Genomic DNA, 48,733 nt, shown 5'->3' on the forward strand with positions numbered 1-48,733 from the left:
CCGACACGGATGGGTAAGGAAAGGGTGTTGACGCCTGGGGCACACCCTGGCGGCCCTTGACCGGCCGTGAGCTCCGGGCGAACGGCGACCACCCACCTTGGTGCGCGCCGGTCCAAACCGATCGGGACGGGAGAGCACCATGGCCGTCGATACCCGGCTCCGACACCGTCGGCATTACCGCGGATCGCACATCGTGACCCGCATCATGGGCCCGCTCACGATCGCATCCCTCGTCTTGGCGCTCGCCCTGCTGGGGTTGCTCGCCCGACCGGCGGGCCCGGCGGGGCCCTTCCTGGGTCAGCTGTTCGGGGCCGAGGGCGTGCTGCTTCTCTCGGTGGGGCTCGTGCTCATCAGCGCACTGCCATGGGTGGAGCAGTTCTTCGACGGCGTCGACAAGGCAGCGGTGTGGCATCGCCGGGTCGCGATCACCGGCACGATTCTCATCGGCGTGCACATCGCGACGACCGGCAATCCCAACGCCACGCAGCTCGGGCCGACGCTCGGCTCCATCGGCATCAGCGGCCTGGCAGCCCTGACGGTCTGGGCGATCGCACCCCGGTGGCGGTCCATCACCCCGCGGCCGGTACGTCCTGCTGTGCTGCGGCTCATGGAGACCGCGCCGGTCCGGTTCGTGGGTCGGTGGATCGGTAGCTATGGGCTGTGGCGAGGGTTCCACCGGACGACCGGACTCTTCCTCGGGTTCGGCTTCGTCCACGGGCTGATGGATGCGTCCGTCTTCGGTTCACAGCTGCTGCGCTGGTCGTACGTCACGGTGGGTGGCGTTGGGCTCGTGGCCTACCTCTATCGCGAGCTGTTGGCCCGGCATCTGGCCCGCACGCATGACTATGAGGTCTCATCGATCAGCCCGATCAACGACTCGTCCGTCGAGATCTGGCTCAGGCCGCTCGACGACCGCTTCACCTTCCGGCCGGGCCAGTTCGCGCTGGTCAACCTCGAGGCCCGCGACGGATGGCATCGCCACCCGTTCACCATCGCCAGCGGCCCGAGCGAGGACGAGGTCCGCATCACGGTTGGGTCGGCCGGGGACTTCACCTCCAGGATCGGCGATCTCGTGGAGCCGGGCATGCCCGCCGTGATCAGCACTCCGCAAGGACACTTCGACTATGGGCGCGGCACCGAGCGCCAGGTCTGGGTTGCCGGTGGGATCGGTGTCGCGCCGATGTTGAGCTGGCTCCGTTCGGCGATACCCGGGGAGCTGCCGGAACGCGTCGACCTCTTCTACACGGCGCGTGGGCCCGCGCCCCTGGCCGACGAGGTCGCCCACATCGCCGGGCACCACAACGAGCTGCAGCTACACCTGGTCGATACGACGACCGACCCGCGGCTCACTGCTGACCACATCCTGGCCACGGCCGGAGCGGAGCCCCGGCAGCTCTCGGCGTTCCTCTGCGGGCCGGAGGGCATGGTCAACGCGCTGCAGCGCGACCTCGTGCGCGCTGGGCTCCGACCGGCCAATGTTCACCGCGAGTTCTACAACCTGCGCTGATCAGCCCGAGTCGAAGGACGCGACGCACGGCTGAGCGGCGAGCCTCCTCACACACGGAGCTCTGGCTCGGCACGGCCTCCTGACAGGCGACCCGCTGAGGGTGGTCGTGGGTGGTGAGACGGCCACCCTCCACCAACAAGGAGCAGACATGAACGGAAAACGAGTCGTCATTGCGGGGGCGGGACTCCTGGCAGCCGCGGGCCTCGCGATCGGCGCAGCCTCGCTCGCCAACGCTGAGAGTCCGAGCGGGCTCGCGAGTGACCCGGGCCAGCCCGGCTACGGCCACGTCGCGCCCGATGGAAAGGGTGCACCGAACGGAAACACCGATCCGAGCAAGCCGATGCGGTCGGACGAGCAGCTGCTCACTGGTGACACTGCAGCGAAGGTCACCGCCGCCGCCAAGGCCAAGGAGCCTGACGCGACCATCGAGCGGGTCGAAACCGACTCCGACGGCGTCTATGAGGCGCACATGGTCCGTGCCGACGGCACTCACATCATCGTGCAGGTCGATGCCAACTTCACGGTGACGAACGTGCTGGAGGGCGGTCAGGGCAGAGGTCCTGGTGGCGGCGCCGGCGACGGCAGGGCACCAGACGCTCCCGAAGGAGGTGGCTCCACCAGCACCCCATCAGCGACGCCCGCGACCTGACCGGAGCTCTTCGGCGGCTCGTCCCACGCTGCAACACGCCCGAGAACTCGGAACTCACCACGTTGCTTCAGGGTGAGTTACGCGGTGCCGGGCGTGTTGCGAGTTGGCTTTCGCTGGAAGCGAACTGAGCGGCATACGACATTCGTTAGGCCGTATGCCGCTGAGCTCCGTCCCAGCTCAAGGTGGCCTGAGTCCGAGTGCTGGCCTCACCGGCAGGCGCTGTCCAGATCTGATCGGTCGACTGTTCAAACGTGCAATAGCGCGCATAAACTGCGCACCGTGATGCGCGAAGCAGTGGTCGGCATCGACGTCGGCGGCACCCGGACCAAGGCGGCCCTGGTGACACCGTCGGGTGAGGTCCTCGCGGAAACCGTTCGCCCCACTCCGGCTGAGGTCGGGCCGCAGCTGGGCGAGATCGCGGGCAAGGCGGTGGTGGACCTGACCGCCGCGGCCGCTGGCGCAGTCGACGTGCTCGCTGTGGGTGTTGCCGTCCCGGGCCTCGTCGACGAGGCGGCTGGCATCGGAGTCTGGTCGGCCAACCTCGGCTGGCGCGAGCTCGACCTGCGCGGCACCATCGCCGCCCACATCGACCTACCGGTGGCGATAGGTCACGACGTCCGCTCCGGCCTCCTCGCCGAACACCGGCTCGGCGCGGCGCGCGAGGTCGACAACGTGCTCTTCGTGCCCCTCGGTACCGGGCTTGCGAGCGCGATCCTGTGCCGAGGCAAGCTCGTGACCGGCGGAGTCTGGACCGGCGAGATGGGCCACGTCATCGTCGTGCCCGATGGGCCGCTGTGCGGATGCGGCCAGCGCGGCTGCCTCGAAGCGGTCTCGAGCGCCGGGGCCATCGGACGCCGGTGGTCGGAGGCGACCGGCCTCGTCGGCGACGCCCAGGAGGTCGCCCGACGCGCCGAGGCGGGCGAGGAGGTCGCGCGCCGGATCTGGCAGGAGGCGATCGAGGCTCTGGCGATCATGGTCGCGCCAGTCGTCGCAGCCGCCGGCACCGAGCTCGTCCTCATCGGCGGCGGCCTCGTGCACGCCGGCGACACCCTGCTCGACCCGTTGCGCACCGCACTGGCCACTCGGCTCGGTGGCCGACAGGACGTCGCCGTCGAAGCGGCAGCCCTCGGCGACCGAGCCGGCTCTCTGGGCGCGGCGACGATCGCTCTCGACCTCGTCGGCCGATGATCGTCACCCTCACCCCCAACCCGGCCATCGACATCACGTATGTCGTGCCGACCGTGACGCTGGGGGAGTCACATCGCATCGAGCAGGTTCACGAGCGCGCCGGGGGCAAGGGTGTCAACGTCGCTTCCGTGCTGACCGGGCTGGGCCGGCACGCCGTCGCGGTCGCACAGATTGGTGCCGACGACCTGGCAGCCTTCGCCACCGATCTCTCGGATCGCGGCCTGAGTCATCGCTTGGTCGAGTCGCCTTGTCGTACACGCAGATCCGTGGCGGTTGTGGACGACCGAGGCGAGGCGACCCTCTTCAACGAGGCCGGCGAGGCCCCACCCGACTCCGTGTGGAGGCGCATGGTGGAGGCGCTGGCGGCGCTCGCGCCGACGGCATCCGTCGTGACGATCTCGGGCAGCCTTCCGGCCGGCGCACCAGACGACCTCGTGGAACGCCTGACCAAGGAGGCCCACCGCGCAGGCCTGCACGTGGTGCTTGACGTCGGCGGCCCGGCGCTCGCGCATGCCCTCCGCGCCCACCCGACTCTCGTCAAGCCCAACCGCTCCGAGGCCGAGGCGACCCAGCTCGGCTGGCCCCGCTCCGTCCCGCCCACCACCAGCGACCTTCTCGTCGCTCTTGCCGATCACGGCGCCGAGGCCGCGGTCGTCAGCGACGGCGTGAACGGCATACGGCTGCTCCACGATGACGTCCACCTCCGAGCGTGGCTGCGGGAACCGCTGAAGGGCAACGCAACCGGCGCAGGCGATGCCCTGACGGCGTCCCTCGCCGCCGACATCGAGACGCTCGGCGGCCTGCCTCGAGGCCGCGACGCCTGGGCGGAGGTGCTGATGCGCGCCGTGGCATGGTCCGCCGCAGCTGTCCTGAAGCCGATCGCCGGGGTCGTCGACCCGACAGACATCGAACGCTTGATGGCGAGTGCCGAGGTCGAGGAGAGTCTCGGATGACCCTCGTGAACCTGGCGCAGGTACTCGAGCCGGCGCGTCGGGACGGGCGCGGGCTCACTGCCTTCAACGTGATCCAGATCGAGCACGCCGAGGCGTTTGCCGTTGCAGCAGAGAAGGTGAGCCTGCCGGTCGTCATGCAGATCTCGGAGAACTGCGTTCGCTACCACGGCTCCCTGGCGCCGATCGCGGCCGCCACTCTGGCGATCGCCGACGACTGCGACCAGCCGGTCGTCGTGCACCTGGACCACGCGGAGGACACCGGCCTCGTCGAGGAGGCCGTACGGCTCGGACTGACGTCCGTGATGTACGACGGGTCGCGGCTGTCGGACGGCGCGAACCGCGCCGAGACTCGACGGGTGGTTCAGCTGTGTCGCGCCCACGGCGTGAGCGTCGAGGCGGAGCTGGGGGAGGTCGGCGGCAAGGACGGCGTGCACGCGCCGGGGGTCCGCACCGATCCCGGCGAGGCGGCCCGGTTCGTCGCGGACACCGGGGTCGATGCGCTCGCGGTCGCGGTCGGCAGCTCGCACGCGATGACCGAGCGGACGGCCCAGCTGGACACGGAGCTCATTGCCGCACTCAGGCACACGGTGCCGGTGCCGCTCGTGCTCCATGGTTCGTCAGGGGTGGCCGACGACGGGCTGGTGGCAGCGGTGCGGGCCGGGATGACCAAGGTGAACATCGCCACTCATCTCAACCAGGTCTTCACCCGGGCCCTGCTCGACCGGCTGGAGAGCGCGCCGACGGTCGACACCCGGAAGTACCTGGGTGCGGCGAGGGGCGCAGTCGCCGACGAGGCGGCGAGGCTGATGCGCCTCCTGGCAGCTGCCTGAAGCCCGTCGACAGGTCGGCGACTGGTTGTTCCTTGGGGCTGCTTCCGGTTCAGTTCAGGACGATGCTGCGGGTGAGGTTGCGCGGCGCGTCGGGATCGAGACCGGCTGCCTCGGCGCGGGCGAGACACAGCCGGTGCAGCCGCACGAGATCGGCCATCGGGTCGAGGTCGCGGTGCTCGAATTGGGCGCCGGTGCTGCGCACGTCTTCCGCAAGGCCCGCGGGCACCTCGCCGAGCGCCCACACGGCCCGGCCGGGAGCGGCGATGCTGATGGGGCCGTGGCGGTACTCCATCGCCGGGTAGGACTCAGCCCAGAACTGTGACGACTCGCGGAGCTTGAGCGCCGCCTCGTTGGCGATGCCGTTGCTCCAGTCGTGGCCCAGGAAGGTCACCTGCTCGGCCGTCAGCAGGGGACCAAGCGCGGAGTTGGCATCCTCCGCCAGGACAGCGCGTGCCTGCTCCACGACCGGAGCGAGGTCATCGCCGAGGGAGGCGCGCAGCAGCGCGAGCGTCGTGGTGGCGAAGCGGGTCTGCACCACCGACTGCTCGTCGACGTCATCGAGCACGATCGTCGCCGAGGAGGCTTTCGCGACAGGGGTCCCCGGGGTGGCCACGATCGACACGTGTGGCACATCTGCCGCCCGCAGCTGCTCGACGACTGCCAAGACCTCCGTCGTCGTGCCCGAGCGGCTGACGACCACGACCCGGTCGTAGTGGCGCTCGAGCCGGTGCTCGGAGGCGGCGAACGCGTCGGTGACTCCTTGTCCCAGGGACTCACGCCGGGCGGCATACGCCTGACCCATGAACCAGGACGTGCCGCAGCCGATCGTCGCGACCCGCTCGCCCGGCCGGGGCAGCGCTCCTCCGAGCTCGTCGAGGCGCGCGATGGTGCGGGTCCAGTCGTCCGGTTGGGTGGCGATCTCTCGGGCGAGATGAGAGGTCTGCGACATGAGGCGGCTCCGGAACGTCGGGGAACGAGGGGCGGACGCAGCTCAGCCTGATCGGGTCTGCGCGAATACCAGCCTAAACGCGCAGCAATGGGCATGTCCACTGGCCAAACAGCGCGGTATGGTCGGCGCGTGACCGATGAGGCCGCCCTCGGGCGCAACCGGGCCAGCCGGTGGTCGATCATGCTCGACCATCTGGCCACGTCCGGCCGCCTCGGCGTGGGGGAGGCTGCGGAGCTCCTCGGGGTCAGCGAGGCGACGATCCGTCGTGACTTCAACGACCTCGCGAAACGGCAGCTCGTCGCCCGCAACCATGGCGGTGTCGTCGCGACGTCGGTGGCGTACGAGCTGCCCTATCGGTACCGCAGCGGACTCGGCGACGACGACCGTGCTCGCGTCGCCGACGCTGCCGCCAAGCTCGTCCAGCCGGGCCAGGTGATCGGCCTCAACGGCGGCACGACGACCACTGCGACGGCGCGCGCGATCACCGGGCGCGAGGACCTCGTGGCCGACGGGCGCGAAATCACTCTGGTCACCAACGCGCTCAACATCGCCACTGAGGCAGTGCTGCGGCCGCACGTCCAGTGCGTGTCCCTGGGTGGCGTCGCCCGGCCCGAGTCCTACGAGGTCACCGGCCCCCTCGCGACTCTGGTGCTGCAGCAGTTGCGGCTCGACGTCGCGTTCGTCGGGGTCAGCGGCCTGACGGCCCGCGAGGGCGCGACGTGTCGTGACGAGGAGGAGGCCGCGATCATCCGCACGATGATCGAGCGCTCCGAGCAGGTCATCTGTGTCACGACCAATGACAAGCTCGGCGAGCGCACCTTCGCGGCCATCTGTCCGGCCGAGCGGATTGACCTTCTCGTGACCACCGTGGGCGCTGATCCGGAAGAGGTTGGCGCCCTGCGCGATGCCGGCGTGCAGGTCCACCTGGTCTGAACAGCCACGCCCAGCCTTTCCGCGTGCGCGCCCGGTCAGACCACCTCGACAGTGACCCCGGCGGCGCGCAGGTCCGTCACGGCGGCGGGGTCGGCGGACTCGTCGGTGATGACCACGTCGATCCGGCTCGCGGGGCAGATGAGGGCGAAGGCGCGGGCGCCCAGCTTGTCACCCGTGGCGACGACCATCACCCGCTCGGCGCGCTCCACCATGAGCGAGTTGATGCTGGCCTCGCCCTCGTGCTGGCACGTGGCGCCCGCCTGGGCCGAGACCGCGTCGACGCCGATCACCGCGGTGTCGAGCCACAGTTCCCCGAGGACCATCGACGCCAGTGGGCCGGTGAGCTCGTACGACTCGGGCCGTGCCACGCCACCCAACGACACACATCGCACGAACGGTCGTAGCACCATCTCGGTGGCGATGTTGAGGGCGTTGGTGACAACGGTGATCGCGGGTCGAGTCGGCGACATCGCCAGGTCGGGTCGCGCTGCGAGGCGGCGCGCGACCGCACTTGTCGTGGTGCCGCCGTTGAACCCCACGACCGACCCCTCCTTCGGCAGGTCGGCCGCGTAGGTCGCGATGCGCTCCTTGGCGCTGTCGCTGCCGGCCGCCTTGTACCGAGCCGGCAGGTCGTAGGCGACTGCTGTCGCGACGATGCCGCCGTGGGTGCGAGTGGCCAACTGTTGCGCGGCGAGGTCGCCGAAGTCGCGGCGGATGGTGGCCTCCGAGGCGCCGAGCGACTCCGAGGCTTCGGCAACGCTCAGCCGGCCGCGCTCGGCCAGTAGTCCGAGCAGGGTGCTCCAGCGAGAGCCGCGGTCAGCTGCCCGGGGCTGCCGCGCGGTCATGCCCGCTCCAGGACGGTGATGAGGGCGGGGCGGCACCTCGGTGGCGGTGTGAGCGAGTCATGCGCTTCTCCCCTCTACCGATCAACGCAGGTCGGGCAATGCAGTCGGGACGGGTGGTTGTGCTCGTGCGGTGTGCCGCAGGGCACCAGTCATGCGGCGCCGCCTACTTGAGCGTGCCTTGGGAGAGGGAACCCTGGAGCTGTCGCTGGGAGAAGATGTAGACCGCCAGCACGGGGACGATGGTGATGACGACGGCCGCGAAGAGCTGGCCGAAGTCCACGGCATAGCCGGCCTGCGAGGCGAACCGCGCCATGCCCTGGGACAGCACGTAGTTGTCCTCGTTGGTGTTGAGGGCGACCGGGAGCAGGAACTGGTTCCACAGGCCGAGGAAGTTGAAGATGGCGACCGCCACGATCCCCGGTCGCGCCATCGGGAGCATGACCTGGGCGAACGTGCGCCACTCCCCGGCGCCGTCGAGCTCGGCGGCTTCGGCGATCTCCTGGGGGAGCGCGCGGAAGAACGGATAGAGGAAGAACACCGTGAACGGGAATGCGAAGGCGACGTAGGTCGCGGAGAGGCCGGGCAGCGTGTTGAGCAGCCCGATGTTCTTCAGCACGAAGAACAGCGGCACGATCGCGAGGAAGATCGGGAAGGTCAGACCCGCGAGGATGAAGTAGTAGACCAGGCGGCTGCCGCGGAATGGGTACCGAGCGAGGGAGTACGCCGCGGCCGAGCCCAGGGCCATGACCAGGATCAGCGCCGAGGTCACGACGATGACCGAGTTGAGCATGTACCGGCCGATGTGCGAGTCGGTCCAGGCGCCGGTGTAGTTGTCCCAGCTCCAGTGCTGGGGCAGCGCAAGGGGCGATTGAAAGATCTCACTGGTGGTCTTCCAGGACGACAGGAACACCCACACCAACGGCAGGATGACGACGATCGACCACAGCGTGAGGACGAGGTGAGACGCGACGGTGACGGCGCGGTCGCCCTTCGCCGCAGGGCTGGGCACCTGCTCGGGCGCCAGGGTCGTTGACGCGGTGCGGGGCGGGTTCGCGACGCTCATCAGCGGTCCTTCCCCTTGCCGAGGCGGTTGACGAGGAAGACGACGGCCGCGAACAGCAGCGTCAGGACCGCGAGGACCACACCCATGGCGCTCGCCAGGCCGAACTGCCCCTTCTTGAACGCGGTGTTGAACAGGTCCTGCGTCATCGTCAGGGTGGAGTTCTGGGGGCCACCGCTCGGGTTGAGGGCGGCCATGTAGACGAACGCGTCGAGCGCGAGGATGCCGAGGTAGATGTAGGCGGTCTGGATCGTCTCGCGCACCATCGGCAGCGTGACCATCATCGTCATCCGGATTCGGCCGGCGCCATCGACCCGGGCCGCGTCGTACAGCTCGGAGGGGATGCCCTTGATGGCCGCGATGAACAGGACCATGTAGAACCCGACGAAGCCCCAGATGATGACGAACATGGTCACCGGCATCGCGGTGCTGACCTCACCGAGCCAGGCAAACGACTCGAACTGGTCCAGGCCAATGCCGGTGAGGAGTGCGTTGACCAGCCCGCTTGACGGGTCGAACATCTGGGACCAGATGAGGCCGATGACGATCGCGGGGATGGTGTATGGGAAGAAGGACACGATCCGGTAGAACGACGACCGGGCCAGGCCTCGGACAGCGCCGGCGCTTGATCCACCCACCGTCACCATGGTGGCCAGCGCAAGCGCGAGCGTGATCGTCACGACTGGCACGACGATCGCCAGGAGCAGGTTGTTGCGAACAGCTTTGAGGAACGTCTCGTCAGTGATGAGCGACCGGTAGTTGGAGATGCCCACGAAGTCGAACGTGTCAGAGAACCCGCTCCAGTTGGTGAGGGAGTACACGAACGCCTGGGCGAACGGCCAGAGCACGAAGATCGCATAGAACACGAACGGGATGCCGAGCGTGACGAGGACGAATCCCCGTCGCGCCATCGGCATGCGTCGGCGACGCCGTCGTGGCGCGGTCGTGGTGACGGCCTGAGGAGCGACTGCGGTCATGGGCGTTGTTCCCTTTGCTGCTGGGGATCGGCTGGTGATGCGAGCGCCGCTGCGAGCCCTCCCGGCACCGACAGGTGGTGGAGACGGGTGTGCCCGGCCCGGCAGTGTCGCGCCGGGCCGGGCACGGCGTCACTTGACCTCGACCTTCTTGACCGAGGGGTCGTTCGCGACCTTGTCGGTGATCTTCTGCAGCTCGCTGGTGAGCGCTGCAGCGTCGATCTGCCCGGAGAGGAACGCGTTCCACGGGACCAGCTGGTCCTGGTTCATGCCGTAGACGTCGACGAAGTTCCACGTGAACACGTCGGTCCCAGCGTCCTGGAGCATCTTGCCCTGCGACTGCAGCGCCGTGGAGCCGAAACCGTCGGCGGGGACCGTGTCCTTGACGATCGTCGGCGCGAGCTTGGTCTTGGCGAAGTTGGTGGCTGACTCCTTGGACAGCATCGCCCGCAGGAGCTCCTTGCCACCGGCGACGTTCGGTGACTTGCTCGGGACGACGAAGGGCTCGCCAGCCGCCGAGTGCAAGGCGGTGTAGGGCATCTTCGAACCCGACGTGAGGGTCATTTCCGGCGCACCGGTCATCTTGAAGCCCTGCTTCGTCTGCGTCTTCATCTCGTTCTCGATCCACGAGCCCGAGGGGTACAGCAGTGCGGCCTGGTCGTTGCTCCACTGGGCCTGCGCGGCGGTGAACTGGGTGCCACCACCTCCGGGCTTCATGTAGCCGTTCTTGACGATCGTCTCGAGTGCCTTGAAGACGCCCTGGATGGCTGGCAGCTTCCAGCAGTCGGGCTTGAGGTTCTCCAAGGCGAGCCGCACCTCGTCGCCGCCCTCCTTGATGGCCGAGGCGATGGACAGGGTCTGGTAGTACGTCGCGGCCTCCTTGCCCCAGAGCATGAGGAACTTTTTCTTGGCCTTGGCCTGGGCGCCGAGCGCGATCGCCTCGTCCCAGGTCTTGGGTACGCTCCAGCCGTTCTCCTCGAAGAGGGCGGCGGAGTACCAGATGGCGTAAACGGTCTGAACGTAGTTGATCGCCGCGAGCTTGCCGTTGATGGTGCCGGGCGCCTCGACCCCGGGGTAGAGCGTGTCCTTGATGGTCGTGCCTTCGAGGTTCTTGGCCTCGAAGACGTCCTTGAGGTCCTCGAGCTGGTCGACGATGGTGTTGAGGCCGATCGCGTTCGCGCCGGAGTTGTCGATGAGGTCCGGCGGGTTGCCACCGACGAACCGCGGCTGGAGCTCCTGTGCGATCTGGGTCGAGGGCTTGACGCTCACCTTGGTGCCGGCGTGGGTCCGCTCAACCACAGCGGCCGCGAAGGTGACGTAGTCGTAGCCGTACCCACCGTTGAAGATGACCGCCTCGACCGTGCTGTTGGCGGCCATGCCGAACGGGTTCGTGTCACTCTTGGCGCCAGCCGCAGTCGTGTTGCTCGGGGAGCCGCCGCCACTGGTCGCGCAGCCGGCAAGGGAGAGCGCGGGCAGTGCCACGCCTCCAGCCAACGCCAGTCGCAGGATCGTACGCCGTTCCACCTGCTTGTTCCGAGGATCCATCCGGTCCCTACTTCCTGGGTCGCGCGGGGCCGGGTGCCCCGCCCGTGCATTGGCGACACGCTCGGTGCCGTGATGATTCCCACATGTTGGTGTCCCGTGATTGTTTGCGTCAAGGATCTTGACCCAAGCAATCACGATCAATCACACTCCCGTGATGACCGCGACCGGATCCGTGACCCGCGCGAGGCGCAGGTCCGTGGTCCTGACCGGCTCCCTCCCAGGCGCCGCGAGCCCCTTGCCGGCACTCACACCGGTGCGTGGGCCGAGCACCACCCGGGTGAGCGCCGAGGCTCCCCCGGACATGATGGAGCGTGTGCTGCGTGGCCGCATCTCGTCGCCGCTGCCCTATGGCGTCCTGAGCGATTACGACCGGGCGGACCGCCCCGTGCAGCTTCCGGCGATCGAGCTCGCCAACGACTACGTTCGCGCCTTGGTGCTCCCCTCCCTGGGGGGCCGCATCTGGTCCCTGGTCGACGAGGCGAGCGGTCGGGACCTGGTCCACCGGAACCCCCGGCTGCGCTGGGCGAACTTCGGCCTCACCGATGCATGGGTCGCCGGCGGCATCGAGTGGAACCTCGGGTCGACCGGCCACAGCGCCATGTCCAACCTGCCCATGCACGCCGCCGTCCTGGACACGCCCCTCGGCTCGGTGGTCCGTCTCTGGGAATGGGAACGGACCCGCGACCTCGTCCTTCAGATCGACCTGTGGCTCAGCGGTGCCCGACTGATGGCGTCCACGCGCGTCATCAACCCGGATCCCGAGCCCAAGCCCCTCTACTACTGGACCAACATCGCGGTGCGTGAGACGCCGCGAACCCGGGTTCTCGTGCCCGCCGACACTGCCTGGCGCACCGACTACGCGGGCGTGCTCGAGCGGGTGGGCGTGCCGTTGCCTGACGGCCCGGTCGACGTCAGCGTGCCCAGCGCCAGCCAGTATGCCGCGGACTACTTCTATGAGGTCGGTGACCAGCAGGGCCGTCTGGTCACCGCTGTGGAACCCGACGGTCGTGGGATCGCCCAGACGTCCACAGCCGCCCTGCGCGGTCGCAAGCTGTTCCTGTGGGGACACGGCCCCGGCGGCCAGCACTGGCAGGACTGGCTGGGGATGACGGGGACCCGCTACCTCGAGATCCAGGCGGGCGTGTGCCCGACCCAGCTCGAGCACGACCTGCTCGACGGTGACGCCAGCAGGACGTGGACGGAGGCGATCGCGGCACTCGAGCTCGACCCGTCAGTCGTGGCAGGGGACTACGGCGCCGCCGCGCACGCCGCTCGCGATGCGGTCCACGGAGCCACCCCGCCCACCTGGCTCGCCGAACAGCACGACCAGTGGCTCCAGGAAGTGGCCGACCTCCCTCCCGGCGAGCTCGAGCACACCGGCTCGGGCTGGGGCCGTGCCGAGCTCGCGCTCCGTGGGGCACCGCAGCTGCCGGGCACGCCGTTCCCGCCGGTCGAAGACGGCAGCCTGCCGCTGCTCCGGCTCGTCGAGTCGGACGACCCCACGGCCCTCGACCACATGGACCCGCAGCGACCCGCGCTGCCGGTCGTCTCGGACGGCTGGGCGGCGCGGTTGTCCGACGCCGTGGAGCGAGGGGCTGGCTGGTGGGCCCACTACGCCCTCGGCACAGCACGCCACCTGCGCGGTGACCTGGACGGGGCACACGCGGCCTACCGTCGCAGCGCAGAGCTGCACCCCACCGCGGTGGCCCTCCGCGGCGAGGCGCTGCTCGCGGGCGATGCGATGGAGCGAGACGCGCTGTACCAGCGCGCGTGCTCGCTCGCCCCGGACGACCGTCGGCTTGCGGTCGAGCGGCTCGTGGCCCTGCGCGACGCGGGACGCCCGGCCGACGTCGTGGCCGCGGTGGCCACGCTCCCCGCGGCAGTACGCGACCATGGACGGACCCAGATGCTTCTCGCCGAGGCGCTGGCTGCGCTCGGGCAGGACGTGGCGGCGCTCGAGGTGCTGAACCGGCTCGAGGTGCCGGACCTCGCCGAGGGCGACCGGACCCTGTCCGAGGTGTGGCAGCGGCTGCGCCCGGGGGAGCCGGTGCCCCGGCACCTGGACTTCCGGATGTCGCCGGGGGCCGCCCGCGACCGAGATGTGATGTAGTCCGACGATGGGAGAAACACACATGTGGCCCGAGGCCCTCGACGACGTCGCGGCATACGCGGCGGAGGTTCGCACGCGACTGGACTCGATCGCGCGGCTCGCCTCCGACGGTGGTATGGACCGCGCCATCACCATCCTTGCCGACTGCATCGAGCGCGGCGGGGTGATCCATGCGTTCGGCACCGGTCACTCCGAAGCGTTTGCGATGGAGATCGCGGGTCGGGCCGGCGGGCTCATCCCCACGAACAAGGTCGCACTTCGCGACACCGTCCTCCATGGGAAGCACACGCTCGCCGAACTGGGCGGCCGCCCTCCGCTGGAGCGGGACCCGCACATCGCCGAGGACCTGTTCGCCACCGTCAACCGGCAACCCGAGGACGTCTTCGTCATCGCGTCCAACTCCGGTGTCAACGGCTCGATCGTCGGCCTGGCACTCCTGGCGCGCGAGCACGACCACCGCGTGATCGCCGTGACCAGCATGGAGCACACCGCGCGCGTGTCACCGCTGCACCCCAGTGGGCAGCGACTGGCCGATGTCGCCGACGTCGTCATCGACAACCTGGCGCCCTACGGCGACGCCACCCTCGCCCTGGGTCTCGATGCCCGAGTCGGGGCGGTCTCGTCGATCACCGCCGCCTACATCGCGCAGCTGCTCACCATCGGCGTCGCCAGGACGCTCTCCCAGCGGGGAGCGCAGCCACCGCTCTATCTGTCCGCCAACATCCCTGGCGGCGACGAGCACAACAGGGCGCTCGAGGACCGCTACGAGGGCCGGATCCGGCGCACCGCCTGACCACTAGTCGACCACGACAGGAAGCCTGGATGAAGGAACCTGGAGTACTGCTGGCCATCGATGCGGGCGGGTCGCACACACGTGCGGTCGTGGTCTCCGCCGGTGCCGAATGCCTCGGTTATGGCGCGTCCAGCAGCGGCAATGCCACCGCGGTCGGCGCCGACCAAGCCCTGGCGGCCCTGGCTGAGGCGGCGTCGGGTGCCCTGGCCTCTGCATCGCTCGGGCCGGACGACGTGCGCCAGGTGGTACTGGCTGCCGCAGGTGAGGAGTACCTGCTCCATGGACGGGCCGTGGCACAGGCGCTCGCCATGCCGGCAGTCAAGTACACGAGGGCGCCCGACATCCTCGCGATGTACCACTCCTCGGCCGTGGAGCCTGCAGGCGTGGCACTCGTCGCCGGCACGGGGGCCATCGCCGCCCGCTTCCGGGACCTCGTCACTGAACGCGTCATCGACGGGACCGGATGGCTGCTCGGCGACCGGGGATCGGGCTTTTGGATCGGCCGCAAGGTCGCGCGGGCAGTCGCCGCGGACCTCGACGACACCGGCGAACCGACCGGCCTGACGCGGCTGGTGATCGAGGAGCTCGGCCTGCAACCGGCGGAGGGATACCGGTCGCCGCTGCTTCAGGCCCTGGTCGCCTGGGCCTACGACGGCCAGCCCGTGCGGCTCGCCCGACTCGCGCCGCTGGCGTTCCGTGCGGAGGCCACCGATGAGATTGCGGCGGCGATCACGGCGGAGGCGGAGGAGGTCCTGGCCAGGACCCTCCGCTTGGTCCGTGAGGGGCACGACGAGTTGCCGGTTGTCCTCGGGGGAAGCGTGGTCGTTAGGGGACTCCTCGCTCCCGGCCGAATGTCGGGCGGTGCCCTCACGAGAGAGCTTGCCGGTGCCGACGTCCGAACCGCCCACGACGGCGTGGCCGGCGCGGCGATCGTGGGTCTGCGGCGCAGCCGCGCCACCGTCGACAGCGACACCCTGGCCCGCCTCACACGGTCCATCGACGAGTTGAGGAATGGGGCCTGAGACCAGAGCGCGTCACGAGCAAATTCGCTGTGTCCGGAGTCTGTGGCCCGTCCACTCCTCGGCTGACGAGTTCGAGATCCGCCCAGCACCCGATCGCATCCCGGGGCTGGACTTCGTCCGCCTCGATGAGGCCAAGACGTCCAAGAGCCGACTACATCTCGACTTCCGGCCCGACGACCAGGACGCCGAGGTGGCTCGTCTCGCCCATGGCGCACAGTGCGTCGATGTGGCCAGGGTGACGCATCGTGGGTCGTCCTGGCAGACCCGGAAGGCAACGAGTTCTGCGTCCTTGCGGCGGGGTGACGCGTCCTCAAAGGACGGAAATCAGTTGCAGGAGGGGGCGCGAGCCAGCACGCGCTTTCTCAGGCGCGCAGCGAGCTGCGTAAGCCGAGCGTTGACGCCCGGGCGACGATCTCCGGAATGAACACGACGTGTTCATGGGTGTGTTCCGGGTTGTCGGCTTCATCGATCACGAGTTCTGCGGCTTTGGTGCCGAGTTCCTGCCGTGGCTGTCGAATCGAGGTGAGCGGAACTGCTGCCGAAGCCGCGAAGTCGATGTCGTCGTACCCGACGATGGCAATGTCTTCGGGAACGCGACGACCCGCAGTGATGAAGTTCTGGAGCAGTCCAAGGGCGAGCAGGTCGTTGGCGCAGAACGCGGCCGTTGGTCTGCGCTTTCTCGGTAGCCCAGACAGACGCTCTCCCGCGGATCGTCCTTCAGAGGCAGTCAGGGCGGACCCAGTGATGCAGATCAGCGCCGAATCTGGGAGTCCAGCGTCGCGCCACGCATCCTTCGCGCCCTCGTACCGATCGCGGACCTGGCCAATGCTCATGGGCCCAGCGACGAAGGCGACGGATGTGTGTCCCTGGTCGACGAGATGCTCGATGGCGAGTCTTCCGCCCAGGCGGTCATCGACCGCGACAGTGCAGAAGTCGGTATCACGACTGTGCCGGTCTACGACGACGAGCGGGGTTCCACGCTCCACCACGGCCTCGAGCTGCGGGGAGTCAGGCTCTACCGGCGTGATGAGAATGCCTTGAACGCGCTGTTGCTGCAGGGCGTCCAGGTACATGACTTCGCGGTTCTTGCGGCTGTCACTGTTGCACAGGTAGAGCGTGAGGTCGGCCCGCTCGGCCGCAATCTCCATACCAGCGGCGACGTCGGTGAAGAAGGGGTTCGTGGCGTCGAGCATGACGTATCCCAACGTGCGACTGCGGCCCGCGCGGAGCTGTCGGGCTGACTCGTTGCGGATGAAGCCCAGGTCGGACATCGCCTGCTCCACCCGTCGACGGGTGGCCTCCCGGACCAGGTAAGGCCGGTTCAGCACGTTGCTGACGGTCCCCAGCGAAACCCCGGCGGCCGCCGCGACGTCCTTGACCGATGCTGACCGGCCGACGACCTCTTGCTGCCTCTTGCCGGTCATCGCTTCCTCCGTTGAAACGTCCGCAATTCGCGTCCAGCGCGTGCGATCAGCGTACCTTTACCGGCATCCACGAACCTCAAGCGAGTCATAGCCGGGATCCGTTGACACGCCTCACACGCGTGCCTACTGTATGAGCCGTACTGAAACCTTTCAATGAGGCAGGGTTCCATGAGCACGGATCCGTCAACGGCGGCAACGCTCGAGGTGAGGGACGTCTCGAAGTCCTTCGGCCCGGTCGTCGCGCTGCGCTCGGGGAGCCTGCGTGCAGAGTCGCGCTCGATCCACGCCCTGGTCGGAGAGAACGGGGCCGGCAAGTCCACGCTCGTCAAGATCGTCGCCGGCGTGTACCGCCGGGACAGCGGCACGTTCCTTCTGGACGGCGAGGCGGCGGACTTCGGGTCGACCGCCGAGTCCAAGGCTGCGGGCGTGGCCGTGATCTATCAGGAACCCACCCTCTTCCCGGACCTGTCGGTCACCGAGAACATCTTCATGGGTCGGCAGATCCTTGGTCGTGGCAGGCGGATTGACAAGGCCGCGATGTATCGCGAGGCGGAACGGCTCTTCAAGGGGCTGGGCGTCCACATCGACCCACGTCGACTGGCACTCGGTCTGTCGATCGCCGACCAGCAAATCATCGAGATCGCCAAGGCCATCTCACTGGACGCCAAGGTCCTCATCATGGACGAGCCGACCGCGGCCCTCTCCGGTGCCGAGGTCGAGCGCCTGTTCACGGTCGCGCGTCAGCTGCGCGACGAAGGCCGCGCCATCGTCTTCATCTCCCACCGGTTCGACGAGGTCTTCTCGCTGTGCGACAGCGTTACCGTCATGCGCGACGGGGCCTACATCGACACCCGATCCATCGCGCAGACCTCGGTCACCGAGATCGTCAACCTGATGGTCGGCCGTGAGGTCGGGAATCTGTTCCCCAAGGTGGCCACCGAGGTTGGCGAAGTCGTGCTCGAGGTCGAGGGACTCAACTCGAGCGGCACCTTCCACGACGTGTCCTTCACGGTCCGTCGTGGAGAGATCGTCGGGCTCGCCGGCCTTGTCGGCGCGGGACGGAGCGAGATTGCCCGAGCAGTCTTCGGCGTCGACCGCTACGACTCGGGGACCGTTCGCATGAAGGGGGACCGGGTCCCGTCGACGAGCCCCACGGCAGCGATCAAGTCCGGGATGGCGTTCATCCCCGAGGACCGCCGCAGGCAAGGGCTTGTCACCGAGGCCTCTGTCGCGGACAACGTCGCCTCGGTGATTCGCAGGATCCTCACGTCAGGGGGGCTGATCACCCGCGCTCGTGAGAACAAGGCAGCCGCACCCTGGGCGGCACGTCTCAACGTCAAGACGAACGCCCTTGACATGTCTGCGAACACGATGAGCGGCGGCAACCAGCAGAAGGTTGTCATCGCGAAGTGGCTGGCGTCGAAACCCGACCTGCTCATCATCGACGAACCGACCCGAGGCATAGACGTCGGGACGAAGGCCGAGGTGCATCGACTTCTGTCCGAACTGGCCGGTCAGGGGATGGCGGTCCTGATGATCTCCTCCGAGCTGCCCGAGGTCCTGGGCATGGCTGACCGGATCCTGGTCGTCTGTGAGGGTCGGCTCACTGCTGACCTGCCGCGCGAGGAAGCGACGCCCGAGCGCGTGATGCATGCCGCAACCGCCTCCCTGGAGGCCGCCTCATGACCCCGGAGACGCAGACCACGGCACAGGCGAGCGAGGAGACAACGCTTCTCCTGGAGCCGAGTGCCATGTCGGACCGGGAACGCCTCGTCAAGACGGTGCTTCGCTCCCGTGAGCTGTCGATCTTCATCGTCCTCGTCCTGTTGATCGCCGCCGCCACGATCAAGAACCCCACCTTCCTCTTCAGCGCCAGTGGTTGGCGAGATCTGCTCCTGACACCGGCGATGCTGATGGTGCTGGCTGTCGGACAGACCGTCGTCATCATCACGCGCAACGTGGATCTGTCGGTTGGCAGCGTCCTGGGGCTGACTGCCTACATGACTGGTCGACTCTTCATAGACCATCCCGGCCTGCCGATCATCGCAGTCTTCGCGATTGCCGTTCTGGCCGGCGGCGTGCTCGGGCTCATGAACGGCGTCCTCGTCGGCTTCGGCAGGGTGCCTGCTCTGGTCATCACCCTCGGCACGCTGTACATCTTCCGAGGCATCCTGTTGACGTGGGCCGGCGCGAGCCTCGTCTCGGCCTCTCAGATGCCTGCGGGCTTCCTCAACCTGGGCACGCAGCAGATCCTCACCATCCCGGTGCTGTTCATCATCGCCATGGTGATCGTCATCGTCGTCGGCTACTACCTTCAGACCGCTCGTAGCGGGCGGGAGCTCTATGCCGTCGGGTCTGATCCCGACGCCGCCGTCCTCTACGGCCTGCCCGTCCGGCGTCGCGTCATCGGTGCCTTCGTCCTCAGCGGCGCGTTGGCCGGGCTGGCCGGTGTCATCTACGCGGCTCGCTACGGCACGGTCTCGTCTGAGGCCGGGACAGGCATCGAGCTTCAGGCGGTCGCTGCCGCCGTCATCGGCGGGGTGGCGATCTTCGGAGGTTCAGGCACGGTATGGGGTGCCGCCATCGGCGCGGTCTTGCTCGTCACGATCAACCGCGCCCTGCCGATGGTCGGCATTTCCGACTTCTGGCAGCAGGCCCTCGTGGGTGCTCTGATCATCGCGGCGATCATCCTTGACCGCGTCCTGTCCACCCGCCAGGCACGGCGACTCATCGAGGCGAGGGACGGGTCATGAGCCCAACCGAGACGTATGCGGCATACGCCCATCCGCTGTGGCGACGGCTGCTCCTCAGCCGTGAGGCCGCGATGATCGCACTGGTCGTGGTTGTCTACCTGTGGGGCTACAGCAATGTCCCGTACTTCGGGGATTCCCTGACACTCACCTACCTCCTGCTCGACGTCACGACGATCCTGCTCATCGCCCTGCCGATGACGCTCGTCATCATTACGGGCGAGATCGACCTGTCCGTCGCCAGCGTGGTCGGGCTGTCGAGCGCCACGCTGGGGCTGCTCCATGAGCGGGGGGTCGGGATCGTGCCTTCTTTCCTCGTCGCCCTCGTCGTGGGGTTGATCTGCGGTGCGCTCAACGGATTCCTGGTGGGCTATGTGGGGCTGCCGTCGCTGGCGGTGACAATCGGCACGCTGGCGCTCTATCGCGGAATCGCGGTCGGCCTGCTCGGCACCAGCGCCGTTACAGGCTTCGCCCAGGACTGGACCCAGCGGGCGTCGCAGGTCATCGGCTCCACTGGCATACCCGGCGTGATGCTCGTATTCCTTGTGCTTCTCGTCATCTTCACCCTGCTGCTCCACTTCACGGCCTTCGGTCGGGGGATCTACGACACGGGTCTGAGCAGCGAAGCCGCAGTGTTCTCAGGGGTCAACGTCAAGCGCACCAAGTTCATCCTGTTCTGCCTCACCGGTGTGGTGTCCGCTCTTGCCGGCATCTATTTCACGCTGAGGTTTGGCAGCGCGAGGGGTGACAACGCCACCGGTCTGGAGCTGCAGGTCATCGCTGCCGTGCTTCTCGGCGGGGTGTCCATCTTCGGCGGCCGCGGCAAGCTCCCAGGCGTTGTCGCAGGCGTGCTCCTGATCGGCGTCATCTCAAGTGCACTTCGCCTACAAGGAGTGACGGTCAACGTTATCAACATCATCATCGGGCTGCTTCTCGTGTTGTCCGTCATCTCCACAACAGTCCTGGCGTGGGTCTCCGACGTCGCGGCCAGGCGTAATCGGGCCAAAGGCCCACGACAGACGCCGCAAAGCGTCGGATCACAATGAAAGGAACTCGCCAGATGCACACCGTTACACGTCGCGGCGCAATGCTCGGCGCGGCCGCCCTGTCGATCGCGCTCGCCCTCGTCGGCTGCGGCAAGGCGGAGACGCCGACGACACCGGCCGGTACGGCCGGCGGCACTGGGGCCAGCAAAGCCCTCAATGTCGTGTTCATCCCGAAGAACCTCGGGAACCCGTACTTCGACGCCAGCGACGCCGGTGGCAAGGAGGCGATTGAGTCGCTGGGTGGCACGTACTCCCAAGTCGGTCCGCAGACCGCCAGCCCCGACGCCCAGGTGCAGTACATCAACACGGCTGCGCAGCAGCATGTCAGTGCGATTGTCATCTCGGCGAACGACCCGAAGGCCATCGGCGACGCGCTGACGCAGGCGAAGCAGGCCGGCGTCAAGGTCGTCACGTTCGACTCCGACACCGACCCCCAGTACCGCGATGCGTTCGTCAACCAGGCCTCTCCCGAGGGCATCGCGAAGGCGCAGGTCGAGGGGATCGCGAAGGAGATCGGCGACTCCGGTGAGATCGCGATCCTGTCCGCGTCGGCCAACGCCACGAACCAGAACACGTGGATCGAGCTGATGAAGAAGGAACTGACCAACCACCCGAACATCAAGCTCGTCGACACCGTGTATGGGAACGACGACGACCAGACCTCGTTCGACAAGACGGCGGCCCTGCTGCAGACGCACCCGAACCTCAAGGGCATCATCAGCCCCACCACGGTCGGCATCGCGGCAGCCGCGCGCTACCTGTCCACCTCGGACAAGAAGGGCAAGGTCGCCCTCACGGGGCTCGGCACGCCGAACCAGATGCGGGAGTACGTCAAGAACGGCACGGTCAAGGAGTTCTATCTGTGGAACCCCACCGATCTCGGTTACCTTGCCGCGCAAACGGCGGCCGCCCTCGTCAACGGCCAGATCACGGGCAAGGAAGGCGACTCGTTCAAGGCGGGCCGGCTCGGTGACTACAAGGTTGGCGCGAATGGCGAGGTCCTCCTCGGTGACCCGACCGCCTTCAACTCGGACAACATCGACAAGTTCAACTTCTGACCGGATCCACCGCATCAGCCGGGGTCGACCACCCTCGTCACCGGCCCCGGCTGATGCCTGACAACCCAAGAAGAACGGAATGCACCGCGTCTGCTTTCAGCTCCAGGTAAGGACCGACCGGCTCGAGGAGTATCGGGCCAGGCATCGAGCCGTCTGGCCTGAGATGCTGCACGCCCTCAAGGCAACCGGCTGGCACAACTACTCCCTCTTTCTGCGTCCCGACGGCCTTCTCATCGGCTACTTGGAGACGCCGTCACTCGAGGCGGCCCGCGCTGGAATGGCAAGAGCTGAGGTGAATGCTCGGTGGCAGGCGGACATGGCTGAGTTCTTCGTGGATCTCGATGACGTGACTCCGGATCAGGGCTTCGTGCAGCTCGAGGAGATCTTCCATCTGGAGGACCAGCTCAACGCCCACCATCCCAACTCTGACGCAGATGTGAAGTGACGACATGACCAGCTTCGAATCGATTTCCGACCGCCTCGGGGAACTCGCCATCGAGGTGCCCTCGTGGGCCTACGGCAACTCCGGCACGCGCTTCAAGGTCTTCGGCTCACCAGGGACGCCGCGCACCGTGGAGGAGAAGATCGCCGATGCCGCAGCCGTGCACAGGTTCACCGGGCTCGCCCCGCGGGTGGCTCTGCACATCCCGTGGGACAAGGTCGACGACTACGGCAAGCTTCGCCTGTATGCCGCGGAGCACGATGTCGAGCTCGGAACGATCAACAGCAACACGTTCCAGGACGACGAGTACAGGCTCGGCAGCCTGACCAACGCCGACCCCTCGGTTCGGCGTCGCGCGGTCGAGCACAACCTCGAGTGCATCGAGATCATGCACGAGACGGGGTCTCGGGACCTGAAGATCTGGTTGGCCGACGGCACGAACTATCCCGGCCAGGGCGATATGCGTCGGCGCCAGGACTTGCTCGCTGAGGGACTGGCCGAGATCTACTCGCACGTTGGCGAGGACCAGCGCCTCGTGCTCGAGTACAAGTTCTTCGAGCCGGCGTTCTACCACACCGATGTGCCCGACTGGGGTACGGCCTACGCCCAAGTCGCGGCGCTCGGCGAGCGTGCGGTCGTATGCCTGGACACGGGTCACCACGCTCCCGGGACGAACATCGAGTTCATCGTGGCGCAGCTGCTGCGCCTCGGGCGGCTCGGCTCATTTGACTTCAACAGCCGGTTCTATGCCGACGACGACCTCATCGTGGGCGCGGCCGATCCGTTCCAGCTGTACCGGATCCTCGTCGAGGTGGTCCGCGGAGGCGGCTTCGGATCTGGCTCGGAGGTGGCGCTGATGCTCGATCAGTGCCACAACATCGAGAAGAAGGTGCCGGGCCAGATCCGCTCGGTGCTCAACGTCCAGGAGATGGTCGCGCGGGCGCTGCTCCTCGATGCCGCCGCGCTCGACGACGCGCGCGACGCCGGCGACGTACTCCTCGCCAACGAGATCTTCATGGACGCCTTCTACACCGACGTGCGGCCGGCGCTGGCGCAGTGGCGCGAGAGCCGCGGACTACCGGCCGACCCGATGCGCGCCTACCTGGCGAGCGGGTACCAGGAGCAGATCGAACGCGACCGGGTCGGCGGTGCCCAGGCAGGATGGAACTGACACGATGAGCCCCAACGCTGTTGTTGCGGAATTGATCTCGCGATCGAACCGGCTGGGCGGTGATCCGAGGAACACCAACTACGCCGGCGGGAACACCTCGGCCAAGGGCATCGGCATCGATCCGGTGACCGGCGGGGATGTCGAGCTCCTCTGGGTCAAGGGTTCCGGGGGTGATCTCGGCACCCTGACGCCGCAGGGTCTGGCGGTGCTGCGGCTGGACCGCGTGCGCGCCCTCGTCGACGTCTATCCCGGCGTCGAGCGCGAGGACGAGATGGTGTCCGCATTCGACTACTGCCTGCATGGCAGGGGTGGCGCGGCTCCCTCGATCGACACCGCGATGCATGGTCTCGTCGAATCCCCGCACGTCGACCACCTGCATCCCGACGCCGGGATCGCGATCGCGACCGCGGTTGACGGCGAGGAGCTGACCAAGCAGATCTACGGTCACAAGGTGGTCTGGGTGCCATGGCGGCGGCCTGGCTTCCAGCTCGGCCTCGATATCGCCGCCATCAAGGCGGACAACCCCGAGGCCATCGGGTGCATCCTCGGCGGCCACGGCATCACCGCCTGGGGCGCGAGCAGCGATGAGTGCGAGCGCAACTCCCTCTGGATGATTCAGACAGCTGCGGCATACATCGACGAACACTCGACGCGGCAGCCGTTCGGCGCGGAACTGCCCGGATATGCCGCCCTGCCGGAGGCCGAGCGCCATGCCAAGGCGGCGGCGATCGCGCCGACGATCCGCGGCATGGCGAGCACCGACCGGCCGATGGTCGGCCACTACACCGACTCCGACGTGGTGCTCGACTTCCTCGCGCACGCGGAGCATCCGCGGCTCGCGGAGCTGGGCACCAGTTGTCCCGACCACTTCCTGCGCACCAAGGTCAAGCCGCTGGTCCTCGACCTACCGGCGACGGCAGGCACCGATGAGATGGTCGCCCGGCTGAAGGAGCTGCACGAGACCTACCGTGAGGACTACCGCGGCTACTACGAGCGGCACGCCACACCGGACAGCCCCGAGATCCGAGGCGCCGACCCACTCATCGTGCTCGTGCCGGGAGTGGGGATGTTCTCCTTCGGCAAGGACAAGCAGACCGCCCGTGTCGCGGGGGAGTTCTACGTCAACGCGATCAACGTGATGCGCGGCGCCGAGGGGCTATCGACCTATGCGCCCATCGACGAGAGCGAGAAGTTCCGCATCGAGTACTGGGCGCTCGAGGAGGCCAAGCTCCAACGGATGCCCAAGCCGAAGCCCCTGGCCACGCGCATCGCGCTCGTCACCGGCGCCGCCTCCGGCATCGGCAAGGCGATCGCGAAACGGCTGGCAGCAGAAGGCGCGTGCGTGGTCGTTGCCGATCTCGAGCTCGCGAAGGCCGAAGGCGTTGCCACGGAGATCGGGAGCGGCGACGTCGCCATCGGGGTCCAGGCCGACGTCTCCGACGAGGCCGCTGTGCAAGCCGCCGTCGATGCAGCGGTCCTGGCCTTTGGCGGCCTCGACCTCGTCGTCAACAACGCCGGGCTGTCACTGTCGAAGACGCTTCTCGAGACCACCGTGGCCGACTGGGACCTGCAGCATGACGTCATGGCAAAAGGCTCGTTCCTCGTCTCCCGGGCGGCAGCCAAGGTGCTCATCGAGCAGGGGATGGGCGGCGACATCGTCTACATCTCGTCCAAGAACTCGCTCTTCGCCGGCCCGAACAACATCGCCTACAGCGCGGTCAAGGCCGACCAGGCCCATCAGGTGCGTCTCCTCGCCGCGGAACTCGGGCAGCACGGCATCAAGGTCAACGGCATCAACCCGGACGGCGTCGTCCACGGCTCTGGCATCTTCTCGAGCGGCTGGGGTGCCAACCGTGCAGCGGTCTACGGTGTCGAGGAGAAGGACCTGGGGGCCTTCTATGCCCAACGCACCCTGCTCAAGAAGGAAGTGCTCCCCGAGCACTGCGCCGCCGCGGTCTTCGCGCTCGTCGGGCCCGACCTGACCCAGACCACTGGTCTGCATATTCCCGTCGACTCCGGCGTCGCAGCCGCATTCCTTCGCTGAGGACACCGTGGAGCCGCGCGTCTTCGGCGCAGTGGATATCGGCGCCTCCGGCGGCCGGGTCATGGCGGGGGTCGTCGAAGACGCCAATGGCACTCCCACGCTGCACACCGTTCGGCGGTTCGCGAACGGAATGGTGCGACGGGACGGACATCTTCGATGGGACCTCACCCGGCTGATCGAGGAGGTGCTGACAGGTCTCACGGACCTCGCACGTGAGTTCCCGCAGGTCGAGTCGATAGGGATTGACACCTGGGCGGTCGACTACGCGCTCCTCGACTCGGACCTCAGGCTGTTGGCCGAGCCGATCTCATACCGCGACGAGCGAGGCGCGTCCGAGGTTTCCGGCGTGCACTCGCGCGTCACGGCGGAGGAGCTCTACGACATCAACGGGCTACAGCATCTGCCGTTCACGACGTTGTTCCAGCTGGCGGCCGAGAAGCGCTCCTCTCTTTGGGACAAGGCGGCGCACATAGTCCTTCTCCCCGATCTCATCGCGTACCGCCTGAGCGGTGTGTTGCGGACCGAGGCCACCAACGCGTCGACGACGGGCCTTCTCGACGCGCGCACCGGCGTCTGGTCCGAGCCGCTGATGCGGCGTCTCGGACTGCCCATGGGGAGACTCGCACCTCTGGTTTCGCCCGGTGACACGCTCGGCCAGATCACTCGTGATGTCGCTGCGCGCACCGGAATGCGTCCGGGAACAGTGGTCACCGCCGTCGGATCGCACGACACTGCCTCGGCCGTCGTGGCCGTGCCCGCGGCGACGCCCCACTTCGCCTACGTGTCGAGCGGCACGTGGTCCCTGGCCGGACTCGAGCTCGACAAGCCGGTCCTCACGCCGGAGAGCCGCGCCGCCAACTTCACCAACGAGGGAGGCGTCGACGGCCGAATTCGATACCTGCGCAACATCGGCGGGCTCTGGCTGCTCCAGGAGTCGCTCCGAACCTGGCCCGAACGGGGGGTCACCGTCGACCAGGAATCCGTCCTGCGACAGGCCGAGGAACTGCCCTCTGGGGGACCAGTCGTCGACGTCGACGACGAGTCGTTCATCGCACCGGGCGACATTCCCTCCCGAATCACGCAGGCTGCCGGAACGCCTGACATGAGCCCGGCCGAGACCGTGCGCTGTATCCTCGACTCCCTCGCCGCCGCGTACGCGCGCACGATCAACCAGGCAGCCCGTCTAGCCGAGCGAACGGTCGAGGTGATCCACATCGTGGGCGGGGGGTCCCGCAACGCGCTGCTGTGCCAACTCACCGCCCACCTGGCCGGCATACCCGTGACGGGAGGCCCGATCGAGGCCACTGCTCTCGGGAACATCCTGGTCCAAGCTCGTGCCCACGGTGCAGCGCCGGGCTCGCTGGAGGAGATGAGGGCGCAACTCAGCCGCACCGGGCTCGCTGCCGGTGTCGTCAAGGTCTACCTGCCTGACGGAACGCTCTCAACATGAGGCTCGTGGCAGGCCGAGCGGGGGTCTCGATCGGTAGCGTGTCCAACGTGCGCAACCGCCCCAAGCCAGCCCGGGCGACCGCCCGAGCCCATCCTGAGCTTGTGGCGCCCGAGCGGACATTCCGTGGACCTGCCATGGAAGGGTTGCGGTCATGAGGATCGCGCTGTTCGCCACCTGCCTCGGCGACGTCCTCTTCCCGGACGTGCCTCGAGCCACGACGGAGCTGCTCGAGCGGCTGGGCCACGAGGTGATGTTCCCGGACGCGCAGACCTGCTGCGGGCAGATGCACACGAACACCGGCTACCAACGGGACGCCGTGGGGCTCGTCGCGCACCACGTCGACGTGTTCGAGGCGGCTCTGGCCGACGGGTGCGAGGCGATCGTGGCGCCGTCCGGGTCATGCGTCGGGTCGGTGCGACACCAGCACGCCGAGCTCGCCTCGCGGGCGGGCGATGACACGCTGGCGGCGCGCGCCGCGTCGGTCGCTGAGCGGACGTTCGAGCTGTCCGAGCTGCTCGTCGACGTGCTCGGAGTGACCGACGTCGGAGCGTCGTATCCACACCGAGTCACGTACCACCCGACCTGTCACTCGCTGCGAATGCTGCGGGTCGGGGACCGACCGCTGGCGCTGCTGCGGGCGGTGCGCGGGATCGACCTCGTGGAACTGCCGGCCGCGGATTCCTGCTGCGGGTTCGGTGGCACCTTCGCGGTCAAGAACGCCGACACCTCCACCGCGATGCTGGCCGACAAGATGGCCGCGGTCGCAGCGACCCGGGCCGAGGTGGTCACCGCGGGTGACTCCTCGTGTCTCATGCACATCGGCGGCGGGCTCGCCCGACTGCGCACCGGGGTGCGGCCGGTGCACTTGGCCGAGATCCTGGCGAGCACATCATGAGCACCTTCCTGGGTATGCCGTCCGGCAGTGTCGGCGGGTACGGCAACCTCCCGCCAGGTTCCGGCAACCTCGCGGGCGAGGTCCCGTTCCCGGCCGCAGCGCGGGCCGCACTCGACAATGCGCGGCTGCGCCGGAACCTCGGGCACGCGACAGCGACGATCCGGGCCAAGCGGGCAGCGGTCGTCGGTGAGGTGCCCGACTGGGAGGCCCTGCGCGACGCCGGCGAGGCCATCAAGGCGTCCACGATGGCCCGGCTGCCAGAGCTGCTCGAGCAGCTCGAGGGAAACATCGTCGCGCGCGGCGGCCGGGTGCACTGGGCCCGAGACGCAGGCGAGGCCAACGAGATCGTGACCGGGCTGGTCCGGGCCACCGGCACGACCGAGGTGGTCAAGGTCAAGTCGATGGCCACCCAGGAGATCGGGCTCAACGAAGCGCTCGAGAGTGCCGGGATCACAGCGCACGAGACCGATCTGGCCGAGCTGATCGTCCAGCTCGGGCATGACAAGCCCTCGCACATCCTGGTTCCGGCCATCCACCGCGGCCGCGCCGAGGTCCGGGAGATCTTCTTGCGTGAGATGCCGGGGGTCGACCCGGCGCTGACCGACGACCCTCCGGTGCTGGCCGCGGCAGCGCGGGCGCATCTACGTGAGGTGTTCCTGCGGGCGAAGGTGGCGGTCTCGGGGGCGAACTTCGCTGTGGCGGAGACGGGAACGCTGTCAGTGGTGGAGTCCGAGGGCAACGGCCGGATGTGCCTGACCCTGCCCGACACCCTCATCACGGTCATGGGGATCGAGAAGCTCGTGCCCGCCTGGACCGACCTCGAGGTGTTCCTGCAGCTGCTGCCCCGCTCATCCACCGGAGAGCGGATGAACCCCTACACCTCGACATGGAGTGGGGTCACTCCGGGCGACGGGCCTCAGGAGTTCCACCTTGTCTTGCTCGACAATGGCCGCACCCGGGTCCTGGCCGACGAACACGGCCGGTCCGCGCTGCACTGCATACGCTGCTCAGCGTGCCTCAACGTCTGCCCGGTCTACGAACGGGTCGGCGGCCACGCCTACGGCTCAGTCTATCCGGGCCCGATCGGAGCGATCCTCTCACCGCAGCTGACGGGTCTCGACGGGCGTGACACCAACCCTAACGACACCCTCCCGTACGCCTCGTCGCTGTGTGGCGCCTGCTACGACGTATGCCCGGTCAAGATCCCGATCCCCGACCAGCTCGTCCGGCTCCGCGCCGAGCACATCGAGGCGCACAGCGACTCGGCCCACCTGCCGACGCCGGAAGGAGCTGCGATGCGCGCGGCCGCCTGGATCATGTCGGACGCCCGCCGGTTCGCACGGGCCGGGCGGGCGGCCCTCAAGGCACGCCGCGGCATACGGCGGGGCAAGCCGATCATCCCGCTGCCCCCGCCCCTGAACCGCTGGACGGCGTCACGCGATGTGCCCGACCTGCCCGACGAGACCTTCCGCGACTGGTGGGCCCGAACCCACCCGCAGGACGTCAACGCGGGCCCGGGTGAGCACGAATGACCACCGATAACACCATCGCACGGGACGTCGTCCTGGCCAGGATCCGCCAAGCCCTCGGCCGCACTGGGTCGATGGCAGCATCGGCCGAGCCAGTCGCCCCGGACGTGCCACGCCGCTACCGGCACGCTGGCGAGCACCCACCCGGCTCACCGGCTCTGGTCGACCTGTTCGTGGACCGTCTCGAGGACTACCGCGCCCGCGTCGCTCGTTCCGCCGACGACCACGCATCGATCGCGAGCACTGTCCGCGAGACAGTCGTACTTGCCTTATCTCCCAACGGAACCGAGGATCATGCCGACGGCGGCGAGGTCCAGGACGGCATACTCACCGCACCGGGCATACCCACCGCGTGGGTCAGCGGCATAGGGACCCGGCCCGACCTTGGCACCATGACCCCGGCCGAGCTCGACGCCGTGCCCGCGGTCGTCACTGGCTCGGTCGTCGCGATCGCCGAGACCGGCACCATCGTCCTCGACGGGTCACCGCTCTGTGGGCGGCGCGCCCTGACGCTCGTGCCCGACGTCCACATCTGCGTCGTGCGCACCGCAGATGTCGTGCAGACCGTGCCCGAAGCCCTGGCGCGCCTCGACCCGAGCCGGCCGCTCACCTTCGTCAGCGGCCCTTCGGCGACGAGCGACATTGAGCTCAACCGCGTCGAGGGCGTCCACGGCCCGCGGACCCTTGCCGTCATCCTCGCCGGCTGAGGACCATGAGGTTCGCCCCGAACCCAAAGAGGTCGACGACTATGGCATCGACGCGCTCTCGGCGTACCAGGCGTCGCGGACGGTGCGGCGCATGACCAACCTCTGCCGGGTCTGGGCGACGATGCCGATGAGTGCCAGCGCGAGCAGCAGCACGTACCAGACCCAGCTGGTCCGGACCGCGTCGACGAACGAGCCGTCCGTGAACTGCGCGGAGTCCAGGGACCCGACCAGCAGCATCAGACCGGCAACCACCCCGACCGCTCCGGCCAAGGAGCTGAGGACGGTGAGCACGATCATCGGCAGGTTGCCGACGACGGCCAGCAGGCCGAGGACGGCGCCGAAGGCCAGGCCCACGAGCACCGCGATCCAGTTCCAGTCGATCCCGAGCGCGACGATGAGCCCAGAGCCGATGGCGAAGCCGAACGCGGCCATGGCCAGAATCACGGCCACCGCGTAGAAGAGGTAGGCGAACAGCGCGAAGATGAGACCGAGAACCAGCCCGGCGACCCAGCCGAGCACGGTTCCGAGGAAACGCTCATTGGCCATCGCGGCGAACAGCCCCGCCCCGAAAGCGAACCCAGCGAAGAAGCCCCAGATGGGGAGCAGGAGCCGGAGCACGAACTGTCCGGCGAAGAGCATGGCGCCCCCGGCGAGGATCGCGAAGAGGCCCAGGACGATGTCTGCCATGTCTGCAATGTAGAACTCGTGGACCTCAATCGGTGGGAGAACACGAACGTTGCGTTCGCCGACTCTCTTGCCGAGTGGAACCCGAACGCACGCAGTAGTCGAATGACACTGCACAACAGCAAGACCCAGCCGTATGCCGGTGAGCTGGCTCAGCGGCATACGGCTGAGTTTGACGTGTGACTGGGTGGGCTGGAGTCAGTCCTTGAAGATCTGCTCCCGCATGGACTCCCGCGTGGCGAGCGCGTTCTCGATGCTGACCAGCTGCTCCTCGCTGGCCGGGAGGTCGAACACCGCGGAGATGAACCGCGTCAGCTCGGGCCGATAGTCATGGCCGAACGGCCGGTAGGCGCCGGGGATCTGGGCGTTCTTCATGTCGACCAACGTCTGGACGAACGTCGTGACCGGCCGCCACCGCATCCGCTGAGGGATCCCGCGAGGGCTCGCTCCCTTGACCACCTCGGGCCGCGGCCGGCTGGGCTCCAACCACGACGGGCGGCTGGTAATCAGGTCGAGCCCGAACCGCGCGACGCCGTCGTTGTCATGGCTCAGCAGCACGTAGCGCAGCTTCTTCCGGGCCTCCGGTGGGATCGCCATGAGCTGGTCGATGTCGTTGACGACGGTGACCAGCTCGGGGTCGACGTCGGGCCGCGGCGGCCCCGTCACCTGGTGCATCCACCCCGAGCCGTATGGCGTGCCGATCCACAGGGCGCGCTCGAGGCCGAGCGCCTGCGGACCGATCGTGCCCCAGTGCAGCAGCACGTCCTGGCTGGTGTGCGCCCCCAAGCTCTCGCCGAAGAGCACGACGCGAGGGCCCGACCCGTTGAGCTCCCGCAACCGGGCGCTCAGGCGCAGCCACAGGAGGCGGTTCTGCTCGCGGGCGTTCTTCACCTTCGTCAGCGACAGCGGCGAAGGGCGCTTCGAGTACTGCATGGTGACCATGGCGATGTCGCCCCGGGTCAGGTAGGTGGCGGCGGCACTCGCGCAGTAGTTGACGTAACCGCTCCCGGTCGGCGAGATGAGCATGAGGACGGACCGTTCCCACGCGTTCGTCCGGTCGAGCTCGGCGATGGCGAGATCGACGCGCTCCGAGACGGTCGGAGCGCTGTCGAGCCCGACGTAGACCTGGACCGGGTCGGCCACCGCCGGCTCTCCCATGATGGCGGGAATGCTGAAGTCGAGGTTCGCCGGTCGGTCCGGTGGGGGTTGGGCCCGCACGGAGAGCACCGCGTGCCGCCGCCCCTCCCGCCCCATCGTCGACCAGGCGACGAGGCTCTCGGAGGATCCGCTCACGTCCGGCTCGACCCAGTGGCGACCCCCCTCTGGGTCGTCGAAGACGGGGTCGACGATGGAGGCGCCGGCCTCGACCTTCGTCATCGCGCGGTGCCACAGGGCGTTGCCGCCGGCGACGACCGCGGCGAGGCACAGTGCGTGCCCGGAGAGACGCCAGAGCGCCGGCGGTCCCGGAAGCCTTTGGGCCAGACGGTCGCCCGCCTGCTCGGCCAGCCACATCTCGGCATAGGCCGCCCCCATGAGACCACCGGCGAGCACCGTCCCGAGGCCCGCCGAGCGGACGGGGTCGATGGCCTGGGGCTCGTCCGACTCAGGCGCCACGTCCCGGACGTCACGGAGCTGGCGGTGCAGGACGGCTCCGCCGACCGTCAGCCCGATCGGGACCGCGACCGGGAACCGGGCCAGGCGACCCTTGGCGCCGACGAGATCGTCGAGCGCGATGAGGCCCGCGCGCGAGGTCCCGAGGACGGCACCGCCCACCCCCGTCGCCATGAACCGCCAGCCAACCTGGCGGATGCCGCCGCGGAGCATGGCCTCGTTCGGCCGGCGCGAGACGAAGCGGTAGAGGCCGTAACCGACCGGAATCGCCAGCAGGTCGAGCGCCAGGGTCGCCACGGCCTGTTTGCGGATCTCGTTCCCGCCGGGCAGTCCCCGGGCGGCGATCGCCCCGAATGCCGCGACCGCGTCCTGGGTCGTGGTGGAGACGGCGTAGTTCAGGGCCATCGTCAGGCCGGTGATGAGCGCCTGGTCCTGGGTCGAGCGAGGCACGAGCGACGGCTCGAACGTGCCCGGCGCTGCCGCGCTGGCCATGACCAACCCGGTCTGCGCCGCAGTGGCCAGTGGTTGGGCCAGGCCGGACTCGTTGAGCGCCTGGCCCATGATCTGCTCGAAGGTCCGCATGTCTCTGTGCTCCCGCCGACCGGCCACAGCACCAGACACGGCCGTGGTGTGACCTCACGGTAACGAGGACGCACTTTCGTTGTCCGGGCTGCGCGCCGATCTCATTCCGCGCGGGTGAGACCGTGGATCGGCGGGCTGGCCGGTCAGACGTTGCGTGGCACGTTGCCGCTCAGTCCGAACACCCAGCGCATCATCTTGTGGCCGGTGTCCGAGGTCGGTTCGAACATGAGCGGGCAGCCGCCGTCGATGACCGTCATCCCGTGGGCGCGGCCCCACTCGGCGGCGTCCTTGGACACGCTTCCGCCGCCCGGCCCGCGGTGCATCCAGACCTGCTTGATGCCGAGCTCCGCGCACTCCTCCACCGTCGCCTGGGCGTGCTCCGGGCGTGTTCCGATGACGACCGTCTCCACACCGCCCGGGATGGACTTGAGGTCCGGGTACGCGGCGTCGCCCTCGACCTTCTCGGTGTTGGGGTTGACGGCGAACACCTCATAGCCGCGATCGCGGAGCCGCTGGTAGACGGCATTGCTTCCGTGCGAGGCGCCGTTGCGGGAGACGCCCGTGACGGCGACGCGCTTGTGGGTGAGGAAGTCGGCTGCGGCGTCCTTGATCGGTTGCATGGTGGATCCCCTTTCCATGCGGCACGTCGACGTGCCCCTGGTCGATGACGCCTCATCGTGGGTCCGCTGGCGGGCCACAGACAGGGCCGAAGGTCCCGCGGTTCGCCGCAACACGCCCGGTGCCTCGGAACTGACCATGGATGCTTCAGGGGTGCGTTTCGGGTTGCCGGGCGTGTTGCGGAAACTCTGGCCGTATGCCGCCGGGCTGGGTCCTCGTCGAGTGTGCAGTTCGCGCCGGGCTGGGTCCTCGTCGAGTGTGCAGTTCGCGCCGGGCTGGGTCCTCGTCGAGTGTGCAGTCCGCGTCGCTGCGGCCGGGCTTGGAGTGCACCCTCAACCCGGAAGGGGGCTGGCGTGGGGTGCACACTCGACCGGGGCAGCCCGGCGCGGCCACGTCAGTGGTCGTCGAGCTCCTGGGCGAGGTCGAGCAGCCGCTGGCGGAGCCACTGGTGCGCCTTGTCGCCGTCGGTGCGCTTGGTCCACAGCATGATCTCGGTGATCGGCTGCAGCCGTGGGATGGGCGGCTCCATGACCTTGAGCCCGGCCGTCTCGCGGACCTGGTCCGCGAGCCGCTCGTGGATCAAGGTGATCAGGCGGGTTCCCTTGAGCAGGAAGGGAGCCACGCCGAAGGCAGTCGTGATCTCGACGTTGCGGGGGACGCCGAGGAAGTCCAGCTGCATCTCGGCCAGGGACCGCAGGTGGCCCGACGAGGTCGCGAGGTAGGGCAGGGTGCTGAACTGCTCCGCGGTGATCGTGTCGCCGACGTCGGGGTGGTCCTCGTCGACGGCGACGAGGTAGCGGTCGCGGTAGAGGACGTGGTGGGGGAAGTCGGCGTGGACCTCCATCGCCTCGCGGGGCACGATGAGCAGGTCGACGAGGTTCCGGCGCAGCTGGTCGGCGAAGTCATCCCCGGTCGGGAAGATGTGCAGCCGGATGCCGGGCGCCTCCGACGTCAGGCGGGCCAGCAGCGGGTGCAGGAACGTCATTGTCACGTAGTCGTTGGCGATGACCGAGAAGGTCCGGTTGGCCGTCGCGGGGTCGAACTGCGAGCCCTGTGACAGCACGGCCTCGGCATGGGTGAGCAGGTCCCGGACCGGCTCGGCAAGGGACTCGGTCAGGGGAGTGGCGACGAGCCCGCGGCCCTCCCGGATGAAAAGCGGATCCCCGAAGAGCTTGCGCAGCCTGCCGAGGATTGCGCTCATGGCCGGCTGCCCGACCGACATGCGCGCCGCGGCCCGGCTGACGCTGCCCTCCGTGATGAGCAGGTCGAAGGCGACGAGGAGGTTGAGGTCGACGCGGCGCAGGTCCACGACGTCAACCTATCAAGACTGTTGATTCGGGACATCACCAATCATTGTTTGAACGCGGTGACTCCCGACATTAGCGTCCGCTGTGACGTTCGAGTCCGGTCCGTTCGGGTCCGCCTTTCGGGACTGGTTGGTTGAAGGAGACGAAGGTGTCGAAGCCGTTGATCACGCACTTGCGCCATGCCGCAATTGCCATGCCGGACCTGGACCGGCAGCTGGCCTTCTACCGCGACCTGTGGGGCCTGACCGAGGTCGCCAGCGACAACGGCGTGCGGTTCCTGGCCGCCGAGGGGTCGCCCGAGCAGTACGTCGTCCGGCTGCGCAAGGCGGACGACAAGCGTCTCGACCTCGTTGCGTTCGGCGCCGCGTCGATGGAGGACGTCGACACCTTGGCGACCCAGCTCGTCAAGCAGGGTGTGCAGCTCGTGCACGAGCCGCAGAAGATCGACACGCCCGGCGGGGGCTACGCCGTGCGGTTCTTCGACGGCGACGGGCGGGTCGTCGAGGTATCTGCCGACGTGGGAGTGCGCGACTACCGAATCATCGAACCGCGTGAGTCGATCCCCGTGCGGCTGTCCCACTTCGTCGTGAACTCGAACAACCCCGAGGCCACGGTCGCGTGGTACATCAAACACCTCGGGTTCAAGCTGTCCGACTCCCTGTGCCTCGGTGCGCGCGGCGAGTTCATGTGGTTCCTGCGCTGCAACGACTGGCACCACAGCTTCGCGGTGGCCCGTGGACCGCACGTGTCGGTCAACCACGTGTCCTTCGAGCTGCGTGGCGTCGACGAGTACCTGCGCGGTACCGGTCGGCTGCTGCGGGAGGGGATCCAGAAGGTCTGGGGCCCGGGTCGCCACCACGCGGGAGACAACACGTTCTCGTACTTCATGGACCGGGCCGGCAACACGGTCGAGTACACGACCGAGCTCGAGACCGTCGACTGGGACGAGCACCACCCGTCGGTCTACGACGTGACCAAGCCCGAGTTCATCGACCAATGGGGCACCGCGAACCAGATGAATGAGTTCGTCGCCCACCAGATGCACAACGACCCCGACCGGGGCGTCTTCGTCGCGCCCCCGATGTGAGCGCAGCAGCCAATACAAGGAGTCAACGATGACCATCACCTCTCCGTCCCCCAAGACCACCGCCGTCAGCCCGACGACGGTGGAGCCGAAGCTCGAGGCGCTGCTCAACCGGGTCGAGACCTCGCTCGCCGACGAGCTCGTGCCGGTCGACATCTTCAACGAAGAGACTGTCTTCCGCGCCGAGATGGAGCAGATCTTCACCCGCACCTGGGTGTTCGTGGCGCACGAGAGCGAGATCCCGCGCGCCGGTGACTTCGTGCAGCGCCGGATCGGCGTCGACCCGGTCATCGTGACCCGCACCGGTGAGGGCCGCATCAACGTCCTGTCCAACTACTGCCGCCACCGCGGCAGCCAGGTGTGCCAGACCGACAGCGGCAACTCGCGGTTCTTCAAGTGCCCGTACCACGGCTGGACCTACTCCAACGACGGCGAGCTCGTCGGGACGCCGATGATGCACCACGCCTATGGAGAGAAGCTCGACCCGAAGGACTGGAGCCTCATGCGGGCGCCGCGGGTAGAGAGTCGTCAGGGGTTCGTCTTCGCGTCGCTGTCCGAGGAGGTGCCCACCCTCGACGAGTTCCTCGGTGGCGCCGGATGGATGCTCGACCTCATCGTCGGGCTGCACCCGGACGGGATGAGGGTCGCCGGCCCGCCGGACCGGTACAAGGTCAAGGCCGACTGGAAGACCGCCGCGGAGAACTTCGCGGGCGACGTCTACCACGTCCCGAACCTGCACTGGAGCACCGAGGAGATCAAGGTCTCCCAAGGGCTCCAGGGAACGGCCGAGATCGGCCGCGCCTACGAGTTCGAGAACGGCCACAACTTCATGGGCCATGCCTGGACCAAGGCCATCCACCCCGGGTTCGTCCTCTGGGGCTACCCGCCGGAGATCACCGAGCAGTTCGACCTCAGCGGACTCGACGAGGCTGGTCGCTTCGTCGTCGACCACGAGCCGCCGACGGTCGGGACCATCTTCCCGAACCTCAGCTTCATCCGCTTCCTCACCCCGGCGACGCCCGGCGGTCCGGTGTCCGTGGTCACGAGCTTCCGCCAGTGGCAGCCCATCGGCCCAGGCGAGATGGAACTGTGGTCGTGGCAGTTCGTGTGGAACTTCGAGTCCGAGGAGTCGGCCCAGCAGGCTTACGTCACAGGCCAGTTCGTCTTCGGCTCGGCCGGGATCTTCGAGCAGGACGACACCGTTGCCTGGGAGGGCGTCCCCCGCGCGGCCGCCAGCCCGTGGATGCGCAAGGAGCAGATGAACTTCCACTTCCAGATGGGTCGCAAGTCGCCCGTCGACCAGAGCCCGGACCCGGACTGGACCGGCCCCGGCATCCACCGGAACACCGGCTACGGCGAGCACACCCAGCTCAACTTCTACCGGCACTGGCTCCGGGTCATGAAGGGCGGGGACGCGAAGAGTGCCCAGCCCGCCGAGAGCACGCAGCACATCGAGCAGAACGGAGGCCGGGCATGAGCACCACCGTCGAGGCACCCGCAACCACCGGCAGCACCGACCCAGCGATCCTCGCCATCGCGACCCAGTTCCTGGCGCACGAGGCCCGGCTGCTCGACGAGGGCCGTGAGGAGGAGTGGTACGAGCTGCTCGACGACGAGCTCCTCTACACGATCCCGATCCGGCAGGCCACCGAGCCGCGCTCGAACGAGATCGACCGCAGCGCCTTCCGGGTGCGCGACTCCAAGACGCACGTCCGGACGCGGCTGGATCGCCTCCAGACCGGTATCGCCTACTCGGAGGTGCCCCCATCGCGGACCCTGCGGGTGGTCGGCAGCATCGAGGTGCGTCCGACCGCTGATCCCGAGGTCATCGAGGTGCACTCCGCCCTGCTGGTCTACCGGCAGCGCGGCATCGACCCGCACTTCGACCTCATCCCCTGCCGGCGCAACGACCGGCTGCGTCTCACCGACCACGGGGCCCGGCTGCTCCGCCGCGAGGTCATCCTCACCGAGACGAGCTTGGGCACGCCCAACCTGGGAGTCTTCCTGTGAGCGCCCAGGCGCAGACACAGACGCACGTGCGGGTCGACGCGACCAAGTGCCAGGCGTACGGCCTGTGCGTGGGAATCAACCCGGACGTGTTCGACGTACCGCCGGGCAGCCCCGTCGCCGTCCTCCGGCGGGATGTCGTCGCCGGGGACGACCTCGAGGACGTCCTCGAGGCGGCGCGTGCGTGCCCCGCGCAGGCCATCTCTGTCGGGCAGGGCCCGTGATGGGTGGGCGCACACCTGGGGTCCTCGTGGTGGGGGCGTCGGCGGCCGGGCTCGCGGCCGCTGACGGACTCCGCGAGGGCGGCTACGAGGGGCCGATCACCGTCCTCGACGACGAGCTCACCCCCTCCTACGACCGGCCCATGCTGTCCAAGGGTCTGGTCGCTTCGAGGGAAGACGTCAGGCCGAGCCCGCTGCGCACCCCGGATCAGCTGGCCGACCGGCGCATCGACGTGCAGGCCGGGCACGCAGCCGTCGGACTGGACATCGACCGGCGGCTCCTCGTGACCAACTACGGCGAGGCGCTGCCGTGGAGCCACGTCGTCATCGCCACCGGCGCCAGGGCGCGTCCGGTCCTCACCACGGCAGGTACCGCACTGCCGACCCTGCGGACCGTCGCCGACCTCGAAGCGCTCCGCTCGCTGGTCACGCACGGCAAGGCGACGACCATCATCGGCGCCGGCTTCATCGGGCTCGAGGTGGCCGCGGCGCTCCGGTCCCGGGAGGTGCCGGTCACGCTCCTCCGGTCAGGCCCTCGCCCCCTCCGCCACGTGCTCGGCGACACCGTGTCAGACTGGCTTCTCGGGGTGCACCGATCCCACGGCGTCGACCTCCCGAGCGAGTCCAGGGCGGTCTCGGTCGAGGTGACGGAGACGGGCTACGACATCGTGCTCGCCGACGGCACCCGTCTGGCCGCAGGGCCGGTGCTGGCCGGGATCGGCGCGGAACCGGTCACCGCCTGGCTCGCGGGCTCTGGTGTCGACCTGGGTGACGGAGTATGGACTGACGCGGCGGGCAGGACCAACGTCCCGGGCGTGTGGGCTGCCGGAGACGTCGCCAACGCGGTCGAGGTCCGCACGGGGCGCCGCCGGCGCATCGAGCACTGGACGCACGCGATCGAGCAGGGCCGGCACGTCGGCCTGAACATCGCCAGGGTGGGCACTGGAGAGGGCGGCGCCGACGAGCCGGTGCCCTTCACCGCCGTGCCCTACCTGTGGACCGAGCAGTACGGCATCAAGCTCCACGTCCTCGGTGAGCGGCGGCCCGGCGACGAGGACATCGTCGTCGAGGGCGATCTGGACTCCGGTGACGTCGTCGTCGTCCACGGCGCCGGCGACGAGATGCACTCCGTCACGATCTGTGGGCGCATCAGGGCGCTGCGGAAATACAAGAACCTGCTGCGCTCGGGGGCCTCCATGGCCGAGGCCCTGGGCGCCGCCGCACCGGCCTGAGCGCCGGCGCACGAGACACAACTCAGACCAGTTAGGAACCCGACATGCAGCTGCTCGACGACCACGTGGTCCTCATCCTCGGAGGCGGATCGGGCCTCGGCCTCGGCGTCGCGCGCCACTGCCTCGGCGAGGGCGCCCACGTGGCCATCATGGAGGTCTCCGCCGACAAGCTCGTCGACCTCAAGGCCGAGTTCGGCGAGGAGGTGCTCCTTGTCCACGGCGACGTCACCAGCATCGAGGACCTCGAGGCCACCCGAACGGCCGTCCTCGACCGGTGGGGACGGCTCGATGCCCTCATCGGCGCGCAGGGCATCTTCGACGGGAACATCCCGCTCAAGGACGTCCCGCTCGACCGCATCGAGTCCCTCTTCGACGAGGTGTTCCACATCGACGTCCTCGGCTACATCCTCGCCGCCCGCGTGTTCGTCGGCGACCTCGAGCAGTCCCACGGGGCCATCGTCCTCACCTCCTCGACGGCCGCCTACGCCGCCGACGGCGGCGGCCTGTTCTACACCGCTGCCAAGGGCGCGGTCCGAAGCATCGTCAACCAGCTCGCCTTCGAGTTCGCTCCGCGCGTGCGCGTCAACGGCGTCGCGCCCTCGGGCATCGCGAACAGCCAGCTGCGTGGCCCGGCGGCCCTCGGCCTGGAGGGCAACAAGCAGTCCGACATCCCGAAAGAGGCGTTCCTCGAGCAGTTCCTCAGCCTGACGCTGATGCCGACGCTGCCCACGCCCGAAGAGTACGGGCCGCTCTTCGCCTATCTCGCCTCGCGCCACAACACGACGATGACCGGCCAGACCATCGTTGCCGACCAGGGCCTGTTCAACCGTGCCGTCATCAGCAACGGCACCGTCGACCGAGTCGGGCAGTAGCGATGTTCCGGTACTTCCCCGCCAACTACGTGTGGAGCCTCTCGGTCAACATCGCGATGAACTGCGGTGGCCAGATCGGCGAGGTCGACCGGATCTGTGCGCCCCTCGTCGACATCGCCGCCGAGGGTGACGACGCAGGCACCGAGAAGTTCTTTCAGTCCTGGTGCGACTTCGCGGACGGGCTCGTCGAATACGCCGAGCAGGACCTCGCCGAGGGTCACCCCCGTTCGGCCGCGGCGAGATTCGCCCGGGCTTCGATGTACTACCTCGTCGCCGAGCGCATGCAGAGCCGCCACTACGCGCCGCGCGAGGTGGCCTACCGCAAGGGCATGGACACGTTTCGGTTGGCCGTGGAGCACGGACGGGAGCGGGTCGAGCTCGTCGAGGTGCCCTACGAGGACACGTCGTACCCGGCGCTGTTCGTCCCGGCTGACGGCCCGGTCCCGGCCGGTGGCTACCCGGTCATGGTCTTCTGCAACGGCCTCGACTCGTTCAAGGAGATGGGCTACCGCGTGGGCATGGGGCGCGAGCTCGCTGCCCGTGGCATCGCCACCCTGTTCGTCGACCAGCCCGGCACCGGAACGGCACTGCGTGACCGCGGTCTCCACGCCGTGCACGACAGCGAGCGGTGGGCCTCGGCGGCCGTCGACTACCTCGAGACGCGCCCGGACGTCCACCCGGAGCGGATTGGGATGATGGGCTGGTCGCTCGGTGGCTACTACGCGCCCAGGGCAGCCGCCTTCGAGAAGCGGTTCGCGCTCTGTGCCGTCTGGGGAGCCAACTACAACTGGGGCGAGCTGCAGAAGCGACGCCTCGACCGTGAGGGCGAGAACCCGGTCCCGCACTACTGGGAGCACGTCCAGTGGGTCTTCGGCAAGGACAGCCTGGAAGAGTTCCTCGAGTTCGCGCCGCTCATGAGCCTCGAGGGGGTGTGCGAGCAGATCACCGTCCCCTTCCTCGTCACCCACGGCGAGGACGACCGCCAGATCCCGTTCGAGTACGCCGTCGCCGAGTACGAGCACGCGGCGAACAGCCCCGACCGGCACTTCAAGGTCTTCACCCGCGACGAGGGCGGCTCCTCCCACGCGGGAGCCGACAACGAAGTCATCTGCACGAACTACCTCGCCGACTGGATAGCCGACCGGCTCTGACCGGCTCTGTCCAGCCCTGCTCTGACCGGCCCTGCTCTGAACGGCCCTGACCGGGCGCACCATCACCAACCCGAAGGCACAACCATGCCCATTTCTGACTCACCTGCAACGGCCGCCTGGTCGATCGGCACCGACGTCGGCGGCACGTTCACCGACCTCTGGCTGCGCTCCCCGGACGGGCAGTCCTGGGTCTGCAAGTCGCCGACCACCCCGGACGTCGTCACCGGCGTCGTCAACGCCGTCCATCTCGCGGCCGGGACCGTCGGGCTCGATGTCGCGCAGCTCTGCTCGCAGGTCACCCGCTTCGGCCACGGCACCACGGTGGGACTGAACGCCCTGCTGACGGGGCGCGCCGCCCGGACCGGCCTGCTCACCACCCGGGGCTTCGGGGACGTCCTCGAGATCGGCCGGCTGCGCCGCGGCACCGCGGGCCTGACCGGTCTCGAGCTCGGCGACTACCACCTCCGGGGGCAGATCCCGCCGCTCGTCCCGCGGACCCTCGTCCAGGAGGTGGATGAGCGCATCGACGCCGACGGCCTCGTGCGGACACCGCTCGACCTCGCCTCGGCGCGCGGGGCGATCGAGCGGCTGGCCGAGGCCGGCGTCGAAGCGGTGGGCATCTGCCTGCTCTGGGCGACGGAGAACCCCGACCACGAGATCGCGCTGGCGGACCTCACACGCGAAATGCTTCCAGACGCGTTCGTCAGCGTGTCCCACGAGATCGCACCATCGGTCGGGGAGTACGCCCGCGCCTCGACGACCGTGGCGAACGCCGCCCTCGGCCCCATCGCCGGCCACTACCTGACTCGGCTCGAGACCGAGCTCGCTGCACTCGGCATGACCGCGCCGATCATGATGACGACGAGTGCCGGTGGGGTCGTCCCGGCGACCACCGTCACCGAGCGTCCGGTGAACGGTCTGCTCAGCGGTCCGGCGTCCTGCGTCGTCGCGGGCCAGAAGCTCGGCCAGGCCCTCGGCACATCGCATGTGTTGACCCTTGACGTCGGCGGCACGAGCTTCGACGTCGGTGTCGTCGTCGACGGGACTCCGCTCATCAGCGAGCAGGTGACCTTCGGCGGCGCCGACATGCGGGTCCCCAGCGTCGACATCGCGAGCATCGGAGCCGGTGGCGGCTCCATTGCCTCCATCGACGGCGGGGTGCTCACGGTCGGCCCTCGCAGCGCGGGCGCCAGTCCCGGGCCGGTCTGCTACGGCAAGGGGGGAACCGAACCGACGACCACCGACGCCGACCTCGTCCTCGGAGTGCTCGACCCGGAGCAGTTCGGCAGTGGCGGGATCGTCCTCGACCGCTCCGGCGCCGAGACGGCCATCACAGACGCCATTGGTATGCCGCTGGGCTTGGACACGTTGGCAGCTGCCCGAGCGATTCGCGTCGTTTTCGACTCCGCCATGGCCGACCTCCTGCGCGCAGTGACCATCGAGCGTGGCCACGACCCAAGGGAGTTCACCCTCATCGCGGGTGGCGGCAGCGGACCCTCCCACGCCTGGGCGTTGTGCCGTGAGCTCGGCCTCGATGGCTTCGTCGTGCCGCCCACGGCGACCGCCCAGTCCGCCTACGGCGCCGGCACGAGCGACCTCAAGACCACCGCGTCCCGCACGTCCTACGTGCGGCTGCCGAGTGGCGTCGAGCCCTCTGCCGACGACGTCGCGACGATCGCCGCCGCGGTCGCCGACACCCGGCAGCGGGCGCTCGCCACCATGCCAGGAGCGAGCCTGAGCGCGGTGAGCTTCACCGCGTCCGTGCGTTACCACGGGCAGGCGCACCACCTCGATGTCGCGCTCCCGGACGCTCCGGACGCCGCTGCGGTCGCCGACCTGCTCCGCCTCTTCGAGAAGGACTACGAGCAGCTCTACGGCAAGGGGTCGGGCTTCCGCGAGGCCGGCTTCGAGATCCTGTCCGTGCGCGCGGTCGCGACCCGCGAGTCACGCAGCTCCGAGGCCGGTGCGCAGGGTGAGCCGTTCGTTCGGCTCGGCTCCCGCCCAGTCGTGTTCGACGACCCCACCCGCCCCGAGGACACGGCGGTGTACTCGTCCCGCTGGCCGGTGGGGGACCAGGAGCTCACCGGTCCGTGCCTCATCCAGCTGCCTGGCTGCGTGGTCGTCATCCCACCCGGTGGACGTGCTCGCACCGACGACCTGGGCCTCATCCACGTGACTGTCGGTGCCTGAGCAGCACGAGCTTCCCCTTACCTGAGAACGGAGTTCCCATGACCGCCACCGCCGTCAACACGGCCTCGGTGCCGGATGACCCCACGACCGACCCGGTTGTCCGACAGGTCATCCGCAGCCGTCTCGTCGCGATCACCGACCAGATGCGCCTGGCCCTGCAGTCCGTCAGCGGGAGCCCCACGGTCACCGAGGCGAGCGACTTCTTCACCGGCATCTACCTCCCCGATGGCGAGTTCGTCACCATGGGCCATCAGGTGACCTTCGAGGCCCCGCCGGTGGGGTCGCTCATCCGGCACCTGCTGGCCTCGGGCACCCGGCTCAAGGACGGCGACCGCATCATCGGCAACGACCCGTTCGTCGGGGCCCTGCACCAGAACGACGTGCAGATGTGCGCGCCACTCATCGTGGACGGCGAGCTCGTCGGCTGGGCCGGGGTGATGGCCCACGAGACCGACATGGGGGGCATGGACTTCGCCTCCTGGTCGCCCAAGGCGACCGAGGTGTGGCAGGAAGGCCTGCGCATCCCGGCAGTGAAGCTCGTCGACGGGGGCGAGCTGCGCCAGGACGTCCTCGACATGCTGCTCGCGGCGACCCGTCTCCCCGCGCAGGTGGGGTTGGACATCAGGGCATTCATCGCCACCCTCAACGTGGCGGCGGAGCGGCTCACCGAGCTCTGCCACCGCTACGGGTCTCCGCTCGTCCTGTCCGTGATGGGGTCCATGGTCGATGACGCCGAGACCCAGCTCCGGGCCAGGCTCCGCGAGCTGCCCGATGGCGTCGTGCACACTCGCGACTTCCTCGAGCACGACGGCCACACCAACATCCTCTACGCCATCGACTGCGTCCTCACCAAGACGGGCGACCGGCTCGTGCTCGACTTCTCCGACTCATCCCCGCAGGCACGGGGGTTTGTCAACTGCTCCCGCGCGGGACTTGCCGGTGGAGTCGCCGGGGCGCTCATCCCGACCCTGGGGTTCGGGATCCCATGGAACGACGGGTTGCTCCGGCCGGTCGACGTCATCGCCCCTGACGGTCTCGTCTGCACCGCGGTGCCTCCTGCGCCCGTCGGCAGCGCCACGGTCGAGGCCGTGTGGGTCGTCAGCAACGTCGTCTCGGCAGCTCTCAACCGGCTGCTGCTGGCCTCGCCGAAGCACGCCCACCGGGCCCAGGCGGTCAGCAGCGGCACCATGGCGACCTTCAACCTCAGCGGCCTGGACCGGCACGGACAGCTTTTCGGCCTGCACCTCATGGACCCGCTGGCCGGCGGCTTCGGCGCGTTCGGTGACCACGACGGCCAGGACGCCGCCGGCCCGATCAACGCGCCCTGCCCGTCGATCGCCGACGTCGAGACGAACGAGCAGAAGAACCCGCTCTTCTACCACTACCGCCGCCTCGCTCCGGACTCCGGCGGAGCCGGCCGGCGTCGCGGCGGCGTCGGCGCCGAAGTCGGGCTGACGGTCTCGGTCCCCACGGCCGAGGCCCTGGTCATGACGCACGGCGCCGAAGTGCCCAACTCGGCGGGGCTCGGTGGCGGCCTGCCCGGCGGCACCATCCGCCAGGAGTTCGCCGAGGCCGGGCGGGAGGCTCGCAACCTCGGCCCGAAGCCGGGGGCCTTCCCGATCACGCCGGACGACCTCTTCCACGTGACGTGGCAGGGCGGTGGCGGGATCGGCGACCCACTCGACCGCGACCCGCTCCTCGTCGTCCAGGACGTCTGCCGCGGGGTCGTCACCCAGGCGGCCGCGCTGACCACCTACGGTGTGGCACTCACGGCCACGGGCGACGTGGAAGCCAGCTCAGCGGCATACGGCAGAAGGAAGCTGCGGGCCGCCCGACTCGGCGTCGACGCGGACTCCATCGCGGACCCCACGCCTGTTGAGACCGAGGTTGCCGACGGTGCCATCCGACTCAGCGATCGGCTCGTCGCGATCCGCGACGACGACTCGGGTGACTGGCAGGTGCGCACCCTGGATGGTGCCGTCCTGTCGTCGGGGTCGACGCGCTGGCGCGAGGGCGCCCATCGTTTCGCCATGACGCTGCCGACCACGGTGGGGGATTCGCTCCACGTCGACCTTGCCGTGACCGGCTGGGCCTGCCCGCTCACCGGTGCCCTGCTCGCTGTCGACGTGCACCGTCGCGACGAAGAGCCCTTCCACGACATCGACCTCGACTTCGAGTCGATTGCTGCGCTCAACAGAAAGGACCAGCAGCCATGAGCCGCAAGGTGATCCTCACCATCGCGCCCACGGGCGGAATGGGCACCAAGGAGCAGACGCCGCACCTTCCCGTCACGCCGCAGGAGATCGCCGACGACGTCGTCGCCTGCTGGGAGGCCGGCGCGAGTGTGGCCGCCATCCATGCGCGGCGACCCGATGGTCTGGCCACCTGCGACCCGGCGGTGTACAGCGAGATAAACCGGCTCGTCCGAAAGCGAAGCGACATCGTGCTCAACAACTCGACGGGCGGAGGTGTCCATGGCGACCTGCCCGTCCAGTTGAACGATGACCTGTGGGAGCTCAACTGGCAGGAGCGGATCCGCGGACTCGACGGCGTTGGTGCAGAGATGTGCACCCTCGACTCGCACACGGTGACGGCGAGCTTCGGCGGCAGGGAGCTGCTCGTCACGACGACCCCGCGCCGGTCCCGGTGGCTCGCCGAGCAGATGCAGGCTCGAGGCATCAAGCCCGAGTGGGAGGTGTTCAGCCTCGCCCACATCCTGCAGGACCTGACGACGTTGTGCGCGGAGGGCCTCGACGTGGCGCCCTACTTCGTCAACATCGTCCTCGGCGGTGAGAAGGGGTTCCAGGGGGCGCTGCCGTACACCCCGAAGATCCTGCAGCTGATGGTCGACCACCTTCCCGCAGGGGCGATCTTCAACGTGTCCGGGATCGGTCCCGCGCAGCTGCCGGCGACGACGCACGCGCTCCTCCTCGGCGGCCACATCCGGGTCGGGCTCGAGGACAACCTCTACTACGCGCGCGGTGAGCTCGCCACCAACCTCCAGCTGACCCAGCGCGCCGTCCGCATCATCACGGAGCTCGGCCTCGAGGTCGCCACGCCCACCGAGGCCCGCGAGATGATGGGCCTGCGCCAGCTCGAGGCGGTTCCGGCATGACGGTCGCCATGGCCGCCGGAGTAGTGGCCTGGTCCGACACCGACGCCTCCGGTCGCTACCACTACACGGCCGCCTATCGCTGGGCCGAGAACGCCGAGCACGCGCTCTACCGCTCGCTCGACCCCGGTATCGACATCGGCCGGTTCCCACGGCGGACGACCTCGGCGGCCTACGAGCAACCGCTCGCGGCCGGCGACGAGTTCACCGTCGAGCTGGCCGCCGAGCGGGTGGGGAACAGCTCGATCAGCTACGCGTGGACGGTGTCCGGGACTCGGGGCGTCTGCGTTCGCGGTGCCCACACGGTGGTGCATCTCGACGAGCACGGCGTCCCGGCGAGGATCCCGGAGGCTGTCCGTGAACGGCTCATTGCGTCGGACCGAGTGAGCGAGGAGACATCCTGAGGCCGAGATCATCGTCTCGCCCGAGCCGACGGACTACCGCGAGACGCCAGTTCTGGCTAGTGGCGTGCTCAGCACTGTGTGACACCCAGTGCTGGTGGTAGTCCGTCGGCACAGTTGACCCAGCACAAGGTGACGCGAGATCTCGGCCCTTCGCAGGTGGTCAGGAATCGAGAAGCGTCGGCCTCGGGGACGCTTCTAGCGTTGCTGACATGACCTCCATCACGGCAATAACCCTCGAAACGGCCGACCCGGCAGCCGGCCAGCGTTTCTACTCCGACGCCTTCGGACTCAACGGGCAGGTGCGCCTGCGGGCGACCGACGCGCCCACGAGCGGCTTCCGCGGGTTCACCCTCTCGCTCACGACGTCGCAGCCGGCCAACGTCAATGCACTCGTCCAGGCCGCCGTCGACGGCGGCGCGACGGTGGTCAAGCCGGTCGCGAAGTCGTTCTGGGGCTACGGGGGAGTCGTCCAGGCGCCCGATGGGGCGATCTGGAAGATTGCGACCTCGGCGAAGAAGGACAGCGGCCCGCCGACCAAGCAGTTCGACGACCTGGTGCTCCTGCTGGGAGTGGCCGACGTGGCTGCGACGAAGCGGCTCTACGTCGAGCGCGGCCTTGACGTCGCCAAGAGCTTCGGCCGGAAGTATGTCGAGTTCGCCTCTGGCACAGGCGGCGTCAAGCTGGCCCTGTATGGGCGACGGGCGCTCGCCAAGGACGCCGGCGTGACGCCCGACGGGTCGGGCTCCCACCGGATCGCCATCCACAGCGACGGTGCAGCGTTCACCGACCCCGACGGCTTCGCCTTCGAGTCCCTGGCGAACTGAACGGCGAGCCCAGGTTCCGCACCCTCAGGGGTTGCGTGCCTGGGCCCACCCGAAGACGTCAGCGACCTCGATGCACGCGCCCCGTTCGTCGCGCAGGCGTCCCGACCACGATCCGAAGCACTGGTTCGGCTGCGTCTGCGTGACCTTGGGCTCGGCGACCGACGCGCGGACGTGCTCGGGTGTGAAGGTGAGGTCAACGGCGGCGCCGTGGACCCGCCAGGGAGCCATCCAGTTCTCCGGGTCGTAGTCCCACGCCAGCTCCTCGCTCAGCTTGCTCAGCCGGCCGCCCACGAGCAGCGCGTTCTCGACCGAGCCGGTGCCATTGGTCCAGCCGCCGCCCACGTGGAACCCGATGGCACCGCTGTCGTGGTCTCCCGAGCCGGTACCGCTGATCGACTGGGTCGTCCGCGGCCAGCGCCCTCGGCCGTGGTCGTGCGTCGCCCACGACCCACCGGTCGCGAACGGTTCGGGGTGCCCGTCGACGAAGACGGTGCCCTCGGCGGGGCGGGCGACGTCCTTGACGGCGTAGACGAAGCGTCGCCGGCTCCACGGCACGACCACCCCGAGACGCTCATGGCCCTCCGGTCGGTGCGCAAACAGGTCGACCCGCACGCGCTCGCCGACGGCGCGCAGGCGGGTGCCGTGCTCGACCTCGTCGATGTCGATCCGCACCGCGAGGGTGCGCGCCCGGACCGCCCCTCGCCCGAGGGTCCCCGGTAGCGTCGCGCTGCCGCCGAGCAGACCCACGGCGTCGTGCGCGATCTCCACGCCGGTGCGGCGGTCGAGCAGCCAGATGCCATGGACGGCGGCGTAGTCGAGGTCGGAGATGCTGAGCGTCACCACATGGGTCGACGTGGTCACCGTCCAGTTCTCCCACCGCTTGGTCCGGCCCCAGGCCCGAGGCCCGCGGCCGACGCCGTCGGTGATGACGAGGGGCGTCCGGGTCCAGCCCACGGCCTC

The 48,733-nt window shown here is 68.7% G+C and carries 45 protein-coding genes; 33 read left to right on the top strand and 12 right to left on the bottom strand.

Annotation, left to right across the window (positions count from 1 at the left end; genetic code table 11):
- Window positions 1-139: 139 nt before the first annotated feature.
- From ABF401_RS09540 to ABF401_RS09560, 5 genes are all read left to right on the top strand, one after another.
- Window positions 140-1,507 (top strand): ferredoxin reductase family protein, encoded by a 1,368-nt coding sequence (locus ABF401_RS09540; protein ID WP_353509316.1) that lies wholly within the window; start codon window positions 140-142, stop codon window positions 1,505-1,507.
- A 148-nt stretch (window positions 1,508-1,655) separates the two neighbouring features.
- Window positions 1,656-2,156, top strand: coding sequence for a hypothetical protein (locus ABF401_RS09545; protein ID WP_353509317.1), 501 nt, complete (start codon window positions 1,656-1,658; stop codon window positions 2,154-2,156).
- A 282-nt stretch (window positions 2,157-2,438) separates the two neighbouring features.
- Window positions 2,439-3,344, top strand: coding sequence for an ROK family protein (locus ABF401_RS09550; RefSeq protein WP_353509357.1), 906 nt, complete (start codon window positions 2,439-2,441; stop codon window positions 3,342-3,344).
- Window positions 3,341-4,297: a 1-phosphofructokinase family hexose kinase gene (locus ABF401_RS09555; protein WP_353509318.1), complete on the top strand. Its 957-nt coding sequence runs from the start codon at window positions 3,341-3,343 to the stop codon at window positions 4,295-4,297. Before ABF401_RS09550 ends, ABF401_RS09555 begins: the two co-directional genes overlap by 4 nt.
- Window positions 4,294-5,127, top strand: coding sequence for a class II fructose-bisphosphate aldolase (locus tag ABF401_RS09560; RefSeq protein ID WP_353509319.1), 834 nt, complete (start codon window positions 4,294-4,296; stop codon window positions 5,125-5,127). Before ABF401_RS09555 ends, ABF401_RS09560 begins: the two co-directional genes overlap by 4 nt.
- Before the next feature lie 49 nt (window positions 5,128-5,176).
- On the opposite strand, the gene ABF401_RS09565 is transcribed toward ABF401_RS09560, so the two are convergent.
- The gene (locus ABF401_RS09565; RefSeq protein ID WP_353509320.1) at window positions 5,177-6,076 is read right to left on the bottom strand and encodes an SIS domain-containing protein; all 900 of its coding nucleotides are present in this window, start codon (window positions 6,074-6,076) and stop codon (window positions 5,177-5,179) included.
- Window positions 6,077-6,205: 129 nt separating this feature from the next.
- Here ABF401_RS09565 and ABF401_RS09570 point away from each other — a divergent pair, with 129 nt between their 5' ends.
- On the top strand, window positions 6,206-7,009 hold the full coding sequence (locus tag ABF401_RS09570; protein WP_353509321.1) for a DeoR/GlpR family DNA-binding transcription regulator: 804 nt from the start codon (window positions 6,206-6,208) through the stop codon (window positions 7,007-7,009).
- Window positions 7,010-7,044: 35 nt separating this feature from the next.
- Here ABF401_RS09570 and ABF401_RS09575 read toward each other — a convergent pair whose 3' ends face one another.
- The 5 genes from ABF401_RS09575 to ABF401_RS09595 form a co-directional block, all read right to left on the bottom strand.
- The gene (locus ABF401_RS09575) at window positions 7,045-7,854 is read right to left on the bottom strand and encodes a DeoR/GlpR family DNA-binding transcription regulator (protein WP_353509322.1); all 810 of its coding nucleotides are present in this window, start codon (window positions 7,852-7,854) and stop codon (window positions 7,045-7,047) included.
- Window positions 7,855-8,017: 163 nt separating this feature from the next.
- Window positions 8,018-8,917 (bottom strand): carbohydrate ABC transporter permease, encoded by a 900-nt coding sequence (locus ABF401_RS09580; protein ID WP_353509323.1) that lies wholly within the window; start codon window positions 8,915-8,917, stop codon window positions 8,018-8,020.
- Window positions 8,917-9,891: a carbohydrate ABC transporter permease gene (locus tag ABF401_RS09585; protein WP_353509324.1), complete on the bottom strand. Its 975-nt coding sequence runs from the start codon at window positions 9,889-9,891 to the stop codon at window positions 8,917-8,919. Before ABF401_RS09585 ends, ABF401_RS09580 begins: the two co-directional genes overlap by 1 nt.
- 129 nt (window positions 9,892-10,020) lie before the next feature.
- Complete coding sequence (ngcE, locus tag ABF401_RS09590; RefSeq protein WP_353509325.1) at window positions 10,021-11,433, bottom strand: N-acetylglucosamine/diacetylchitobiose ABC transporter substrate-binding protein; 1,413 nt, start codon at window positions 11,431-11,433, stop codon at window positions 10,021-10,023.
- A gap of 141 nt (window positions 11,434-11,574) precedes the next feature.
- On the bottom strand, window positions 11,575-11,736 hold the full coding sequence (locus ABF401_RS09595; protein WP_353509326.1) for a hypothetical protein: 162 nt from the start codon (window positions 11,734-11,736) through the stop codon (window positions 11,575-11,577).
- Between ABF401_RS09595 and ABF401_RS09600 the strand changes: the two genes are divergently transcribed.
- The 4 genes from ABF401_RS09600 to ABF401_RS09615 are packed head-to-tail and all read left to right on the top strand — an operon-like array spanning window position 11,735 to window position 15,782.
- Window positions 11,735-13,543: a DUF5107 domain-containing protein gene (locus ABF401_RS09600; protein ID WP_353509327.1), complete on the top strand. Its 1,809-nt coding sequence runs from the start codon at window positions 11,735-11,737 to the stop codon at window positions 13,541-13,543. The two genes, ABF401_RS09595 and ABF401_RS09600, sit on opposite strands and share 2 nt — an antisense overlap.
- A gap of 7 nt (window positions 13,544-13,550) precedes the next feature.
- Window positions 13,551-14,336, top strand: a complete 786-nt coding sequence (locus ABF401_RS09605) for a sugar isomerase domain-containing protein (protein WP_353509328.1) — start codon at window positions 13,551-13,553, stop codon at window positions 14,334-14,336.
- A gap of 29 nt (window positions 14,337-14,365) precedes the next feature.
- A complete protein-coding gene (locus ABF401_RS09610) occupies window positions 14,366-15,358 on the top strand; it encodes an N-acetylglucosamine kinase (protein WP_353509329.1) in 993 nt (330 codons plus the stop codon).
- The gene (locus ABF401_RS09615) at window positions 15,348-15,782 is read left to right on the top strand and encodes a VOC family protein (protein ID WP_502908212.1); all 435 of its coding nucleotides are present in this window, start codon (window positions 15,348-15,350) and stop codon (window positions 15,780-15,782) included. Before ABF401_RS09610 ends, ABF401_RS09615 begins: the two co-directional genes overlap by 11 nt.
- Here the strand turns inward: ABF401_RS09615 and ABF401_RS09620 are convergent.
- Window positions 15,721-16,782 (bottom strand): LacI family DNA-binding transcriptional regulator, encoded by a 1,062-nt coding sequence (locus tag ABF401_RS09620; protein ID WP_353509330.1) that lies wholly within the window; start codon window positions 16,780-16,782, stop codon window positions 15,721-15,723. The genes ABF401_RS09615 and ABF401_RS09620 overlap by 62 nt on opposite strands.
- A gap of 168 nt (window positions 16,783-16,950) precedes the next feature.
- On the opposite strand from ABF401_RS09620, the gene ABF401_RS09625 reads away from it, so the two are divergent.
- From ABF401_RS09625 to ABF401_RS09675, 11 genes are all read left to right on the top strand, one after another.
- Complete coding sequence (locus ABF401_RS09625) at window positions 16,951-18,468, top strand: sugar ABC transporter ATP-binding protein (protein ID WP_353509331.1); 1,518 nt, start codon at window positions 16,951-16,953, stop codon at window positions 18,466-18,468.
- A 65-nt stretch (window positions 18,469-18,533) separates the two neighbouring features.
- On the top strand, window positions 18,534-19,535 hold the full coding sequence (locus ABF401_RS09630; protein ID WP_353509358.1) for an ABC transporter permease: 1,002 nt from the start codon (window positions 18,534-18,536) through the stop codon (window positions 19,533-19,535).
- Between the two features lie 71 nt (window positions 19,536-19,606).
- Window positions 19,607-20,578: an ABC transporter permease gene (locus ABF401_RS09635; RefSeq protein ID WP_353509332.1), complete on the top strand. Its 972-nt coding sequence runs from the start codon at window positions 19,607-19,609 to the stop codon at window positions 20,576-20,578.
- Between the two features lie 14 nt (window positions 20,579-20,592).
- Entirely contained in the window at window positions 20,593-21,636 is a 1,044-nt protein-coding gene (gene rhaS, locus ABF401_RS09640) for a rhamnose ABC transporter substrate-binding protein (protein WP_353509333.1), read from the top strand.
- A 79-nt stretch (window positions 21,637-21,715) separates the two neighbouring features.
- Window positions 21,716-22,081: an L-rhamnose mutarotase gene (locus ABF401_RS09645; RefSeq protein WP_353509334.1), complete on the top strand. Its 366-nt coding sequence runs from the start codon at window positions 21,716-21,718 to the stop codon at window positions 22,079-22,081.
- Window positions 22,082-22,085: 4 nt separating this feature from the next.
- A complete protein-coding gene (gene rhaI / locus ABF401_RS09650; RefSeq protein WP_353509335.1) occupies window positions 22,086-23,249 on the top strand; it encodes an L-rhamnose isomerase in 1,164 nt (387 codons plus the stop codon).
- Window positions 23,250-23,253: 4 nt separating this feature from the next.
- Entirely contained in the window at window positions 23,254-25,293 is a 2,040-nt protein-coding gene (locus ABF401_RS09655; RefSeq protein ID WP_353509336.1) for a bifunctional aldolase/short-chain dehydrogenase, read from the top strand.
- Between the two features lie 7 nt (window positions 25,294-25,300).
- Window positions 25,301-26,743 (top strand): rhamnulokinase, encoded by a 1,443-nt coding sequence (locus ABF401_RS09660; protein WP_353509337.1) that lies wholly within the window; start codon window positions 25,301-25,303, stop codon window positions 26,741-26,743.
- A gap of 151 nt (window positions 26,744-26,894) precedes the next feature.
- Entirely contained in the window at window positions 26,895-27,638 is a 744-nt protein-coding gene (locus ABF401_RS09665; RefSeq protein WP_353509338.1) for a (Fe-S)-binding protein, read from the top strand.
- On the top strand, window positions 27,635-29,170 hold the full coding sequence (locus ABF401_RS09670; RefSeq protein ID WP_353509339.1) for a lactate utilization protein B: 1,536 nt from the start codon (window positions 27,635-27,637) through the stop codon (window positions 29,168-29,170). The genes ABF401_RS09665 and ABF401_RS09670 overlap by 4 nt, the downstream gene beginning before the upstream one ends.
- Window positions 29,167-29,874: a LutC/YkgG family protein gene (locus ABF401_RS09675; protein ID WP_353509340.1), complete on the top strand. Its 708-nt coding sequence runs from the start codon at window positions 29,167-29,169 to the stop codon at window positions 29,872-29,874. The genes ABF401_RS09670 and ABF401_RS09675 overlap by 4 nt, the downstream gene beginning before the upstream one ends.
- A gap of 39 nt (window positions 29,875-29,913) precedes the next feature.
- On the opposite strand, the gene ABF401_RS09680 is transcribed toward ABF401_RS09675, so the two are convergent.
- From ABF401_RS09680 to ABF401_RS09695, 4 genes are all read right to left on the bottom strand, one after another.
- Window positions 29,914-30,561 (bottom strand): DUF4203 domain-containing protein, encoded by a 648-nt coding sequence (locus ABF401_RS09680; RefSeq protein ID WP_353509341.1) that lies wholly within the window; start codon window positions 30,559-30,561, stop codon window positions 29,914-29,916.
- 195 nt (window positions 30,562-30,756) lie between these two features.
- The gene (locus ABF401_RS09685) at window positions 30,757-32,751 is read right to left on the bottom strand and encodes an alpha/beta-hydrolase family protein (RefSeq protein ID WP_353509342.1); all 1,995 of its coding nucleotides are present in this window, start codon (window positions 32,749-32,751) and stop codon (window positions 30,757-30,759) included.
- A gap of 143 nt (window positions 32,752-32,894) precedes the next feature.
- The gene (locus ABF401_RS09690) at window positions 32,895-33,371 is read right to left on the bottom strand and encodes a CoA-binding protein (protein ID WP_353509343.1); all 477 of its coding nucleotides are present in this window, start codon (window positions 33,369-33,371) and stop codon (window positions 32,895-32,897) included.
- Between the two features lie 392 nt (window positions 33,372-33,763).
- Window positions 33,764-34,678 carry a LysR family transcriptional regulator gene (locus tag ABF401_RS09695; protein WP_353509344.1) on the bottom strand — a complete coding sequence of 305 codons (915 nt, stop codon included), beginning with the start codon at window positions 34,676-34,678 and terminating at the stop codon, window positions 33,764-33,766.
- A gap of 146 nt (window positions 34,679-34,824) precedes the next feature.
- On the opposite strand from ABF401_RS09695, the gene ABF401_RS09700 reads away from it, so the two are divergent.
- The 12 genes from ABF401_RS09700 (at window position 34,825) to ABF401_RS09755 (ending at window position 47,773) form a co-directional block, all read left to right on the top strand.
- On the top strand, window positions 34,825-35,763 hold the full coding sequence (locus tag ABF401_RS09700) for a VOC family protein (protein ID WP_353509345.1): 939 nt from the start codon (window positions 34,825-34,827) through the stop codon (window positions 35,761-35,763).
- A 28-nt stretch (window positions 35,764-35,791) separates the two neighbouring features.
- The gene (locus ABF401_RS09705; RefSeq protein ID WP_353509346.1) at window positions 35,792-37,237 is read left to right on the top strand and encodes an aromatic ring-hydroxylating oxygenase subunit alpha; all 1,446 of its coding nucleotides are present in this window, start codon (window positions 35,792-35,794) and stop codon (window positions 37,235-37,237) included.
- Window positions 37,234-37,770: an aromatic-ring-hydroxylating dioxygenase subunit beta gene (locus ABF401_RS09710; protein WP_353509347.1), complete on the top strand. Its 537-nt coding sequence runs from the start codon at window positions 37,234-37,236 to the stop codon at window positions 37,768-37,770. Before ABF401_RS09705 ends, ABF401_RS09710 begins: the two co-directional genes overlap by 4 nt.
- Window positions 37,767-37,991 (top strand): ferredoxin, encoded by a 225-nt coding sequence (locus ABF401_RS09715; RefSeq protein ID WP_353509348.1) that lies wholly within the window; start codon window positions 37,767-37,769, stop codon window positions 37,989-37,991. The genes ABF401_RS09710 and ABF401_RS09715 overlap by 4 nt, the downstream gene beginning before the upstream one ends.
- Complete coding sequence (locus tag ABF401_RS09720; protein ID WP_353509359.1) at window positions 37,991-39,220, top strand: NAD(P)/FAD-dependent oxidoreductase; 1,230 nt, start codon at window positions 37,991-37,993, stop codon at window positions 39,218-39,220. Before ABF401_RS09715 ends, ABF401_RS09720 begins: the two co-directional genes overlap by 1 nt.
- A 44-nt stretch (window positions 39,221-39,264) precedes the next feature.
- Window positions 39,265-40,092, top strand: a complete 828-nt coding sequence (locus ABF401_RS09725; RefSeq protein ID WP_353509349.1) for an SDR family oxidoreductase — start codon at window positions 39,265-39,267, stop codon at window positions 40,090-40,092.
- 2 nt (window positions 40,093-40,094) lie between these two features.
- Window positions 40,095-41,243, top strand: a complete 1,149-nt coding sequence (locus tag ABF401_RS09730) for an alpha/beta hydrolase family protein (protein ID WP_353509350.1) — start codon at window positions 40,095-40,097, stop codon at window positions 41,241-41,243.
- An 84-nt stretch (window positions 41,244-41,327) separates the two neighbouring features.
- Window positions 41,328-43,433: a hydantoinase/oxoprolinase family protein gene (locus tag ABF401_RS09735; RefSeq protein ID WP_353509351.1), complete on the top strand. Its 2,106-nt coding sequence runs from the start codon at window positions 41,328-41,330 to the stop codon at window positions 43,431-43,433.
- A 38-nt stretch (window positions 43,434-43,471) separates the two neighbouring features.
- Window positions 43,472-45,649, top strand: a complete 2,178-nt coding sequence (locus ABF401_RS09740; protein ID WP_353509352.1) for a hydantoinase B/oxoprolinase family protein — start codon at window positions 43,472-43,474, stop codon at window positions 45,647-45,649.
- Window positions 45,646-46,548: a beta-keto acid cleavage family enzyme gene (locus ABF401_RS09745; RefSeq protein WP_353509353.1), complete on the top strand. Its 903-nt coding sequence runs from the start codon at window positions 45,646-45,648 to the stop codon at window positions 46,546-46,548. The genes ABF401_RS09740 and ABF401_RS09745 overlap by 4 nt, the downstream gene beginning before the upstream one ends.
- The gene (locus ABF401_RS09750; protein WP_353509354.1) at window positions 46,545-46,949 is read left to right on the top strand and encodes an acyl-CoA thioesterase; all 405 of its coding nucleotides are present in this window, start codon (window positions 46,545-46,547) and stop codon (window positions 46,947-46,949) included. Before ABF401_RS09745 ends, ABF401_RS09750 begins: the two co-directional genes overlap by 4 nt.
- 209 nt (window positions 46,950-47,158) lie before the next feature.
- A complete protein-coding gene (locus ABF401_RS09755; RefSeq protein ID WP_353509355.1) occupies window positions 47,159-47,773 on the top strand; it encodes a glyoxalase in 615 nt (204 codons plus the stop codon).
- A gap of 24 nt (window positions 47,774-47,797) precedes the next feature.
- On the opposite strand, the gene ABF401_RS09760 is transcribed toward ABF401_RS09755, so the two are convergent.
- Window positions 47,798-48,733 (bottom strand): DUF2804 domain-containing protein (locus ABF401_RS09760; protein ID WP_353509356.1); only part of this gene is annotated, 936 nt, incomplete at its 5' end.

It is taken from the genome of Intrasporangium sp. (assembly GCF_040414665.1).
In the GTDB taxonomy this organism is placed as follows: domain Bacteria; phylum Actinomycetota; class Actinomycetes; order Actinomycetales; family Dermatophilaceae; genus Intrasporangium.

What these genes read in the sequence shown, in the direction of transcription:
- ABF401_RS09540 (WP_353509316.1), top strand. Translation starts at nt 140, where the DNA reads ATGGCCGTCGATACCCGGCTCCGACACCGTCGGCATTACCGCGGATCG.
- ABF401_RS09545 (WP_353509317.1), top strand. Translation starts at nt 1,656, where the DNA reads ATGAACGGAAAACGAGTCGTCATTGCGGGGGCGGGACTCCTGGCAGCC.
- ABF401_RS09550 (WP_353509357.1), top strand. Translation starts at nt 2,439, where the DNA reads ATGCGCGAAGCAGTGGTCGGCATCGACGTCGGCGGCACCCGGACCAAG.
- ABF401_RS09555 (WP_353509318.1), top strand. Translation starts at nt 3,341, where the DNA reads ATGATCGTCACCCTCACCCCCAACCCGGCCATCGACATCACGTATGTC.
- ABF401_RS09560 (WP_353509319.1), top strand. Translation starts at nt 4,294, where the DNA reads ATGACCCTCGTGAACCTGGCGCAGGTACTCGAGCCGGCGCGTCGGGAC.
- ABF401_RS09565 (WP_353509320.1), bottom strand. Translation starts at nt 6,076, where the DNA reads ATGTCGCAGACCTCTCATCTCGCCCGAGAGATCGCCACCCAACCGGAC.
- ABF401_RS09575 (WP_353509322.1), bottom strand. Translation starts at nt 7,854, where the DNA reads ATGACCGCGCGGCAGCCCCGGGCAGCTGACCGCGGCTCTCGCTGGAGC.
- ABF401_RS09580 (WP_353509323.1), bottom strand. Translation starts at nt 8,917, where the DNA reads ATGAGCGTCGCGAACCCGCCCCGCACCGCGTCAACGACCCTGGCGCCC.
- ABF401_RS09585 (WP_353509324.1), bottom strand. Translation starts at nt 9,891, where the DNA reads ATGACCGCAGTCGCTCCTCAGGCCGTCACCACGACCGCGCCACGACGG.
- ngcE (WP_353509325.1), bottom strand. Translation starts at nt 11,433, where the DNA reads ATGGATCCTCGGAACAAGCAGGTGGAACGGCGTACGATCCTGCGACTG.
- ABF401_RS09600 (WP_353509327.1), top strand. Translation starts at nt 11,735, where the DNA reads ATGATGGAGCGTGTGCTGCGTGGCCGCATCTCGTCGCCGCTGCCCTAT.
- ABF401_RS09595 (WP_353509326.1), bottom strand. Translation starts at nt 11,736, where the DNA reads ATGTCCGGGGGAGCCTCGGCGCTCACCCGGGTGGTGCTCGGCCCACGC.
- ABF401_RS09605 (WP_353509328.1), top strand. Translation starts at nt 13,551, where the DNA reads ATGGGAGAAACACACATGTGGCCCGAGGCCCTCGACGACGTCGCGGCA.
- ABF401_RS09610 (WP_353509329.1), top strand. Translation starts at nt 14,366, where the DNA reads ATGAAGGAACCTGGAGTACTGCTGGCCATCGATGCGGGCGGGTCGCAC.
- ABF401_RS09615 (WP_502908212.1), top strand. Translation starts at nt 15,348, where the DNA reads ATGGGGCCTGAGACCAGAGCGCGTCACGAGCAAATTCGCTGTGTCCGG.
- ABF401_RS09620 (WP_353509330.1), bottom strand. Translation starts at nt 16,782, where the DNA reads ATGACCGGCAAGAGGCAGCAAGAGGTCGTCGGCCGGTCAGCATCGGTC.
- ABF401_RS09625 (WP_353509331.1), top strand. Translation starts at nt 16,951, where the DNA reads ATGAGCACGGATCCGTCAACGGCGGCAACGCTCGAGGTGAGGGACGTC.
- ABF401_RS09630 (WP_353509358.1), top strand. Translation starts at nt 18,534, where the DNA reads ATGTCGGACCGGGAACGCCTCGTCAAGACGGTGCTTCGCTCCCGTGAG.
- ABF401_RS09635 (WP_353509332.1), top strand. Translation starts at nt 19,607, where the DNA reads ATGATCGCACTGGTCGTGGTTGTCTACCTGTGGGGCTACAGCAATGTC.
- rhaS (WP_353509333.1), top strand. Translation starts at nt 20,593, where the DNA reads ATGCACACCGTTACACGTCGCGGCGCAATGCTCGGCGCGGCCGCCCTG.
- ABF401_RS09645 (WP_353509334.1), top strand. Translation starts at nt 21,716, where the DNA reads ATGCACCGCGTCTGCTTTCAGCTCCAGGTAAGGACCGACCGGCTCGAG.
- rhaI (WP_353509335.1), top strand. Translation starts at nt 22,086, where the DNA reads ATGACCAGCTTCGAATCGATTTCCGACCGCCTCGGGGAACTCGCCATC.
- ABF401_RS09655 (WP_353509336.1), top strand. Translation starts at nt 23,254, where the DNA reads ATGAGCCCCAACGCTGTTGTTGCGGAATTGATCTCGCGATCGAACCGG.
- ABF401_RS09665 (WP_353509338.1), top strand. Translation starts at nt 26,895, where the DNA reads ATGAGGATCGCGCTGTTCGCCACCTGCCTCGGCGACGTCCTCTTCCCG.
- ABF401_RS09670 (WP_353509339.1), top strand. Translation starts at nt 27,635, where the DNA reads ATGAGCACCTTCCTGGGTATGCCGTCCGGCAGTGTCGGCGGGTACGGC.
- ABF401_RS09675 (WP_353509340.1), top strand. Translation starts at nt 29,167, where the DNA reads ATGACCACCGATAACACCATCGCACGGGACGTCGTCCTGGCCAGGATC.
- ABF401_RS09680 (WP_353509341.1), bottom strand. Translation starts at nt 30,561, where the DNA reads ATGGCAGACATCGTCCTGGGCCTCTTCGCGATCCTCGCCGGGGGCGCC.
- ABF401_RS09685 (WP_353509342.1), bottom strand. Translation starts at nt 32,751, where the DNA reads ATGCGGACCTTCGAGCAGATCATGGGCCAGGCGCTCAACGAGTCCGGC.
- ABF401_RS09690 (WP_353509343.1), bottom strand. Translation starts at nt 33,371, where the DNA reads ATGCAACCGATCAAGGACGCCGCAGCCGACTTCCTCACCCACAAGCGC.
- ABF401_RS09705 (WP_353509346.1), top strand. Translation starts at nt 35,792, where the DNA reads ATGACCATCACCTCTCCGTCCCCCAAGACCACCGCCGTCAGCCCGACG.
- ABF401_RS09710 (WP_353509347.1), top strand. Translation starts at nt 37,234, where the DNA reads ATGAGCACCACCGTCGAGGCACCCGCAACCACCGGCAGCACCGACCCA.
- ABF401_RS09720 (WP_353509359.1), top strand. Translation starts at nt 37,991, where the DNA reads ATGGGTGGGCGCACACCTGGGGTCCTCGTGGTGGGGGCGTCGGCGGCC.
- ABF401_RS09725 (WP_353509349.1), top strand. Translation starts at nt 39,265, where the DNA reads ATGCAGCTGCTCGACGACCACGTGGTCCTCATCCTCGGAGGCGGATCG.
- ABF401_RS09730 (WP_353509350.1), top strand. Translation starts at nt 40,095, where the DNA reads ATGTTCCGGTACTTCCCCGCCAACTACGTGTGGAGCCTCTCGGTCAAC.
- ABF401_RS09735 (WP_353509351.1), top strand. Translation starts at nt 41,328, where the DNA reads ATGCCCATTTCTGACTCACCTGCAACGGCCGCCTGGTCGATCGGCACC.
- ABF401_RS09740 (WP_353509352.1), top strand. Translation starts at nt 43,472, where the DNA reads ATGACCGCCACCGCCGTCAACACGGCCTCGGTGCCGGATGACCCCACG.
- ABF401_RS09745 (WP_353509353.1), top strand. Translation starts at nt 45,646, where the DNA reads ATGAGCCGCAAGGTGATCCTCACCATCGCGCCCACGGGCGGAATGGGC.
- ABF401_RS09750 (WP_353509354.1), top strand. Translation starts at nt 46,545, where the DNA reads ATGACGGTCGCCATGGCCGCCGGAGTAGTGGCCTGGTCCGACACCGAC.
- ABF401_RS09755 (WP_353509355.1), top strand. Translation starts at nt 47,159, where the DNA reads ATGACCTCCATCACGGCAATAACCCTCGAAACGGCCGACCCGGCAGCC.